A 55,818-nucleotide genomic window follows, 5' to 3' on the forward strand; every position below is an offset into this window, starting at 1 on the left:
TGACCCCTGTTCCACCGTCGAGCGCGACCCCGCCGATCGAAGGAGATGGCCCGTGTCCGCACCCCCCGTCCCGCCGCAGCGCCAGTCGAAGCGGGCGTCGCTCGCGGCGCTGGTCGGCACCGTTCTCGAGTGGTACGACTTCATCGTCTACGGCACCGCCGCCGCGATCATCCTGAACACGTTGTTCTTCCCGTCCACCGATCCGCTGGTCGGGACGTTGGCGGCGTTCGCGACCTACGCGGTCGGGTTCCTGGCTCGCCCCATCGGCGGGCTGGTGCTCGGGCGGATGGGGGACCGGGTCGGGCGGAAGGCCGTGCTGGTCCTGACCCTGGTGCTGATGGGTGCGGCCACCACCGCGATCGGGCTGCTGCCCACCTACGAGCAGGTGGGGGTACTGGCGCCGATCCTGCTGGTGGTGCTGCGCCTGGTGCAGGGCTTCGGTGCGGGCGGCGAGTACGCCGGCGCGGTCGTCCTCTCGGTCGAGCACGCCGATCCCCGGCGGCGCGGCCTCGCCGGGTCCGCCGCCCCGCTGGGCTTCGCGGTCGCCACCCTGCTGGGCAACGCCGTGTTCTTCCTGTTCCTGCTGCTCCCGCCGGAGCAGTTCGCCTCGTGGGGCTGGCGGGTGCCGTTCCTGCTCGGCGCGGTGTGCATGCTGGTGGGGTACGTGATCCGGCGGCGGGTCGAGGAGCCGCCCACCTTCGAGAAGGCGCGGGCCGACGGCGCCGGGACGGCGTCGCCGGGCGGGGTCTTCGCGGCGATCCGCCGCCACCCGCGGAGCTTCTTCATCGTGATCGGCTCCCGCATGGGGGAGAACGGCTTCGCCTACCTCTTGCCGGTCTTCGGCGTCGCCTACGTCTCGACGACCCTCGGGCTCGGGCGCTCGGTGGCGCTCTGGGCGGTCATGGCCGCCTCCGTCGTGCAGATCGTCGCGGTTCCGCTGTGCGGGCTGCTGTCCGACCACGTCGGCCGCAAGCCGGTGTACGCCGTCGGCACGATCGCCTCGCTCCTCTGGCTGGTGCCGTTCTTCCTGCTCACCGAGACCGGCGTCACCGCGTGGGTGGTGCTCGCGTTCGTCGTCGGGCTGGGGGTCCTCTACCCGGCGATGCTCGCCCCGCAGGCCGCCTGGTACGCGGAGCTGTTCGACACCGAGTTCCGCCTCTCCGGCTTCGCCTTCTCCCGCGAGGTCGGCTCACTGCTCGCCGGCGGCCTCGCGCCCTTCGTGGCCACCGCGCTCTACGCCTGGTCCGGCCACTGGTGGCCGATCCTGGTGTTCATGGCGGTCCTCGCCGCCCTGACCCTGATCGCGCTCGCTCTCGGCCCGGAGACCGTGCGGCGCGACCTCGACGGGTCCGGCGCTCGCGAGGAGCCTCCGTCCGGCGTTCCGTCGTTGCACGGAACACGACCCAGCGCATCGCGCAGTACATGAAGAGCCCTTCGCACGCGCCCGCCGCGATCCGCGCCACCTGGTACTGCACCCCGGCCGCCTCGAGCGCGGAGCTGACACCGACCAGGATCGCGAAGTTCACGGCGACCACGCCGACGTAGACGAGGGTCTGGCGGCCGAGCGGCCCGTGCGACCTGAAGTTCAGGACGCGGTTGAGCACGAAGCTCAGCGCGAACGCGATGGCGTAGCCGACCGCGACCGCCACCGCGTAGGGCACCTGCCAGTGGCTGTGCAGGACCGTGAGGATCAGCAGGTCCGCGCAGAAGGTGGAACCGTTGATCGCGGCGAAGCCCACGAACGTCGGGGGCACGACGCGCGACAGGCCGAACGGCAGCCGGGCCGTGACGGCGGCGCAGAGCCGCGCGAAGCGCTGGGGCGCCGCAGCACCGTCGTGGTCGGCGGTGCTGTCCCGCGCTTCGCTCGTCACAACTTCCTTGGTATCGCTCGCGGGTCCCGGTTCGGTGGCGGGACGGCGAACCGGAGCTGAACTCGACCGTCGCGCCGAATCGGCGATCCCGGATCAGGCGAGGGCCGGCCAGGTGAGCGCCGCCGCACCCCAGGTGGCTCCGCCTCCGAACGCGGCCAGGACGACCCGGTCGCCCGCCCGCAGTTCACCGCGGTCGTGGGCGTCGGACAGCGCGACGGGGATGGAGGCGGCCGCGGTGTTGCCGACGCGGTCCAGGTTGACCACGAGCGCCTTGGGGGGCAGGCCGAGGCGCCGGGCGACGGCGTCGAGGATGCGGCTGTTGGCCTGGTGCCCGACGAAGCGGTCGACCTCGGCGATGTCCCAGCCGACACGCTCGAGCACCTCGGTGGTGGAGCCGGCCATGCGCTCCACTGCATTGCGGTAGACGGCCTGCCCCTGCATCGTGAAGAAGCGGTCGGAGGAGGCGGGCTCGCGGGAGCCACCGCCGGGCACGATGATGAGCTCCTCCTGACCCCCGTCGCTGCCCAGCGTGACCTCGTGCACGTCGGCCCCGCCCGCACGCAGCACGATCGCCCCGGCGCCGTCGCCGAACAGGAAGGCCGTGCGCCGGTCGGTGTGGTCGACGATCGTGGAGAAGGTGTCGGCTGCCACGAGCAGCACCGAGCCTGCAGCGCCGCCGCGGATCATCGCGGCGGCGGTGGACAGGCCGTAGAGGAAGCCGGAGCAGACGGCGTTGACGTCGAACGCGGGCACCGTGCCCAGGCCCAGCCGCGACGCGACCAGCGGGGCTGTGGCCGGGCAGGGCCGGTCCGGTGTCGTGGTGGCGACCACCACGAGGTCGACGGTGCCGTCGCCGCCGCCGCGCCGGTCGCCCTCCAGGGCGCGGGCCCCGGCCGCGATGGCCAGGTCGGAGGTGGCGGTGCCCTCGTCGACGTGGTGGCGCGTCGCGATCCCGCTGCGGCTGCGGATCCACTCGTCCGAGGTGTCGAGCGTGGCAGCGAGGTCGTCGTTGGTCACGACCCTGCCGGGAAGCGCGTGCCCCACACCAGCGATCCGCACTCCGGTCACTCCGACCACCCTAGTCGTGTCGCGCGCGGGCCTCACGCCACCGTGCGTGACGTGGGTATCGATGTGCCGTAGCGGTTTCGCTATGGGATAGCTATTCTGCGTCGATGGACGGGACCATCCGGCAGTCCGAGCTGCGCAACAACAACGCCGAGATCATGCGCCGGGTCGCGGAGGGCGAGTCGTTCACCGTGACGGTGCACGGGCGTGCGGTCGCCGACCTCGTGCCGCACCAGCGGGAGGCCACGGCACGTCAGCGCCTCGTTCCTGCTGTCGTGGTCGATCAGCTCCTCGCCGGCGACGTGCCCGGGCCAGATCCGGAGACCTGGGAGCGGGACATGGCCGACGAGGCCGAGATGTTCGGTGACGAGGATCGACAGCCGGTCGATCCCTGGGAGCCGCGGTCCCGGTGACGGCGTCAGCTGGTCGGCGAGTCCTGCTCGACACGTCGGTCGTGATCGCACCACCTTCGTCCGGGCTGGCCTCGATCGCAGATCTCGTGGCGGTGAGCGCGATCACGGCGGCCGAGCTGGAGTACGGGATCGGTGCTGCGGCGGATCCGGTGGAGCGGCAAAGGCGCAGGAGGCGGCTGCAGCTGGTTGTCGACACGCTCGCGGTGATCTCGTTCGACAGTGCGGTGGCGGAGTCCTACGGACTGCTGGCCAATCTCGTCCGGAAAGCCGGCCGCGATCCACGGCCGCGCCGGCGCGACCTCCTGATCGCCGCCACTGCCGAGCGGCACGGGCTGAGCCTGGCCACGCGCAACGTCGCAGACTTCCGACATGTCAAAAGCGTCCTGCACGTCGTCGGCGTCGATTGAATCGGATCATGTCCGCCGCACCGACGTGCCGGTCAAGGCCGTGGGTGTTCTTTCGTAGATACCGCGCAGCTATTTCAGTCCGGAGCGGACGAAACCGTCGACGATGCGTCGCTGCAGGACCAGATACAGCAGGAGCACGGGCAGGCAGGCCAGACCCGCGGTCGCCATCAGCGGGCCCCAGTCGTTGCCCTCGGTCCCCATGAAACTGCGCAGTCCCAGCTGCAGCACCGCGTTCGAGCGCTGCATCACCAGCGCGGGCCAGAAGTACTCGTTCCACGCGTTGATGAACAGCAGCACACCCAGGGCGGCCAGGGCGGGCCCGAGGTTGGGCACGACCACGGTCCACAGCGTGGACCAGGAGCCGCGCCCGTCCATCCGGGCGGCCTCCAGCAGCTCGCGGGGCACGCTGCGGACGTGCTGGCGCAGCATGATCACTGCCAGCGCCGAGCACAGGTTGGGCAGCACCACGCCCGCGACGGTGTTGAGGGTGCCCAGCTGGTTGAGCAGCACGTAATTGGGCAGCATCGTGACCTGGAACGGCACCAGCCACGTCGCCACGAACAGCAGGTACAGCGCGCCGGAGAAGCGGAACTGCCATGCCGCGAAGGCGTAGCCGGCGAACAGGCCGGTCAGCAGCTGCCCGAGCGCGATCATCGCCGCCATCACCGTGGTGTTGAGCAGCAGCCGCGGCACGTCGGCGGCGGTCCAGGCCTCGACGTAGCTGACCACCGACAGCGGCCACGGGAACGGGGTGAGCGAGTAGACGTCCTCCGGCGCGCGCAGCGAGGTGGCGTAGAGCCAGTAGATCGGCACGACGCACGCCAGGCCGAGCGCCCCGAGGACGAGGTGGGCGACCAGGGGGCGGGACCGCTCGCCCACGGGGTCAGGAGTCATGGAAGGAGAGCCGATCGGTGAGCCGGACGAGTGCCAGTGCGACCACCCCGAAGCCGAGGAAGAAGATCATTCCGGCCGCGGCGCCGAGGCCGGCGTCGAACGAGCCGAAGGCGTAGTCCCACAGCAGGTAGTAGACGTTGGTGGTCGCGTTCGACGGTCCGCCGTCGGTGAGCGTGTTCACCAGCGGGAAACTCCACTGGGCAGCCAACAGCAGCGTCATGAGTAGCAGGAAGGACAGGGTGGGCGACAGCAGCGGCACCGTGATCCACCGGGTCGTCTGCCAGCGGGTGGCACCGTCGAGCGACGCGGCGGCGCTGTACTCCCCGTCGATCCCGGTCAGCCCGGCCGCCACCACGAGGGTGGCGAAGCCGAGCACGTGCCAACCGGTGATCACGATGATCGCCACCTGGGCCGGCCCCGGCTCCTGCAGCCAGTTGGTGGTGGTGCCCAGCACCTGGTTCACCAGCCCGCCGCGCGGGTCGAGCATCCACTGCCACACCGCGGCACCGGCCACCGGCGCCACCAGCATCGGCGCGAAGACCAGCGCCTGGTAGACCGTCGCCGCCCGGCCGCGCACGCGCCGCGCGAGCAGCCCGACGACCACCGGGGCCACCAGCGTGAACGGCAGCAGCCCCAGGATGAGGACGAGGGTGCGGCCGATCGACGCCGCGAAGTCCGGGAGCACGAACAGCCGGACGTAGTTGTCGAACCCGACCGGCTCGGCGGGGCTCGTGGGCAGCAGGTTCCAGGAGTAGAACGACAGCTCCGCGGTCTCCACGAGCGGCCGGTAGACCCACACCACGAGCAGTGCAAGCCCGGGCGCGAGGAACAGGTACGGGGGAGCGGCGCGGGCCAGCCGCCGCAGGCGGGGCACGGCGACGGCGGCCGGTGCGCCAGGCTGCGCGGGTGGGGGCACCTCGACGAACGCCGGCGCGGCGACCGTCGTGGACGCGGTCACGGCGCCGGGATCCGTTCGCGCATCCACGCCACCCGTTCCGCGGCGTCGACGTCGTACACCGGCTCGCCGTCGAGCGGGACGGCCGTGGCGACCACGGTGCCCTCGACGAGGTCGACCCGGCTGATCGCGGGTCCGGAGACCCCGCGCAGGCGCCCGGCGGGCGGTAGGGCGTCGACGCGGTAGATCAGCGCGGGGGCGATCCAGACCGGGATGCCTGCCAGCGCGCCCGCGCCCGCGTAGTGCGCGTGGCCGCAGACGATCATCCGGACGTCGCTGCCCGCCAGCACCTCCGCCAACTTCTCGGTGCCACGCAGGCGCAGCAGGTCGACCGAGGGCACGGGCGAGGGCAGCGGCGGGTGGTGCAGCAGCAGCACGGTGCCCTCGGGTGCGGGCTCGGCCAGCTCGGCACGCAGCCGGTCGAGCTGGCCGGGGTCGAGCTCGCCGTGGTGGTGGCCGGGCACGGTGCTGTCGAGCACCGCGATCCGCAGGCCGCCCACGCGGGTCGTGGTGTCCCAGGGCTCCCCGGGCTCCCCGCTCGTCCCGAGCGCGGCGCGGAAGGCGCCGCGCTCGTCGTGGTTGCCCATGACCGGGACCACCGGGATCCCGAGCCGGGCCGCCACCGGGTCGACGACCTCGCGCAGCAGGCGGTAGGCGCCGGGTTCGCCGTCGGCGGCGAGGTCGCCGGGGAGCAGCAGCGCGTCCGGCCGGGCGCCCGCCTCCACCACCGCGAGCGCGGCGCGCAGCGCGTCCGCCGAGGCGGGCTCCGCGGTGAGGTGGCTGTCGGAGACGACGGCGAGGAAGCGGGCGGTCACCGGTCACCGCCTGCGGGAACGAGGGCCTGGCCGCGCTCGGCGGCCGCGCCGAGCGTCGCCTGCGGGTCGGCGCCCTGCAGCACGGCCTCCTCGACGGCGTCCATCATCCCGTCGCGGATCTGCAGGTAGTCGTCGCCGGGGAAGGAGACCCACGGCTCCATCCGCTCGAGCTGGTCGATGTTGATCGCGGTCGTCGGGTTGGCCGCCGCCCATCCCTGCAGCGTGGCGGGGTCGTCGACCAGGCCGGTGCGCAGCGGCAGGTAGCCGATGTTCTGCGCGATCTCGGTGAACGCGGCGTCGCTGGTGAGGAACTCGATGAGCTCCCAGCCCGCGCGCTGCCGCGCAGGGTCGTCGGACAGCACGTACAGGGCGGCACCGGAGTTGGTCGGCACGGCCGGGGCGTCGCCGAACGACGGGGTCGCGGCGCCGCGCAGCTCCCAGCCCGCACCCTGCGCGCCGCGGCCGAACGTGCCCTGCATCGAGCTCGACTCGAGGATCATCGCGAGGTCGCCGCGGGCGAAGGCCTCGACCGCCTGCTGCTGGCTGAACTTGGGGCTCGCCCCGGTGGCGACCATGTCGGCGAGCACGGACACGGCCTCGACGGCGGGCGGCTCGGCGTAGAGCAGGGTGGTGCGGTCCTCCGACAGCACCCGCCCGCCGTTCGAGCGGATGATGCTCTGCAGGCACCAGTCCTTCGCCACGGTGGTGACGCAGTCGGCGTAGGCACCCTCCTTGCCGGTGGTGGCCTTGATCTGCCGGGCGGCCGCGGCCACCTCCGCCCACGTGGCCGGGGGCCGCGCCGGGTCGAGCCCGGCCGCGGCGAACAGGGTGGCGTTGTAGTAGAGCACCGGGGTGGACAGCACGAACGGCACGCCGTAGGTCGTGCCCTCCAGCGTGGCGAGCCGGGCGGCGGCAGGCGCGTACGGGTGCGTACCGGCGAAGTTCTGCGCGACGTCGTCGCCGAAGAGGTCCTCGAGCGGCTCGGCCCCCAGCTGGCCCACCGTGAACCCCAGGTCGGAGAACCCGAGCTGCACGACGTCGGGGGCGTTGCCGGTGGCGGCCTGGGTCTGCACGCTCGAGACGGCGTCGGCCGCCGGGTTGGAGCTCGTGCCCTGCGGCTTCTGCGCGGTCACGGTGATGTTCGGGTGCTCGGCGTGGAACCGGTCGAGCAGCGCGGTGAACGTCTCGGACCAGGCGCCCGCCTGGCCGAAGTTGTAGCTCTCGAAGGTGATCGCCACCTGCTGGTCGGGTGTCAGCTCCGGGGCCGGCTGCGCGGGTGCCGGCTCGGCCGTCGGCGCCGAGCCGCCGACGCCGCACCCGGCGAGCAGGACGGCGGCGGTGGCCAGCAGGGCGGGTACTCGGGGGATGGGCACGGGGGCGCTCCTGTCGAGAAGGGGTCAGGCCGCCGGCGCGGCGGAGGTCGGGGCGGTGGCGCGGACGAGGCGCCGGCCGCCGGCCGCGTCGAACAGGTGGACGCGGTCGGGGTCGCAGGTCAGGGCGACGGCATCGCCGACGGCGAGGCCGAGGGGCCGGGGTCCGCGCACGGCGATGCGGGTGCCGGGTTCGTCGTGCCCGCCCACGGCGACGTGCGCGACCTCCTCGCCGCCGAGGTTCTCGACGAGCCGGACCGTGCCGCGCCAGAGCGGCCCCGTGGTCCCGGGGGCGGCGAGGCGGAGGTGCTCGGGACGGGCGCCGACGAGCACCTCCCGCCCATCGGGGTCCGCACCCGGACCCAGCGGGATCTCCAGGTCGGCGCCGACCGCCCGCAGCTCGCCGCCGTCGGACCGCAGCCTGGCGGGCAGCAGCCGGATCGCGGGGGAACCGATGAAGCCGGCGACGAACACCGAGGCGGGCGCGTCGTAGACCTCCTCGGGGGTGCCGAGCTGCTCGAGCCTGCCGCCGTCGAGCACCGCGATCCGGGTGGCCATCGTCATGGCCTCGACCTGGTCGTGGGTGACGTAGACGAACGTGGAGCCGAGCCTGCGGTGCAGGTCCGAAAGCTCCGCGCGGGTCGCGCTGCGCAGCGTGGCGTCGAGGTTGGACAGCGGCTCGTCGAGCAGGAACGCGCCGGGGTCGCGCACGAGCGCCCGGGCGAGGGCGACGCGCTGGCGCTGGCCGCCCGACAGGGCACGGGGCCTGCGGTCGAGCAGGCCCTCCAGGCCGAGCACGGCCGCGACCTCGACGACCCGGGCGTCGATGTCGGCCCGGTGCCGCCCGCGGGTGCGCAGCGGGAAGCCGATGTTGCGCCCCACGCTCAGGTGCGGGTAGAGCGCGTAGCTCTGGAAGACCATCGCGAGGTTGCGTTCGCGCGGTGGGGTGGCGGTGATGTCGTGGCCGTCGAGCAGGATCCGGCCCGCGGACGGGGCGGTGAGCCCGGCGACCATGCGCAGCAGCGTGGACTTCCCGCACCCGCTCGGGCCCAGCAGCACGAGGAACTCCCCGTCGGCCACGTCGAGGAAGATCCGGTCGACCGCGGTCACCGGGCCGGCGAACCGGCGGGTCACACCTTCGATCTGGATGCGGCTCACCGGTGATCCTCCTGGGGGCGTCGGGACGGCGTGCGCGCACAGGCCAGCAGCCGAGGGTGTCGCGCGGGTGAACACACTCGGCGCGACCGCCACACAGCGCTCTCGCCACCACTGCTGACATCCCTGGTGACCAGGCACGATCGGAGTTCCGGTGCGGACGATCGGACCTGTGCGTTGAGGACGACCGCCGCCGGCGCAACCACGAGACCCGGCGACCGGCGGTCACGCAGCGTTCGCCTCGCGCATGCCTGGGGGACGACGACGTGGCTTACCGTCTGCTGGTACTCCTGGAGGCGAGCGAGACGGTGGAATTCCGCTACCTGCGTTCCTTCCTCGCGATCGCCGAGGAACTGCACTTCGGGCGGGCGGCGCAGCGGCTGCACCTGGCGCAGCCTTCGCTGAGCCAGCAGTTGCAGCGCCTCGAGCGCGAGGTGGGGGTGGAGCTGGTTCGTCGCAGCTCCCACCAGGTGCGGCTCACCCCGGCGGGCGAGGTCTTCCGCGACGAGGCCGAGAAGCTGGTCGAGCGCATGGACCGGGCAGTCGCCGCGACGCGTGCCGTCGCGACCGGCCGGGCCGGCATGCTCAGCATCGGCTTCAACTTCCCCGCAGGTCAGGAACTGCTGCCCGCCGCGCTGGCTCGCCTCGACGCCGAGCACCCCCGGGTGCAGACGCAGCTGTGGGAGCGGCGGACCGGACCCCAACTGGAGGGCGTGCTCGACGGCGAGCTGGACGTCGCGTTCGTCTACGGCAGCCCCGCGAGCCCCCAGCTGCGTTCCAAGGAGCTGATGCGCGTGCCGATCGTCGCGGTGGTGGGCGAGCAGCATCCATGGGCCGGCCGGGAGGCCCTGCCGGTACGGATGCTGGAGGGCCAGCCGTGCCTGCTGTTCCGTCGTGAGCAGAGCCCCGCGATGCACGATGCGATCACCGGCGCGGCCGAGCGGGCCGGCATCAAGCTCACGATCGCGGGCGAGGTCGACGACCCGGTGGCGACGGGGGTGCTCGTGTCGGCGCGGCAGGTGATCGGCTTCAGCTCGGCGTCCCGCGCCGCCCGCGCGACCGCGCAGGGGCTGGTCGCGGTGCCCCTCACCGCGCCGGCCCCGATGCTTGCCGTGCACGTCGTCTGGCGGGCCGAGGACCGCAGCCCACTCGTCGACGCTCTGCTCACCGCGCTGGAACCGGCGGGTCGACAGCTCCGTCCCTGATCACTCGCTCGGACGGCTACCAGACCGCTACCACCGCGCGTTCGCCAGGCGTTCCTGATCGTCCAGCAGCTATCCCGCCCTGGAGTCCCCGCATTCCTGCTGAACGATCAGCACGCCGCGGAGAACGTGCTCGCGCACCTGCCGCGACCGGTCAGCGGCTGAACTCCAGGGCGACCTGCGGGACCGCCGCGCGCACACTGCCGTTGTGATCGACCGCGCCGACGTCGGTCAGCTGCTGCTCGGCGCCCTGGGCGGCCAACTGCCGCCGGCAGTGCTCGGCGTGAGCGAAGCCGACGTCCCGGTCGCCCGCGGCGTGGAACACGTGCACGGGTACCTCGGGCCGCCAGTCGCACGTGGTGTCCAGCGGCCGCAACCTTTCCTGCAGCACACCTGTCGGATTGCGCACCTGGCCGAGGAACTGCTCGGTGAACACGTCCGCGGCCGCCGGCGGCAGCGCCGACGCGATCTCCTGCGTCTTGTGGTCGCCGTCGAACAGGACATCCACCTGCGCGGCGTACGGCTCGCGGAACGCCTGGCCCGGCGAGTCGTACAGGCCGTACATGCGGTCCCACGTGGTCGTGAAGTAGGCGAGGTAGAGCGAAGCATTCGCGATCTTGTCCGCCGCGGCGTCGGCCTCGAACGTGCTCAGGTGGAACGGCCCCGCGATCGGCGCGAGCCCGCCCAGCGAGAACGCCGGATCGGCGCCCTCCTGCAGGGCACGGCCGAACATCATGGCGGCGGGGCCGCCTTGGGAGAAACCGCTGACCCGTACGCGCTCGTCGAACGTCCGTCCCTGGTCGCTCGCCACCTCCTCGGCGGCCCGCAACGCGTCCAGCGCGGCGGAGACGGTGGCTTCGGGGTGCCCGTACGGGTGGGCGCCCGGCCCTTCTCCGAGCCCGAGGTAGTCCGGTGCGGACACGGCCTGCCCGGTGGTGGCGAACAGCAGCGCCACCGCCCGGTCGGTGGACTGCTCCTTCATCGAGGCGACGTCACCCCGGTAGACGGTGGTGCCGTGGAGCCAGGTCACCACGCCGAGATCACTCCGCTCGTTCCGGGGAAAGGCGACCAGCTGGCCGGCCGTGGTCGGTTCGCCGTGTGTGCCGATGGTCCGGTAGACCACGCGCTGCGCACTCACGCCGAACCGGACCTGCGCCGCGTCGATCCCGGCCGCCTGCAGGCGGGTCCTCACCTCGTCCGCCGCGAGATCGGCCACGGGCACCGACGACACCACACTGCCGCGGCCCGGATCGGCCACCGTTTCGGGCTGGCCCGTGCCGCAGGCCGCGGTGAGACCCACGGCAGCGATGGCTCCGATCCGCGCGAACTTCTTGAGGTGCTCGAGTTTCACCTGATCATCTTTGAGTCGCCGGGCACCGGGATCGATCAGGCGAACCCCCGGGAGCCCACTGCGGACAACCCCACCCGGCACGGGTGAGGGCGCCCACGGGGAGGTCCTCCCCGCGCGGCGGCGCGAACCTCGACGGTCGGTTCGCAGGGGCCGACGAAGGCCGAGCTGCCGCGCCGGTCCGTGCCGCCGTTCGGGTCGGATCCGGTGGGACGAGGTGTCGGCCGGGCGGGACGGGGGTAGGAAGGCGTCGGGAGCGCAGGCAGGCCAAGGCCGGACCGGAGGAGAAGGTCCGTCCTCCCGGCAGCGCTCCCGGCGCGGGTACCGGAGCACCCACGCGGAGCACGCCGCGAGGAGGCTCGACGCCGTGGGTCTGCGCCGTCGGACGGTCGTCGTCCGCCGTCGCCGAGACCGACACGCACGGCGCACCGTGCACGCCTGGTAACCCGGCAGCCGCGTCCACAGGCGCCGCCCGAGCGATCGGGCGGCGTCTCCTGCGCGTCGCCTGCCCGTCCCGGCGGGGAGGTGACGTAACGTGATCACATGATCGCTGTCCGGCGTCGGCTGCTGCTCGCCGGTCTTGCCGCGAGCGCCGTGGCCGGTGGCGGCCCGCCGGGCCCACCGTGGCGCTCCGATCCGGACGCGACCCTGCGGCGCCTGGCCGGCTCCCTCGATCCCGACCAGGACTACCGGGCCCCCACCGCCGACGAGCGGGCCGCCGTGCCCGCCGCGATCGACCGGCTGGTCTCGGGGAACGCCGGCCCGGACGCGGTCGCGATGTTCGACCGCCTCGCGATGGACCTGTCGGCCGGTACGGACCCGGCGACCGGACGGCCGTTCCTGCTGGCGGCGAGCCGTCCCGGGGCCGAGGAGAGCTGGGGTGCCGTGGTCGTCGACCGCGGGGCCGAGCCGTCGGTGGTTGTGGAGGTGCCGCACCCGGTCGCCGACCGCGACACCGAGCACGTCGGGCTCGCCCTGTTCCGGGCCGTGCCCGGCGCCGTCCTGCTCGTCGGGGGCGCGCACCGACGTGCGGCGGGCGAGCACGCGGACGTCGCCCACCACGAGGACTCGTTCTTCCACGCCGTCGCCGGCCACCTCGGCGCGCGCGGGATGCCCGAGCTGCAGCTGCACGGTTTCGGCAGCGCCTCGCTGCCCGCCGTCGACGCGGTCGTCTCCGCGGGTGCCGGCACCGCCGGGCTGCTGACGATGCTGGTCGCCGACGAGCTCGACGCCGCCGGGCCTGCCGTCTGCCGAGCCTGGAGGCAGGACTGCGGTGCGCTGGAAGGTCGGACCAACGCGCAGGGACGGGCCGCGGCAGTAGACGGCCGCCCCTTCGTGCACGTCGAGCTCAGCCGGGCCGTGCGCGGGCAGGCGCGCCGCGGCGTGATCGTGGAGGCGCTGGCACGCGCGGTGGTGCCGGTCTGAGCAGCGGCTGGCCGCCACGGCGATGATCGGCGGGTGGCCTCACCGCTCCCAGGCGGATGTCGCGTCCAGCCGCTCCCTCCACAACGCCTCGGCCGCTCCGTCCGGGTCCCACTCGTGCGTGAAGTCGATGAGCTCCACGCATCGGCGGATCATGGCTGCCCGTCGCTCCTGCCAGGGGAACGACGTGCCATATGCGGCGTACAGGGCCGGGATCGCCGACGTCCGACGAGGGTGGTGCGTGCGCACGATCCACTCGCACCACGCGAGGTCGACCACGGGATCGGCGCGGTCGAGGGAGGAGAACTCCCAGTCCAGGACGGCGGTGACCCGCAGGGTGTCCGGGGTGAGCAGCGTGTTCTGCGGGCCGAAGTCGCCGTGGGTGCAGCCGGCGGCATGGATCTTTCGCAGTACCTCGCCGCAGGCGGTGAGCACCCGATCCCCGTGTCCGGCGTCGATGAGCTCCTGTCCCTGGGTGCCTGCGACGAAGCCCAGCGTGAGCGTTCCGGCGCTCCGATCCAGGACCTCGGGGACCGGGACGCGGCCCGAGAAGGTCGTGAGTGCCGCGTACTCGCGCTCCGCACGGAGGACGGCCCGTGGTCCCTCGTACCTCTTGACCACTGTCGCGCCGTCGCCGACGGTGGCGTTCGTATAGCCGTGCCTCAGGCTCCGCATCAGGGAGTCCCGCCGCGCGGTTCCTGCGCCTCGGTCTCTCGTCCCCGCGCGGCCAGCAACGGGGCCAGCACGTGGGTGCCCGGCCCCGGTCGGCCGCCCGGTCCGGGGCGCGGCTCGGTGTTGGCGACCGACAGCGGTTCGTGGCAGTGGGCGCAGACCGTCAGCGGGGTGGTGTCGCGACCGCAGTCGTGGTGGTGCACCAGCGCGGGTGGCCCCGTCTCGTCGGCGTACCAGCGGTCGCCCCAGCTCATGAGGGCCAGCAGCACCGGGTAGAGCTCCGCACCCTTGTCGGTGGCGCGGTAGTGCTCGCGCGGGGGGTGGTCCTGGTAGCGCTCGCGGGCGAGCACGCCTTCGGCGACGAGGCGGGCGAGCCGGGCGGCGAGCACCTTGCGGGAGATGCCGAGGTCCTCGGCGATGTCGTCGAAGCGGGTCACCCCCAGCAGGACGTCGCGCATGATCAGCGCGGTCCACGCGTCGGCGAAGAGGTCGGTCGCGCGGGCGATCGAGCAGGCGACGCCGGCGAGCGGGGTCCTGGTCACGAGCAGCCACACTAGTCGGTTCCCTCGGCGAACTCGATGCGCTAGGTTCCCTGTGGGAACTCGATCTGGAGGTGGCCCTGCCGATGCGCATCGCACTCGACTCGCCCGACGCCGTCGACGGCCGTCACCTCCGTGCCGTGACGTTCCAGCCCGTACGCATGCAGTACGTGCACCGGACGTTGGAACGCACCGGCCTCGACCCCGTGGGTGCCCCCGCCCTGGTCGTCGGCAGCATCCGCGGCGACCTTGCCCGGGGGCTCGCCGCACTGGGCATGGACGTCTGTGCGGTCGACCCGGCGCCTGCCGCCACGCGGCTCGCGCAGGAGGCGGACGACGGCGCTGCGGTCCGCTACCGGACGGCTGCCGCGGAGGACCTCGGCGCCCTCCCGGACGCCGCCTTCGCCTTCGCCTACTACGCCGACACCTTCGAGATCACCCCGGACCTGCCGGCGGTGATCGAGCACGCGGCACGGGTCCTGCGGCCGGGTGGGGTGCTCGTCTACGACACGGTGGCGCGCACGGTGGTCTCGCGGCTGGTCTACCTCGGCGCGTTCCAGGCGATCCCGGCCACGCGGATCGTTCCGCCGGGTCGCTACCGGGCCGAGCGCCTGCGCCCACCCGCAGAGGTCGCCCACGCACTCGCGGGCGCAGGACTGCGCAGCGAGGACGTGTGCGGATTCCGGCCGCGCAGCATCGGCGCGCTGGTCCGGGCCGTGCTCGACCGCAAGAGCGGCCGGCTGCACGACGAGGACCTGCCCGCGGCGGTCGAGTTCCTGCTCGACCCGGGGCACGCGCCGGTCGTCACCTACTTCGGGACGGCCCGCAAGCCGACCTGAGGCCGGCTCAGGTCGCCAGGTCGTTCGACGGGCTGCGCCAGCGGACCGTGGGGGACAGGGCGGTGTGGTTGACGCGCTCGCGGTGCTGCTCCACCACCGGGAACAGCGACGTGATGAGCGTGTCGGAGAGCCGGTGCGGCTGCAGCCCGAGCGACGGCAGCCCCGTGAACACCACGTTGTAGTAGTGCTGGTCGGCCTCGACGCGGGGGTTCTCGAGGTTCTCCACCTCGACGATGCCGGGGAAGGTGTCGGACACGGCCTTGGCCATCTCGTGCACCGACATGGACTCGGTGAGCTGGTTGAACACGCGGAACTCGCCGGGCTCGGCGGGGTTGGCCGCGGCGAGGCGGATGCACTCGACGGTGTCGCGGATGTCGATGATCCCGCGGGTCTGGCCGCCGGAGCCGTAGACGGTGAGGGGCTCGCCCAGCACCGCCTGGATGACGAAGCGGTTGAGCACCGTGCCGAAGACCGCGTCGTAGTCGAAGCGGGTGGCCAGGCGGGGGTCGCGCTCGGTCTGGGGCGTCTGCTGCCCGTAGACCACGCCCTGGTTCAGGTCGGTGGCGCGCAGGCCCCAGATGCGGCAGGCGAACTCGATGTTGTGGCTGTCGTGCACCTTGCTCAGGTGGTAGAAGGAGTTCGGCCGCTTCGGGAACATCACCCGGTCGCGCCGGCCCTTGTGCTCGATCTCGAGCCAGCCCTCTTCGATGTCGATGTTGGGCGTGCCGTACTCGCCCATCGTGCCGAGCTTGACCAGGTGGATCGAGGGGTCGATCTCGGCGATCGCGTAGAGCAGATTGAGGTTGCCGATCACGTTGTTGTGCTGGGTGTGCACGGCGTGGGCCCGGTCGATCATCGAGTAGGGCGCGGAGCGCTGCTCGGCGAAGTGCACGATCGTGTCCGGCCGGAAGCGGCGCACGACGTCGAACAGGAACTCCGCGTCGACGAGGTCCCCGACGAAGGTCTCGATGCGGCGGCCCGTCAGGTCGTGCCACACGTCGGTGCGGACCTCGAGCGGCTCGATCGGGACGAGGCTCTCCACGCCCATCTCGTCGTCGTAGCGACGACGCAGGAAGTTGTCGACGATGCCGACCTCGTCGCCGGTGTCGGACAGGTGCAGCGCGGTGGGCCACCCGAGGTAGCCGTCACCACCGAGAACGAGAACCCGCACGATTCCCCCGTCTGTCGATCGATCGGAACGACCGGGCGCGTTGCCTGCGCCGGGGAGCGGATCCCGACCGAGAACTACTCGGACAAACCGTACGGTAACCGGATCGTGTGGCGGACCGGTCGTCGGGAGGTGCGCCGCGAGCGGATCGCCGGGGGTGGGCGGGAGCGGATCGGCCGTAAGGCAGGATTGCGGTGATGACCAGGAACGGACCGGCCACCCGCGCCGGCGTCGGTACGAGGGCGATCAGCGCGTTGCTCACCGCGGCGGTCGCAGGTTCGGTCTACCGCAGCGCCTGCGCGGTCGATCGGCGCCGCCGCGTCGTGCCGCTGCGCGACGCGCGCTCCCGTTCCGCGGCCCCCGCGACCGTCACCGTCGTCGTCCCGGCCCGCAACGAGGCCGCCGTGCTCGACGACTGCCTGCACGCCATCCGGAGTCAGACCTACAGCCGGGACGGCGGGCTGCGTCTCGTCGTGGTCGACGACGACTCGAGCGACGCGACCGGCGAGATCGCCCATCGCCACGCCCGGGAGGACGCCTGCGTCTCGGTCGTCCGGACCGCCGGTCCGCCGCCGGGCTGGACGGGCAAGGTGCACGCGATGCACGCCGGGATCGAGGCGGCCGGCGCACCCCAGCCCGGTGAGTGGCTCCTGTTCGTCGATGCCGACACGGTGCTGGGGCCCGAGGCGCTCGAACGCCTGCTGGCCACCGCGCTCGCGGTCGACGCCGATCTCGTCTCGACGCCCGGCGGGCCGCCCCGGGGCCACTCGCTCAGCTGGCCGCTGCTGGTGCCGCCGGCGATGCAGATGATCGGGGAGAACGCGGACCCCGACGGCGCGGGCGGCAAGGCGTTCGCGATCGGGCACTGCATCCTCGTGCGCCGCGAGCAGTACACCAAGATGGGGGGCTGGGAGGCCCTGGCCTCCCGGCGCAACGAGGACATCGCCCTCGCCACCGCCGTGCGCGACTGCGGCGGCACCACCCGCACCGTCGACGGCCTGGATCACGTCACGACCACCGGCATGGATCCGTTCGGCCAGGGATGGGGCTCGTTCCGCAAGAGCTTCATGGCGGCGACCCGCGGCTCGATCCCGGTGCTGCTCGGCGGTGGGCTCGGCCAGATCGCGTTGGCACTGGCGGCGCCCGCCGCTGTCGTCGCCGGTGCGCGGTCACGGCGCCGCTGGCTGACCGCCGTGGGAGCGGCCGGGTGGGTCGCGCAGAGCGTGGCGCACCAGCAGAACGCCGACCTCATGCGCTCCGCGCCCTGGCTGGCACCGCTCGCCCCGCTCACCGGTGCGCTGTTCGGCGGAGTCCTGGTCGACGGCGCGATCCGGTCGCTGCGCGGCACCGGCTCGTGGAAGGGCCGCCCCGACACGCGAGCGTGACCGCTCCGGTGTCAGCCGCCGGTGTCGTCACGCAGCTGCAGCACGGTACGCAACACGTACTCGACCGCCGAGTCGAACGCGCGGCCCCGCAGCTCCCCGCGCGCCGCGAGGTTGCGGGCCGCGAACTCGACGACCTGATCGGGCCCGACCCGGCGGACGACGACCTCCGCGATCTCCTCGAGCTCGAGCCCGGGGTTGTCCAGGCGGGCCAGCGCGAACGCGACGACCAGCTCGTCGACCGTCACGAGATCGCTCCTGTTCGCGGTGGGTGTCCACCCATCATCCTCCGAACCTGGCGACGCGCGATCGGCGCCACCCGCACGGGGCCGGGTGGCACGGCGCAGACTGCGGGGAACGGGCTGCGAGCGGCGGCGGCCGCCGGGAGAAGGAGGAGCACCACATGTCGAAGGTCGCCATCGTCGGGTGCGGCGCGATGGGGTCGGTCTACGCGGGGTTGATGCAACGCGCCGGGCACGAGGTGCACGGCGTGTGCCTGTGGCCCGACCACGTCGAGGCCGTGAACGCCGGTGGCCTGCGCGTGCACGGTGCGAGCGGGGACCACACCGTCGGGCTCACGTCGATGTCCCTGACGACCGACGGGATCGGCGTGTGCGACCTGGTCGTCATCGCCACGAAGGCGTTCGACGTCGTGGCGGCCGCGGAATCGGCACGATCGCTGATCGGGCCCGCCACGGTGGTCCAGAGCATCCAGAACGGGCTCGGCTCGCCGGAACGGGTGGCCGCGGTCCTCGGCGGGGAGCGCCTCGCCATCGGGGTGGTCGGCGGCTTCGGCGCGTCGGTGCCCGCGCCCGGCGTGGCCCACCACAACGGCATGGAGATGATCCGCTTCGGCGCCTTCGCGAGCCTGCCCCGGGAGGCGCTGGAGGCGTCGGCGCAGATCTGGACGTCGTCGGGCTTCGCGGTGCGGTTGTTCGAGGACACCGACCGGATGGTGTGGGAGAAGTTCATCATGAACGTCGCCTTCTCCGGCACCACCTGCGTCACCGGGCTGACGATCGGTCAGGTGCTGGCCTCCCCGAGCGCCTGGGCGGTGGCGCAGGCCTGTGCGCGCGAGGCGCTGGCCGTGGCGGACGCGGCGGGCATCACGCTCGACGTCGGCGACCCGATCGCGCACGTCCGCGCCCTGGGCGGCAAGATCCCCGACGCCCGCCCGTCGATGTTGCTCGACTTCCTGCTCCAGCGCCGGGGTGAGGTCGACGCCATCGTCGGGCAGGTGGGGGTGCTGGGGCAGCGGTACGGCGTCGCCACCCCCGTGACACGGACGGTGGCCGACCTGATCCGGGCCCGGGAATCGACCTACCTCCCGGGGGACGAGGGCTGATCGCGGGCCTGCACCGGCGTCGGGTCGACCGTCGGCACGGCGATCCAGTCGAGGTGCTTGGCGGTGCGGGTGTCCCCGGAGGAGCGGCCCCGCACCCGTCGGATCAGCCATGGCAGGACGTGCTCGCGGTAGTACCGCGCCTCGGCCAGCAGTCGGCGAGCCACCGGCGAATCGGCGCTCGCGCCCTGGGCCGCGGGCCCCTCGCCCAGTGCGGCGAGGACGAGCGCGGCGACGCGCTGGTGGCCGGCCGCGTTCAGGTGCAGCCGGTCGGGCGACCAGTGGTGCGCGCGCCGGATCTCCGTGTCGTGGAAGACGTCCACCAGCTCCACGCCGTGCCGCGCCGCCAGCCCGGCGACACCGGTCGTGAGCTCCTCGCCGCGCCGGCGGACCGTGCGCCCGAAGGGGAGCCGGTCGGAGGGGTCGGCGCCGCTGAGCAGCACGAGCCGCACTCCCGCCGCCCGACAGCGCAGGACCGCCCGTTCGGTGAGACCGAGGAGGTGGGCCACGTCGATGCCCGGGCGGAGCATGTCGTTGCCGCCGCCGTTGAGGGTGATCAGGTCCGGGGCCGGGGTGAGGGACAGCGCCGCGTCGAGCTGCTCGGTGACGATCGGCTCCAGCAGGCGCCCCCGCACCGCCAGGTTCGCGTAGTGCACCTCGCCGCCCCGCGCGGCGGCCAGGCCGGCGGCGACCCGGTCCGCCCATCCCCGCACCGCCCCGCCGGGGAGCTCGTCACCCACGCCCTCGGTGAAGCTGTCCCCGATCGCCGCGTACCGCACCGCACCACACTATGTGCTCAGCGGAAGACCACGGTGCTGCGGTCATTGAGCAGGACGCGTCGTTCGCAGTGCCAACGCACGGCGCGGGACAGGGCCAGGGCTTCCGCGTCGCGCCCGACCGTGGAGAGGCTGCGGGGGTCGAAGGTGTGGTCGATCCGGATCACCTCCTGCTCGATGATCGGGCCCTCGTCGAGCTCCGGTGTGACGTAGTGCGCTGTGGCGCCGACGAGCTTCACGCCGCGGTCGTAGGCCTGGTGGTAGGGCTTCGCCCCGGTGAACCCGGGCAGGAACGAGTGGTGGATGTTGATCGCGCGCCCGTGCAGCCTGCGGCACAGACCGTCGGAGAGCACCTGCATGTAGCGGGCCAGCACCACGAGGTCGGCGCGGTGCTCGTCCACGAGCTCGAGCAGGCGCTGCTCGGCCTGCGGCTTGGTGTCCGGGGTGACCGGCACGTGGACGTAGGGCAGCCCGGCCGCCTCGGCCATCGGGCGCAGGTCCTCGTGGTTGGAGACCACCGCGACGAGGTCGGCCCCGAGGCTGCCGGCACGCCACCGGAAGATCAGGTCGTTGAGGCAGTGGCCCATCCGCGACACCATCACCAGCGCGCGGACGGGCTGGTCGTCAGTGAGGGAGAAGCTCATCCCGAACTCGTCGGCCACCTGCGCGAAGGCCGCGGACAGCGCGTCGGCCCGCACCTCCCCGGCGGAGACGAACGCGGTGCGCAGGAACAGCGTGCCGCGGACCGGGTCGTCGAACTGCTGGTGCTCGACGATGTCGCAGCCGTGACCGAAGAGGAACGCGCTGACCGCGTGCACGATGCCGGGGCGCTGCGGGCAGCTCAGGGTGAGGGTGGAGGTGCGGGTCACAGCGGGTCTCCTCGGGTCAGCACTCGACGACGTTCAGGGCGAGCCCGCCGCGGGCGGTCTCCTTGTACTTGTCCTTCATGTCGGCCCCGGTCTCGCGCATGGTCTTGATCGCCTTGTCGAGCGTGACGTGGTGGTGGCCGTCGCCGCGCAGGGCCATCCGGGCCGCGGTGATCGCCTTGATCGCCCCCACGGCGTTGCGCTCGATGCACGGGATCTGCACGAGCCCGCCCACCGGGTCGCAGGTGAGCCCGAGGTTGTGCTCGATTCCGATCTCCGCGGCGTTCTCCACCTGCTCCGGGGTGGCGCCGAGCACCTCGGCGAGCCCGGCCGCGGCCATCGAGCACGCCGAACCCACCTCGCCCTGGCACCCGACCTCGGCCCCGGAGATCGAGGCGTTCTCCTTGAACAGCAGCCCGACGGCCGCGGCCGTGAGCAGGAATCGCACCACGCCGTCCTCGGAGTAGGAGCCGGCGAAGCGGCGGTAGTAGTGCAGGACGGCGGGGATGATGCCCGCGGCCCCGTTGGTCGGAGCGGTGACCACGCGCCCGCCCGCCGCGTTCTCCTCGTTGACGGCGAGCGCGCAGAGGGTGACCCAGTCGAGCGCGTGCAGGGCCCGGTCCTCGTCCTCCCCGCCCCCGGCCTCGAGCCGCTCCCGGAGTGCGGCGGCGCGCCGTCGGACCTTCAGCCCGCCCGGGAGCACACCCGTGGTGTGCGTGCCGCGCTCCACGCACTCCTGCATCACCGACCAGATGTGCAGCAGCCCGGCCCGCACCTCTTCCTCAGGACGGCGCACGAGCTCGTTGGCGAGCATGACCTCGCTGATGCTCATGCCGGTCTCGCGGGTGTGCTGCAGCAGCTCCCCGCCCGTGCGGAACGGGTGGGGAACCGGGGTCGGGTCCGCGACGAGCACGGGACGTCCCGTGTCGTCCTCGTCGAGGACGAACCCGCCGCCCACCGAGAAGTACTCGCGGGCGAGCAGCTCGGCGCCGCCGGCGTCGAGCGCCCGGAAACGCATGCCGTTGGTGTGGAACGGCAGCCGCTTGCGGCGGTGCAGCACGATGTGGTCGTCGACCGAGAAGGCGATCGCGTGCTTGCCGCCGAGCAGGAGCTCGCCGCGCGTGCGGACGGTGGCCACGCGTGGCTCCGCGGCCGCCGGGTCGACGACGTCGGGTTGCTCGCCCTCCAACCCCAGCACCACCGCCTTCACACTGCCGTGGCCGTGGCCGGTGGCCCCGAGCGAGCCGAACAGCTCCGCGCGCACCCCGCCCGTGCGGGGGAGCAGGCCCTCGCGGTCCAGCAGGGTCACGAAGGAGTGCGCGGCCCGCATCGGTCCGACCGTGTGGGAGCTGGAAGGCCCGATCCCGACCGTGAAGAGATCGAACACGCTGATCGTCATGAGATGTGTGCGGCGTCGACACGCTGTGTGCGGTGGGCCTGGTGCCGCATCTCAGCGCCGGATCCTCGTCATGTCCGGGTCCACCAGTGGTTCCACCGCCACCGTGGCGGGGATGCGGCGGCCGAAGTACTCGATCTCGACCGCGGTTCCCGGGACCGCCTCGGCCGGCAGCCAGGCGTAGGCGATGGGTGCACCGATGGTGTGTCCGAAGGCCGCGCTGGTGACGTAGCCCGCGGGGCGCCCGTGCAGGAAGACGGGCTCGTGGCCCAGCACCACGCTGCGCCGGTCGTCGATGGTGAGGCAGGACAGCCGGCGGGTGACCGTGTCGGCGCTGCGTCCGGCGAGGGCGTCGCGGCCGACGAACTCGCCCTTGGCCGGCCGGACCGCGAACCCGACCCCCGCCTCGTACGGGTCGTGCTCGGTGGTCATGTCGTGCCCCCAGGAGCGGTAGCCCTTCTCCAGCCGGAGGCTGTTGAACGCCGCCCGCCCGGCCGCGATCACGCCGAGCTCCTGGCCTGCCTCCCACAGCACGTCCCACAGCCGCAGCCCGTACTCCGCGCTGGTGTAGATCTCCCAGCCGAGCTCGCCGACGTAGGACAGCCGCATCGCGGTGACCGGTACCCCGCCGACGCGCGCCGGCATCGCCCGGAAGTACTTCAGGGCCTCGTGCGAGAAGTCCTCCCGCGACAGCGGCTGCACCAGGTCGCGGGCCAGGGGGCCCCACACCCCGATGCAGCAGGTGCCACCGGTGATGTCCCGGACCTGCACGTCCGACCCGCCGTTGGAGGACGCAGCGTGGCGGCGGAAGTGGTCCAGGTCGAGGTTGCCGTTGGCGCCCACCTGGAACCGGTCGGCACCGAGGCGGGCCACGGTGAGGTCGCTGCGCACGCCTCCCGCCTCGTCGAGCGCCAGGGTGTAGGTGACCGAGCCGACCGACTTGTCCATCTTCCCGGTGGTGAGCCGGTCGAGCAGCGCCAGCGCGCCGGGGCCGCTGACCTCGAGGCGCTTGAGCGGGGTCATGTCGTAGAGCGCCACGCCCTCGCGGGTGCGCCATGCCTCGGCGGCGGCGACGGGGGAGTGGAACTCGGCTGCCCACGGCTCGCGCTCGGGAGGCCGCCACGCCTCGGGAAGCTGCGCCACCAGCGGCGCGTTGGCCTCGTACCAGTGCGGGCGCTCCCAGCCCGCGGCCTCCAGGAACACCGCACCCAGCTCGCGCTGGCGGGCGTGGAACGGGCTCACCCGCACGTCGCGCGGAGATCGGCGCGGTTCGAGGGGGTGCAGCACGTCGTAGATCTCCACGAAGTTCTGCTGCGAGGTCTCGCTGACGTAGTCCTCGCCGAGCTGGACCTCCTCGAAGCGGTGCACGTCGCACCCGTGCAGCTCGAGCTCGCTGCGCCCGTCCACCAGCAGCTGCGCCACCGCCCGGGCCACGCCGGCGGAGTGGGTGACCCAGACGGCCTCGGCGATCCAGAATCCGGCCACGTCCGGCGACTCGCCGATCAGCGGGCCGCCGTCCGGGGTGAACGAGAAGATCCCGTTGAAGCCCTCCTCGATCTTCGCCGATGCGAGGGCGGGCAGCAGCGCGACGCTCTGCTCCCAGGACGGCGCGAAGTCCTCCTCGGTGAAGGGCAGCATCGAGGGCATCGCCGACGCGGTGACCTCCCCTTCCTCATCGAGCTCGGACAGCCGCACCGGCATCGGCCGGTGGGCGTAGCTGCCGATCCCGAGCCGGTCGACGTGCTCGCGGAAGTACAGGTCCTGGTCCTGGTGGCGCAGGATCGGCAGGCCGGCCTCCGCGCGCTCGTCGTTCCGACCGGCGAGCTCGGTGAGCTGCCCGGTCTTCACGTACTGGTGGGCCAGCGGGAGCAGCGGCACGGGCATGCCCACCATGGCGCCCACGGCCTGCCCCCAGAACCCGGCGCAGCACACGACGATGTCGGCCGGCAGGACACCGTCGCCGGTGCGCACCCCGGTGACGCGACCGCCTGCCTGCGCGATGCCGGTGACCCGGGTGGAGCCCTGGAACACCGCGCCGCGGGCCTGGGCGCGGCGCACCAGGGCGGCGACCACCCGCGGGGCCTTCGCCAGGCCGTCGGAGGGGATGTGGAACCCGCCGAGCACGCGGTCGCGGTCGAGCAGGGGGTGCAGGCGCGCGCACTCGTCGGCGTCGACGACGCGGCTCTCGATGCCCCACGATGTGGCCCAGCCGTGGCGACGCTGCAGATCGGCCAGCCGCTCCGGCGTGGTGGCGACCTCCAGGCCGCCCACCTGGTTGAAGCACCACTGACCGTCGAGGTCGAGGGCGGAGAACTTCTCGACCGAATAGCGGGCGAGGAGCGTCATCGTCCTCGACGCGTTCGTCTGGAACACCAGACCGGGCGCGTGCGAGCTGGAGCCGCCGGTGAGCGGCAGCGGGCCCTGGTCGACGACGGTGACGCGGTCCCACCCCCGGGCGGTGAGCTCGTCGGCGAGGTTGGCGCCGACGATCCCGGCTCCGATGATCACGACCTGCGGCGAACTGGGCATCAGGCTCCCCTCCCGGGGTCGGTGCTGCATGCGGATTCGGGGCCGTACTCCACCGCTGCATCGAGCAGCCAGGTGGCCAGGTAGCAGGCGAACGACGAGCGGACCAGGAGCTGGTAGTGGAACCCGCTGTCGTCGAGGGCGAGCAGGACGACACCGGCCTGGCCGAGGGTGGTCTGGGCCGCGGAGCCCGCGGGGAACACGCGGGGGTGCAGATCCAGGGAGCAGCCCGTGGCGAGCACATCGCGGACGTGCTCGCCGCGGAGCGAGAGCGTGGTGCGCTGTGCGGACACGTCGATCACGGCGCCGTGGTGCCCGACCGCCGCGCGCAGGCCGGCGTCCAGCTGCTCGGGCGTGGTGAACGGGCTGGTGACGAGCCACTCGTCGGGCCCCAGCCAGATCACGGTGGTGGTGTCGCCCTGCACCCACGTGCCCGGTGTGCTGGGCAGCGCGACGCCCAGGTGCGCGGCGACGGCCCCAGCGGCCGGCCCCTCCGCTGCGAGGCGCAGATCGGCCATCGCGACGAACGGCTCCGGGACGACCTGGACGCTGTCGGGCAGGGCCGCGAACCGCTCCGACCAGCCCTGCAGGGGACTGGTCCGAGGCAGGGTCGCCCCCGAGGTATCAGCCGTCACGGCGCGCTCCTTCCGGGTCGACGAGGACGGATCCGGTGACCTCCACGGGCACCAGGGCGCCGGCGAGCGGAACGTGCAAGGTGTCGCCGATGCGGCTGCGGCCGGCCTTGACCAGCGCGAGGGCGAACGGGCGACCCAGCTCCGCACTCCGGTAGCTGGACGTGACGTGGCCGAGCATGGGGACGGGCGGCTCGGGCAGGGTGTCGCACTCGACGATCTGCGCGCCCTCGGGCAACACCGTGCGCCGGTCCACCGGGAGCAGCCCGACCAGCTGCTTGCGCAGGGGGTTCTGGTTCTCCGGGCGCAGATGCGAGCGCTTGCCCACGAAGTCGGGCTTCTTCTTCGACACCGCCCATGACATCCCGAGGTCCTGCGGGGTGACGGTGCCGTCGGTGTCCTGCCCGATGATCGGGTAGCCCTTCTCGGCGCGCAGCACGTGCATCGTCTCGGTGCCGTAGGGCGTGATCCCGTAGGGCTCGCCGGCGGCGAGGAGCCGCTCCCACACGGCCTGGGCGTGCCAGGAGCTGACGTTGACCTCGTAGGCCAGCTCGCCGGAGAAGCTCACCCGCGCGATCCGGACCGGTACACCGTCGAGGTGGGTGTCGCGCCAGGCCATGAACCCGAACGCGTCGGCGGACACGTCGACGTCGGGGAAGACCGCGCCGACCACGTCCCGCGAGCGGGGCCCGACCACGGGGAAGGTGGACCACTGCTCGGTGACCGAGGTGAGGTGCACCCGCAGGTCCGGCCACTCGGTCTGGACCCACTCCTCCATCCAGTCCAGGACCTTCGCGGCGCCGCCGGTGGTGGTGTAGACGAGGAACCGGTCCTGCGCCGCGCGCAGCACCGTGCCGTCGTCGAGGACCATGCCGTCGGCTCCGCACATGACGCCGTAGCGGATCATCCCGACCTTCAGGCTGCTGATCATGTTCGTGTAGAGGCGGTCGAGCAGCACCGCCGCGTCCGGTCCCTGGACGTCGATCTTGCCGAGCGTGGAGCCGTCGAGGATGCCGACGCCGCTGCGGGCCGCGGCGCACTCCCGCAGGACGGCGGTCTCCATGTCCTCGCCGGGGCGTGGGTAGTAGCGGGGCCGCTTCCACTGACCGACGTCCTCGAAGACCGCGCCGTGGGCCACGTGCCAGTGGTGGAGGGCGGAGGTGCGCTCGGGGTCGAACAACGCGCCGCGCTGCCGCCCGGCCAGCGCCGCGAAGGCCACCGGTGTGTAGGGCGGGCGGAAGGTGGTGGTGCCCAGTTCCTGGACCGGGCGGCCCAGCAGCTCCGCGACGATCCCGGACGTGATCACGCCGGAGGTCTTGCCCTGGTCGTGCGCGGTGCCGATCGTCGTGTAGCGCTTCACGTGCTCCACCGACCGCATACCGGCGCCGACGGCACGGGCGATGTCGGCCACCGTGGCGTCGCGCGCCACGTCGACGAACTGCGTGGTGGTGTCGCCCTCGGGCACCCGCCACAGCACCAGTGGCGGCGTGCTTTCGTAACCTCGCTCCGCCGTGGGGACCCGGGTGCTCGCCCCCGCGTCGATCCCCAGGCCGGCGAGCGCGGCCCGGGCCGTCCGGTCGCCGTCGTTCAGGCAGGCGTCGAGGTCGAACCGGCCGTTCGCGGAACCGGCGACCGTGGTGTCCGGAAGGGCCTCTCCCGGTACGAACGCGCCCAGGCCGGCGTCGTAGCGCAGCTTCCCGCGGGCCTGGCTGAACAGGTGCACTGCCGGGTTCCAGCCGCCGCTGACCAGCAGCAGGTCGCACGCCACCGGCTCGCCGCCGACGAGCGCGTGGGTGATCCGGTTGCCGCCGCGGGTACCGGTGACGACCTGGCCGGCGCGCACCGGGATGCCGCGGCGCTCGCACTCCGCGCGCCACTGCACCGGGACGTCGCGACGGGCGTCGACGACCGCGTGCACGCGCACCCCGGCGTCGGCGAGCTCGACCGCCGCGGCGTAAGCGGCGTCGTCGGTGGTGAACACGACCGCGTCGCGCCCGGCCAGCACTCCGTAACGGTGCAGGAAGGTGCGTGCGGCACCGGCCAGCATGATCCCCGGACGGTCGTTGTCGGAGAAGACCACCGGCCGCTCGTGGGCGCCGGTGGCGATCACCACGTGCCGGGCGCGGATCCGCCAGATCCGCTGCCGCGAGAGGTTGCGCGGAGCTGTGGGGCCGAGGTGGTCGGTGCGCCGCTGCAGCGCGAGCACGAACCGGTCGTCGTAGTGCCCGAACGCCGTGGTGCGCTGCAGGTGCAGGACGTCGGGCAGCTCCGCCAGCTCGGCGACGGCGCCGGCCACCCACTCGCCCGCAGGCGCGCCGTCGAGGGTGTCGCCTGCGCCGAGCAGGCTCCCGCCCGCCTCGCACTGCTCGTCGAGGAGCACCACGCGGGCGCCGGCGCGGGCCGCGGTGAGCGCCGCGACCAGCCCGGCCGGCCCGGCTCCGACGACGAGCACGTCGGCATGGGCGTGCTTCGCGTCGTAGCGGGCGGTGTCGGGCACCTCGGCGAGCCGCCCCCGCCCCGCGATGCCGCGGGCCGACAGCCCGTCGGTGAGCTCGATCGTGGTGGCGAGCAGCATGGGCTCGGGGAAGGGCTCCTCGACCTGCACCAGCCCGCTCGGATCCTCCGCCCACGCCGCCGCGATGCCGCGCGGACGGCCACGCGCGATGCTCGTGGTGAGGTGGTGGCGGCCGTGCGCGAGCAGCGCCGAGGCCAGCGTGTCGCCGGGGTGACCGGTGAGCCGTTCCCCGTTGAAGGTGAAGGTGCAGGTGGTGCCGCGGTCGATCCGGCCGTGGGCGGGGACGCGGAAGGCGCTCATGACGTCACCGGCCGGGACTCGCCGGGGCGGTGGACGCCGTGGAAGCGGTAGGAGACGGTGTCGCGCACGGCGTTGAACCAGCGCCGGCAGCCGGCGGTGTGGCTCCACCGCTCGGCGAACACGCCCTTCGGGTTGTCGCGGAAGAAGACGTAGTGCGCCCACTCCTCGTCGGAGAGCGCTTGCGGGTCCTCGGGGTAGGCGACGTGCGCCTGCCCGCCGTAGTGGAACTCGACTTCCTCGCGCGGCCCGCACCAGGGGCATTCGATGAGTTGCACGGTGACTCCTGACGGTCCCGACTAGTGGGCCACGGCGGCGGCGCCGTGCTCGTCGACCAGCGCGCCGGTGACGAAGCGCTCCAGCGTGAACGGGGCGGTGAACGGGTGTGGCTCGTCGTGGGCGATCGTGTGGGCCATGCACCAGCCCACGCCGGGCGTGGCCTTGAACCCGCCGGTGCCCCAGCCGCAGTTGAGGTAGAGGTTCGTGTACGGGGTGCGCCCGACGATCGGGGACGCGTCGGGTGTGACGTCGACGATCCCGCCCCAGGTGCGCAGCAGGTGCGCCCGGGCGAACACGGGGAACAGCTCCACCGCGGCCGCCATCTGGCGCTCGATGATGTGGAACGCGCCGCGCTGCCCGTAGCCGTTGTAGGAGTCGATGCCGGCGCCCATGACGAGCTCGCCCTTGTGCGCCTGGGACACGTAGACGTGCACGGCGTTGGACATGACGACCGTGGGGTGCACCGGTTCGAGCAGTTCGGAGACCAGCGCCTGCAGCGGGTGGCTCTGCAGCGGTACCCGGAAGCCGAGCATGTCGGTGAGGACCGACGTGTGGCCCGCCGCGCAGAGCGCGACCCGGCCGGCGGCGATGTCGCCGCGCGTCGTCCGCACCCCGGTGACCCGGTCGCCGTCGGTGGTGAAGCCGGTGACCTCGCAGTCCTGGATCAGGTCGATCCCGGCCTCGTCGGCCCGGCGCGCGAAGCCCCAGGCCACGTAGTCGTGCTTGGCGATGCCGGCCCGCGGCTGGTAGGTGGCCCCCAGCACCGGGTAGCGGATCTCCTGGGAGGTGTTGACGATGGGGCAGACCTTGCCGACCTCGTCCGGGGTGAGCCACTCGGCGTCGACCCCGTTGAGCGCGTTGGCCTCGACGCGCCGCACGCTGTCGCGCACGTCCTGCAGGCTGTGGGCGAGGTTCAGCACGCCGCGCTGGCTGAACAGGATCGGGTAGCCGAGATCCTCCTCGAGGCCCTCCCAGAGCTTGAGCGAGTGCTCGTAGATGCCCGCGCTCTCGTCCCACAGGTAGTTGGAGCGGATGATCGTGGTGTTGCGGGCCATGTTGCCGCCGGCCAGCCAGCCCTTCTCCAGCACCGCCACGTTGGTGATGCCGTGGTTGCGGGCGAGGTAGTGCGCGGTGGCCAGGCCGTGCCCGCCGGCGCCGACGATCACCACGTCGTAGGAGCGCTTCGGCTCGGCGTTGCGCCACAGGAAATCGGGGTGCTCGGGCACCGGGTTCATCGGGCGGCCTCCTCGAGCGCGGGGTAGAGGGGGAAGCGCGCGGCCAGCGCGGTGACCCGCTCGCGCAGCGCGGCGATGCCGGTGTCGTCGGTGGCCGGGCGCAGCGCAGCGGCGACGATGTCGGCGACCTCGGCGAACTCGTCGGCGCCGAATCCCCGGGTCGCGAGGGCGGGTGTGCCGATCCGGACGCCCGAACTGATCATCGGCGGCCGGGGGTCGAACGGCACGGCGTTGCGGTTCACGGTGATGCCGGCCGCGTGCAGGCGGTCCTCGGCCTGCTTGCCGTCGAGCTCGGACGCGCGCAGATCGACGAGTACCAGGTGGACGTCGGTGCCGCCGCTCACGACGTCGATCCCCGCCGCACGCGAATCGGGGGCGAGCAGCCGGTCGGCGAGCAGCCGGGCGCCGAGCAGCGTGCGTTCCTGGCGGTCGTGGAACTCCGCGCCCGCAGCAAGCCTGAACGTCACCGCCTTCGCGGCGATGACGTGCTCGAGCGGGCCGCCCTGCTGCCCGGGGAACACCGCGGAGTTGAGCTTCTTGCGCAGCGCCGGGTCGTCCTCGGCGGAGAGGATCACGCCGCCGCGGGGACCGCCGAGGGTCTTGTGCGTGGTGCTCGTGACGACGTGGGCGTGCGGCACCGGCGAGGGGTGCAGCCCGGCAGCGACGAGCCCGGCGAAGTGGGCCATGTCGACCATCAGGGAGGCGCCCACCTCGTCGGCGATCCGGCGGAACTGCGCGAAGTCGAGGTGGCGGGGGTAGGCCGACCAGCCGGCGACGATCACCTTCGGGCGGCGCTCCCGCGCGAGCCGCGCCACCTCGGCCATGTCGACGCGGTGGTCGTCCTCGCGCACGTGGTAGGCGGCGACGTCGTAGAGCAGCCCGGAGAAGTTGAGCCGCATCCCGTGGGTGAGGTGCCCGCCGTGGGCGAGGTCGAGCCCGAGGATCGTGTCGCCCGGCTGCAGGAGCGCGGCCATCGCCGCGGCGTTGGCCTGCGCGCCCGAGTGCGGCTGGACGTTCGCGAAGGTGGCGCCGAACAGGCTCTTCAGCCGATCGATGGCGAGCCGTTCGACCACGTCGACGTGCTCGCACCCGCCGTAGTAGCGCCGACCGGGGTAGCCCTCGGCGTACTTGTTGGTGAGCACCGAGCCCTGCGCCTGCAGCACCGCCAGCGGGGCGACGTTCTCGCTGGCGATCATCTCGAGCGTGGACTCCTGCCGGGCCAGCTCGGCGCGGACCGCCGCGTGGATCTCGGGATCGGTGTCGGCGAGGCCGGCGTTCAGGCTCTCGGTGGGACGGGCGCCGTGGGTGTCGAGCATCTGGGGTCCGATCTGCAGTACCAAGCGGCGACTACTGATATATCAACCGGCGGTGTACGGTAAGGCTGCCCGAGGGACGGCGTCAAGGCGTCCCGGCGATGCCTGTGGAAAACCTCGAGGGAGGACGATGAGCGCCGCGCCTGCCCTGTCCGCGTCCACGCCGGAGCCGTCGATGCAGGGCCCACCCCCGTCGCTCGCGGACCGGGCGTACGTGGGGATCCGGGACCGCCTGGTCATGCTCGACATCCGGCCGGGCGAGCCGTTGAACGACGACACGCTCGCCCAGGAGCTCGGCACGGGGCGCACGCCGGTGCGCGAGGCGCTGAAGCGACTGGAGGGCGACCGGCTCGTCGTCGCTTACCCCCGGCGGGGCACCTTCGCCACCGCGGTCGACATCACCGACCTCGCCCACATCTCCGAGATCCGCGTGGAGCTGGAGCCGCTCGCGGCGTCCCGGGCCGCCCGCCACGCGTCGGACGCCTGCCGGGCGCAGCTCGCCGGTCTCGCCCGCGACACGGTGGGTCTGCAGTCGCGCGTCGGTGATCGGCGCGAGCTGCTGCGTCGCGATGTCCGGGTGCACCGGGAGGTCTACCGCGCCGCGGGCAACCCGCACCTGGAGGACATCCTCGTCCGGCAGGACAACCTCGCCACCCGGATCTGGTGCCTGTTCCTGGACCGCATCCCCGCGGTCGCAGGCCACGTGGAGGAGCACGTCGGCCTGCTCGAGGCCATCGTGGAGGGTGAGGCGGAGCAGGCGGCGCGGCTGGCGCTCGAGCACGTGGTCGGGTTCGAGCGTGCGGTGCGCGCGGTGCTCTGAGCTGCTGCTCCGAGCCGCTACTCCTGGGCGCCGTAGTAGCCGATCCGGCTGCTGATCTCCGAGGCGCCGACGAGCAGCTGCGTCGCCACGTCGGAGAACGATTCGACCGGCAGGCGGTAGGAGGGCGCGGAGACGCCCACGGCCGCCACCACGTCACCGGGGGCGTTGCGGATCGGGACGGCGATGGCGTTCAGGCCGAGCTCGAACTCCTCGATGGTGCAGGCCCATCCGTGCTCGCGGACCTTGTCCAGCTCGGCCTCCAGCACGGCGAGGTCGGTGATCGTGTTCTCGGTGTACGCGGTGGGTTGGTCGCCGAGGGCCTTGTGTACCAGGTCGGCATCCCCCCAGGCCAGTAGCACTTTCCCGCTCGCCGTGGCGTACATCGGCGTGGGCCTGCCGATCCAGTTGCGCCCGGTGATCGCCGAGCTGCCGTACTCCTGAAGGATGTTCGTGGCCTCGCCTGCATCGGCGATGGCCAGGTTCACCGTCTCGCCCAGCTCCGCGGCGAGGCGCTGGCAGACCGGCCGGCTCTCGATCGGCAGTTCGAGCTGCGCGGTGGTGGCACCCGCGAGCCGGACGATGCCCCGCCCGAGGTGGTACTTACCGCGCTCCTCGACCTGCTCCACCAGGTCGCCGATCTCCAGGGCCTCGATGAGGCGGAACGCCGTGGACTTGTGCACGCCGAGCTCGTTGGCGACGTCCGTGACGCCCACGCCGTCGCGCCCCCGTTCGGCCAACAGGTACAGGATCGCGATGGCGCGGTCCACCGATTGGACCTTGGACGGCGCGACCTCCCTCGTGTATCGCGGCGAATCGGTCACGGCCGAACTCTACGGGGCGGCACGGATTTCGCACCGCCGAGGCCTTGACGGCGCCACCAGATGAACCGCATTCTGTTGCTGATAGCGAGTCCCGTTGCGCCATCTGAAACAGGAGGGGCCATGATCCTCGTCGGTTCCATCGATGACATCCCGCTCGGCGAAGCCGTGCGCGTCGAGGGCGAGGTGCCGATCGCCGTGTTCAACGTCGACGGCGAGCTGTTCGCGATCGATGACACGTGCACCCACCAGGACGCCTCGCTGGCCGATGGCTGGGTCGAGGGCTGCGCGGTGGAGTGCCCGCTGCACGCCGCGTGCTTCGACCTGCGGACGGGAATGCCGTCCGGCCCCCCTGCGAAGGCGCCGGTGCGTACCTACGAGGTGCTCGTGGTCGACGGGATGGTCCACGTGCGCGCCCCCGCGCCCGTCGGGGTCGGCGTCTGATGACGGCTCCGGTGCGCAGCGTCGTGGTGGTCGGCGGCTCGCTCGCCGGGCTCAGCGCCGCGCGCGCACTGCGCGAGCAGGGCTACGACGGGCAGGTCGTGGTGGTGGGGGAGGAGGAGCGGCTCCCGTACGACCGCCCTCCGCTGTCGAAGGAGTTCCTGGCAGGCACCCTCGACCTCGAGGACCTCGCGCTGACCACGGCCGACGACGCGGACCTCGACCTGGACTGGCGTCTCGGTGATCCGGCGTCGGGGCTGGACCGCGGGGGCCGCGCGGTCGTGCTGGCGTCGGGGCGGCAGGTGCCCGCCGACGGGGTCGTGGTGGCCACGGGTGCGCGGGCCAGGGCACTGCCCGGGGCGCGCCTGGCCGGTGTGCACACCCTGCGCACCGTGGAGGACGCGGTCGCGCTGCGGGCCGAGCTCGGCGTCGGCCGGCGGCTCGTGGTGATCGGCGGCGGCTTCATCGGGGCCGAGGTGGCGTCCACCGCTCGAGCGCTGGGCGTCGAGGTCACCGTGGTCGAGTCGGACGTCGTGCCGCTGCACCGGGTACTCGGCGAGGACCTGGCGCAGGCCTGCGCCGGCTTGCACGCGGACCACGGCGTGCGGCTGCTCGCGGGCGAGGTCGTCACCGGGCTCGGCGGGAACGGCCGGGTCCGCGAGGTGCACCTGGCCGGCGGGCGCACCGAGCCCGCGGACGTGGTCGTCGTCGGCATCGGGGCGATCCCGAACGTCGAGTGGCTGGCCGGCTCGGGGGTCGAGCACGACCACCGCGGGGTGCGAACCGACGCCGCGGGTGCCACGAACGTCGCCCAGGTCGTGGCGACGGGGGACTGCGCCTTCTCCTACTGCGCCTACGCCGGCGCGACGGTGCGCCACGAGCACTGGACCCACGCGGTGCAGCAGCCCGCGACCGCCGTGGCGAGCCTGCTCGGCCACACCACGACCGCCCGACGGGCGGCCCCCTACTTCTGGTCCGACCAGTACGGCGCACGGCTGCAGTTCGCCGGGCACCGCACGCCCGACGACGCGGTGGAGATCCTCGAGGGCGACCTCGTCGACCGCCGGTTCGTGGCCGGCTACCGCCGGGACGGCGAGCTCGTCGCCGTCTTCGCGATGAACCAGCCGAAGCTCTTCGGGAAGTGGCGCCGGCAGCTGATGCCGCGGCACGCCACCACCGCCGCCTGACCCACCTGAACGAGTTCCCGTACGAGAGGTGCCGCGTGTCTGCCCCGACCCCCCTGTCGTCGAGCCTGGTCCCCACCCTCCCCGGCCACTCCTACACCGACGCGGTGATCTTCGCCGAGGAGCAGGAGCGCATCTTCGAATCCCACTGGTTCGCCGCCGCCCGCAGCGCGGAGATCGACGGCACGGGCGCGTTCCGCACGGTCGACGTCGGACGCGAGAACGTGGTGCTGGTCCGCGGCCGCGACGGGCGGCTACGGGCGTTCCTCAACGTGTGCCGCCACCGCGGCGCCCGGGTCTGCATGCAGCAGTCCGGCGTGGCGAAGCGGAACCTGCAGTGCGGCTACCACGCCTGGACCTACGGCCTGGACGGCAAGCTCGTCGCGGCGCCGAACCTGACGAGCATGCCCGACGTCGACCGGTCCGCGTTCGGCCTCGTGCCCGTGCACCTGCGGGAGTGGCTCGGCTACGCCTGGGTCTGCGTGGCCGACGAGCCACCCTCGTTCGAGGACACCGTGATCGGTGCGGTCGCCGACCGGCTCGGGACGGCCGAGGCCGTCGACGGCTGGGACATCGCGGGGCTCGAGGTCGGACGCCGGATCCGCTACGAGGTGCACGCGAACTGGAAGCTGATCATCGAGAACTTCATGGAGTGCTACCACTGCGCGACCATCCACCCCGAGCTCACGGAGGTGCTGCCGGAGTTCGCCGACGGCTACGCCGCCCAGTACTTCGTCGGGCACGGAGCGGCGTTCGCCGAGGAAGCGGCGGGGTTCACGGTCGACGGCAGCGCCGGGCTCACCGCGATCCCGGGCGTGGGGGAGGGCCACGACCGGAAGTACTACGCGATCACGGTGAACCCGCAGGTGTTCATCAACCTCGTTCCCGACCACGTGATCTTCCACCGCATGTACCCCAGCGGACCGGACCGGACGGTCGTCGAGTGCGACTGGCTGTTCCTCCCCGAGGTCGTGCGCAGCGGCCGGGACCTGGACCGCTCGGTGGAGCTGTTCCACCGGGTCAACCAGCAGGACTTCGACGCCTGCGAGCGCTGCCAGCTCGCGGCCTCCTCCCGTGCCTACGCCGACGGCGGGGTGCTGGTGCCCAGCGAGCACCACATCGGGGCGTTCCACACCTGGGTGACCGAGCAGCTGCAGGGCTGATCGGGCGGCAACGAGGGAGGCTGCAGGATCAGGCTCGGTCGGGACCGTGACGCGCACGCGCTCCCGCCACCGACATCTGCCCATCGGCCACCTGAGCCAGCTCGGCGGTCTTGAGGACGCGGACCCGGCCCCGGGCAGTCTCGATCAGGCCCGCGTCCCGCAGCCTGCGGAGCGCCTTGACAGTGGCCTCGCGCGACGCACCGACGGACTCGCCGAGCTCCGTCTGTGTCAGGTAAAGCCATCCGTTCTCGACGTGGCGCGGGGTGAGAGCGATCAGGAAGTTCGCTACCCGCCCGGTCGTGTCGAGTGCTCCGAAATCGAGGCGCTGCATGTCGGCCTCACGAAGCCGGCCGACCAGCAGGCGTAGCAGTTCCAGTGCCGCGCTCGATTCCCCGGACAGGTGGTCGACGAGAGCGCCGGAGGTCACCAACCACCCCCGGACCGCGCTGAGCGCCTGAACGGTGGCCGAGCGGGGCTGACCGTCCAATGCGGCGAACTCGCCCAGCAGATCACCCGAACCCCGAACGGCAAGCATCACCTGCTTGCCGCTGGCGGACGAGAGGACGGCTTTCGCTCGGCCGGATTCGATCAACAACACAGTGGTGGCGGGCTCACCTTCTCGGAAGATGATCGCGCCCGCTTCCCACGATCTCCAGCGGCCCACCGACCGCATCCACGTCGTCAGCCTCGTGCCGTCGACCGTCGTCTCCCCCTGCATCGTGCCCGCCGTTCGTCTGCGTACTCGGACGCAGACGAACGACCCCACTCTCCCGTGTCATGGGATGCATGACAACGGGTGTGCACCTCGATCCCGATCGGGACCTGGACCTCGCCCTGACCACCGCCGCCGAGATGAACCGGGTGATCGCCGGGGCCGATGCCAAGGCGGGCCTCGTCCTCGCAGCGCAGGGGGTGGCGCTGGCCGGGATCGCCTCCGCGCTGCGCGCCGGTCCGCCGCTGCCCGCTGTCGTGGAGCTCGTCGCTGTTGGCGTCATCGTCCTCGCCGGGATCTCGGTGGTCCTCCTCGTTGCGTGCCTGTGGCCGCGGACGCACGGGGCCGGCGCGGCCTGGTTCGCGTTCCCGGCCCTCGGTCTGGGTGCAGCGCCGACTCCGCGGCCGGATGCGGCCGAATTCGCGGAACAAGCGTGGGCACAGGCCGGGGCACTGGCGGAGATCGCGCGACGCAAGTACCGCTGGTTCCGCACCGCCCTTCTGAGTGGCGCCAGCGCTCTCGCCGCCTTCACGACCTGGATCGCACTTCTCGCGTCCGTCTGATCGAGCGACACGAAGGGGAACGACCATGACTACATCTTCGGCAGCGCCGCACGACGACAGTGGAGGCGCCGACCGGCCCCGTCGGTTGCCGCCCTACCAGGCGCTGTTCGCCGTCGACGTCCGCGACTTCAGCGGTTACCAGGGGCGCGACCACGCTGAACTCACCCGACGGATCCCGCGGATCCTGAGCGCCGCGTTCCGCCGAGCTGGCCTGGAGGAGGTCTGGAGCGGCGAGGAGCTCTGGCAGCGGATGATCGGCGACTCGTACGTGGCCGGCTTCCGTTCCTCGGCGCTCCCCCTGCTGCTGAACCCCTTGCTCGGCGCGCTGCAAGCACAGCTGCGGCACGAGAACCGGACCGAAGCAATCGGAGATCCGCCACGGCCGCTGCGAATGCGGGTGAGCGTCCACGTCGGGCCGGTGACCGAACCGACGGGCGATGCGGACACCGACGGAAGCGGCGAGGCGCGGGTCGAGGTCCACCGCCTGCTCGATGCCGACGTCGTCAAGAGCCTGCTACGCCGGGCGGAGAACGACACCTGTGTCGCGGCCATCGTGTCGGAGCGGGCCTACCGCGATGCCGTCGAGAGCGGGTACACCGGCGAGCGGCCGAGCAGCTACGCGCGAACCCAGGTGAAGGTCAAGGAGTACGAGGCGACCGCGTACCTGCGCGTTCCGCATTCGACCGGCGAGCTGGTCGCGCGCGGGCTCCTGCCGCCGGAAGCGGCCGACGACAGCGAGACGCCCGCCCAGCAGCCCTCGGGGGCGGCGGGGTTCTCGATCGGCACCGTGGGCCGCGATTCGGTGCAGGCCGGCACCTACAACGACCACCGGGTCGTCGGCGTCGGGACGGCCCGCGACATCGACAACGTGTTCACCGGGACCCAGGGGCCGGTGTACATCGGTGACGGGAACGGCGCCGACCGGCGATCCTCGCGCCGGAGGGCACGTCGTGACGGCTGAACCGCCCGGGGACCGGCCGCTGGCGATGGGCGTCGGGCATGCCCGCGACATCGGTACCTCCATCACCGGCCCTAGCGGCCCGGTCTACGTCAGTACCTGGTACGCCGAGAACCGTCGGGAGCGCCGTGGTGCGCTTCCACTCGACCTCGATCACGAGCAGAATCTGGATGCCGTGTTCGTTCCGCCGAAGGGGTGGGAGCAGGCGAGCCGGATCCTCGCCGCCGACGGTGTAGTCCTGCTGGCCGGTGAGCCGGGCATCGGCCGGCGCACGGCCGCGTGGCAGCTCCTCGGCGGATCCCGGGACGACGGCAGCCGCTCGGTCCAGGTGCTGCGGCCTGAGCCCCGGAGCAACGGGGGCAGAGCTCTCGACACCGAGGACGTGGTCGAGCGCGACCGACTGCTGCTCGACCTCTCGGACATCGACGATCAGGAATTTGAGGCCGTCCAGGACGAGTTGGCCGACTACTTCGAGGTGGTCACGGCCTTCGAAGCAGTTCTGGTGGTGCTCTTGCCCGCGCTCGTCCGCCGACCCCGGCCCGAGTTCTGGGCCCGGACGGCCACCCTCGAGCGACCGGACGGTCGGCAGCTGCTGGACCGGCGGCTGCGTGAGTACGGGATTGCGGTCACTTCCCCCGTGTTGCCCGCCGATGTGACGGACCTGCTGAAGAACGGCAGCATCGGCGATGTCGCTGAACTGGCGGTCCTCGTCCGCGAGGAGCGCTCAGCCGCTCCGACGGGCACCGCGCCGACCTGGCTCGACGCGGCCTTCAAGAGGCTTTCGGACCGGGACGCGGAGATCGCCGGTCTCGTCCGCGAGCACCCTTGGGCCGCCGACCGTGCGCTGATGTTGGCTGCGGCCCTGTTCGCCGGGGCTGATTCCGCGACGGTGGCGACCGCGGAGGAACGCCTCCTGGCACTGGTGCGGCACACCGTCGGGCCCGGGCCGGATTTCGAGCGATCCGGGCTCGGCGCGAGACTCGTAGAGATCGGTGCAAGTCTGCGCGTCGACGGGCGGGTCGTGTTCGCCGCGGCCGGGCGCGCCGCTGCCGTGCTGAGGTACTTCTGGACCCACTACCCGGGTCTGCGCGCCGATTTCGCCCAGTGGGTCACCGCCTGCGGTGGCCTGGGATCCGACGATGTCCAGCGCGAGACGATGGTCGCCCGGTTCGTCGAACAGTGCCTCGCGGTGGGACGCCCCGACGACGTCTTCGCTGCCATCGCCGCCTGGACTGCGGAATCCCGCTTGCCCGCGGTGCTGGCGAGTGCGGCGCTCGAGTACGGCCTGACCAGTGCCGAGTTCGGGTGGGCGTTCCGCCGCCAGTGCTACGAGTGGGCGACGCAACAGGCTATTGGCCGAACGGCGGCAGCGGCTTGTCTCGCCGACCTCGTGGTCGCGGCCTGTCGGCGGGTGATCGTGCAGACCCACCCCGAACAGGCCATCGTGCGGCTACGCCACCTCACCCGTCATCCCGAGCCTGAGGTAGCCGGAGCAGCCGTCGATGCGATGATCGAGGTGGTCGGAACCGACCGCGCCCGGATGCGGTATCTGCTCACGCGGCTCACCGGCAGTCACCGGTCCGGGACGGGCGCCCGCCTCGCAGACGCCCGTCTGTTTCTCATGACCGTGGCGCCGGAGCTCCTCGTCGCGCGTACCGGCTGGTCGCTGATCGCCGAGGCTTCGGTGCAGGGGCGCTTGGCCCAGCGGTGGGGGGACGTCTTCGACACGGTCCCGCCGCGGATGTACGTGCCAGCGGTGCACAGGTGGTTGTCCCTGTACGCCACCGCGGAACCGGCTGACGCCGAAGCCCTGGTCAGGGTGCTCATTGTTGCCTGCGGTCTCCGCTTCGACCGGCTGTCCATCCTCCATTCCGTCAGCCGTGAGTGGGCGCGGACGCTGCTGCCGGGGGCACAGCAGACCGTCGAACGGCTCTACGCGGCTGTCGACACCGCCGCGGCACAGGCCGCCGATGCGGCCATCGACCCGCCAACGTTGGTCCAGCACTTCCAGGGAGGCACACGATGAACGACACCACCAACAGGCTCGCGTTCCTGGGCGGGCTCGTGGTGGCGGCAGTGGTGCTTCCGCTGCTGCTCGGAGCCGGTTTGCAGTGGCCGACCTGGGGCAGCTTCGCCGCGGTGGTCGTGGCTCTGGTCGGCGTGGCGGCGTTCTCGGTCCGTTTCCTCCGGCCGGAGCCTCCGGTGCTCACCCTGCCCTCGCCCCCGGCTCCTCCGCCACCTCCTCCGTCCCAGGCAACGCTCGAGCCGACTCCCGTTCGCACAGCGGCCCCGGACTACCAGCTACAGATCTCGGCGACGGTCTATTGGCAGCTGCGCAGCGGCGGGCGGGATGCGCACGAAGATCCGGACGCACTGGCCAAGTCGGCGGTGCTGGACCGCGCGGCATCGGCGCTCCGAGAGCTGGCGCCGAGTGACCATGCCCTTGCCGGTCATCGGCTGGCGGCGACCCTGGGCATCCCTCGGACCGCCGTTGACAGTCGGACCGTGGTGTGGGCCACCGATGTTGTCGCCGCGATCGCGCCTGAGGACGCGAATCGGCTGGCAGCCTTGGAACGACTCCGCAAGGACAATGAGGTGTGGCTGCTCCGGCGCGACCAGGAGATGGACATGCGGCGCTACCTCAGCGACGACGTGTTGACGAGTCCCGGCAGCGCCGTGGTGTGGTGGCTGGCCCGCCACCTCGACGAGATCGACGGTGTGGCCGACCGCATTGATCCCCTCACCCGGATCAGCACCGTGGTGCAGGGCCGGCCGGCGTCCGACGCACATCACGACGAGCCTGTACCTGTCGGCACCGCCGCGGGGGAACCGGTGCTTGCGGCCGGCGATGAGCCGATCCACCGGATGCCATCGGATGCGTTGCTCGCGCGGAACCTGCTCGACGCGCTGTTCCCGGAACAGCATCAGGGCCGGGGTATCGCGGTCCAGCAACTCGCTCGGCTTGCCGAGCACCAGTGGAACCGCGGTGATCTCGCCGACGAGATCAGGCGGATCGAGGACGTCCCGTATGACGACAACGTCCGGACCTACGCGCACCCCGATGGCGAGATCACGTCGGAGGTCGGGGCGACCCCGGCCGGCGTGGCGACGGATGACGACACGGGTCTCAACGTGCTTGGTTCGTGGGCATCGGACAGCTCGAGGGGCGACGGCCATACCGATCGGGGTCCGCAGCATCCCGACCTCGAGACCTGGCCAGACGATTCGGACGGGTCGAGACTTCGGTGAACGTCTCCCGGACGGGGCGAGGCACCCCCTGCTCGTGATCATCCGAGCGATCCACCGGCCGTACCGCGGGGGCCGGTCGCCATCCCGGTCGCCGTCGATGCCCTCACGATTCCGGCGGCAGAGGAGGTGGGTCGAAGCGGGCCCGCAGGTCGGCGGGCAGCAGCTCCCGCAGCTGTTCCGGGAGCAGGGGCAGGTCCAGCAGGCTCAGCTTCACGCGGCTGCGCTGCTGGTGGGCCTCGGGGTCGAAGCGGACGACGAGGCCGGCGTCCGGCTGCAGCGACACGTCCAGGACGTCGCCGGGTCCGGCGTCGCGCACGGGGTTGCCGTCGATCTCGACCGCGAGCGTGCCGGCGTCGGCGAGCAGTTCGAGGCGCAGGCGGTCGGCCTCGCTCAGGACGAGGGGGCGCGAGATGCCCGACATCGCCGCGGACGGCGTCACCACGGTGCCGCGCACCGACGGGGACAACAGTGGACCGCCCGCGGCGTAGCTGTAGGCCGACGACCCGGCCGGCGTGGCCACGACGAGCGCGTCGCAGCGGTAGTAGCCGTAGCGGACGCCGTTGACCGACATCGCCGCCGCGAGCGAGCCGCGGCCGGGTCGGCGTGCCAGGGCCACGTCGTTGAACGCCACCAGCACCGCGCCGTCCACCGTCACCCGCAGGGCGCTGTGCGGCTCGAGGACGAACTGGCCGGTGGCGAGGCGGTCGAGTGCGGCGGCGAGATCCGCGGGCTGCACCTCGACGAGGAAGCCCAGCCGTCCCAGGTGCACCCCGAGCACGGGCACCGGCCGGTCGGCCACGAGGCGCAGCGCCCCGAGCATCGTGCCGTCCCCGCCGACGCTCACGACGGCGTCGCAGGTCGCGGCCAACTCGGCCGTGTCGACGGGCCGCACGTCGGTGCCGGCGCGATCGGCGTCCTCCGTGCGGACCAGCACCTCCGCGTCGTGCGCCCGGGCCCAGCGCACGACGGTGCCCACCACAGCGGTCGCGTCCCGACGGGGGTGCAGGACCAGGGCGAGGCGATCAGTGGTCACAGTGGGCCAGACTGCCAGACCAGGGACCTGACCAGCTCTCACTGCGGGGGTCGGGACAGGCGTCACCGGCTCCGGCGGATGCGGTCGATCGTGACCCGTTGCCGGCGGGCGCCCAGCGCGCCGGGGTGCACCTGGTAGTCCACGACGACGGTGCGGCGGGCACGGCTGCGCACCACCGCGGGCTGCCATGACCCGTGCACGTAGGCGAGGACGTCCTGCCCCTCCTCGAGCTGGAACCCGCTGTGCAGGGTCGGGGTGTCCACGGAGGTCCCCGCTTCCTCTACGCCGGCCCCGGCCCCGGCCTCGAGCTCGGCTTCAAGGTCGGGCTCGGACTCGTCCCGGAGCTCGGGCTCCGGCTCGGCACCCGGCTGGAGGTGCGCCTCGGGATCTGGCTCTGGATCGGGCTCGGGCCGGGTCTCCGTCGCGCGCACCGGTTCCGGCACACGTCCGGACTCGGCGTCCGGCGGCGCCGCTGCGGTCTCAGCCCTCCAGCGGCTGATGGTTGCGCGGAACCACAGCGCGACACCGCCGAGCTCGGCGTCCGCCGGGGGCAGGCCGCCCGCGGCGAGGTCGCGCCAGCGGCGCCGGCGCGCGGTGCCCTCCGGCCAGCCCATGGCGTCGTCGACGTCGGTGAGGGTCATGCACTCGCCGAGCGCCCGGCGGATGGTCGCGGCATCCAGCACCCCGGACGGGGTCGCGCCGCGGCCGGGGACGTCCTCGTCCACGTCGGCAGTGTCACCGAGGCGAGCCGTTCCGGCAGCGCACAGCCGCAGACTCCACTCCGTCGATGGGCGGCACGCGCGCAGCGGCCGATCGGGGAGGCATACTCGCCGGCTGGCGTTTGACCCCGACCGGCAAGGAAGTCATGGCGAGCACTTCGGCGACCGTTCCGCAGACGGGTTTCTTCGGGCACCCGCGCGGTCTGGCAACCCTCTTCGCCACCGAGATGTGGGAGCGCTTCTCCTACTACGGGATGCGCGCGATCCTGCTGTTCTACATGTACGACCGCGTCAGCGAGGGCGGTCTGGGCATGCCCGAGTCGTTCGCGGCGGCCCTGATCTCGGTGTACGGCGCGTCCATCTACCTCGCCGCCATCGCCGGCGGGTGGGTGGCCGACCGCCTGCTCGGACCGCGCCGAGCGGTGCTCTACGGCGGCATCCTCATCATGTGCGGGCACATCAGCCTGGCCACGCCGTTCGGGGCGCCCGCGCTCTACGCGTCGATGGTCTTCCTCGTACTCGGCACCGGGCTGCTCAAGCCGAACATCTCCCACACGGTGGGGCAGCTCTACCCCGAGGACGACCGGCGCCGCGACGCCGGCTACAGCATCTTCTACATGGGGATCAGCGTCGGCGCGGTGCTCTCCCCGTTCGTGGTCGGGACGCTCGGGCAGCGGGTGGACTACCACCTGGGCTTCGGTATCGCCGCGATCGGCATGTTCTTCGGCCTGGTGCAGTACGTCCACGGCGCGCGCTACCTCGGCGACATCGGGGTGCGCCCGGCCAACCCGATCCGGGAGGACCCGACCGGACGCCGGACCCTCACCCTGCTCGGTGCGGGCCTGGCCGTGGTGGTGCTGGTCGTGGCCGGGTTCGCCGTGGCCGGGCGCCTCACCGCCGACGGCGTGATCGACGCGTTGAGCGTGCTCGCCGTGGCCGTCCCGATCGCCTACTTCACCGTGATGCTGCGCAGCCGCAAGGTCACGGGGGACGAGCGTTCGCGGGTGTGGCGGTTCATCCCGCTGTTCGTCGCCTCCGCCTGCTTCTGGTTGGTGCAGGAGCAGGGCTACAGCGTGCTCGCCCACTACGCCGACTCGCGCGTGGACCTGGACCGGTGGGGGTTCGGCATCCCGTCCTCGTGGTTCCAGTCCGTCGGGTCGCTCGTGCTGATCGTGCTGACCCCGCTGTTCGCGATCCTCTGGACGCGGCTGGGGGACCGGGTGTCGACGCCGCAGAAGTTCGCCGCCGGCCTGACCTTCGCCGGGCTGTCCTACCTGCTGCTCGTGCTCCCCGCCGCCATGTCCGGCACGCAGGTCCTGGTCAGCCCGTTGTGGCTGGCGAGCAGCCTGGCGATCGTCACGATCGGGGAGATGTGCCTGTCGCCGATCGGGATGTCGGCCACGACCCGCTACGCGCCGAGCGCCTTCCAGACCCAGACGATGGGCCTGTGGCTCGCGTCCAACGCCGCGGGGCAGGGGATCAGCGCGCAGATCGTGCAGCTCTACGGGCCGGGCACGGAGGCGGCCTACTTCAGCATCGTCGGACTGGTGGCCATCGCCCTCGCCGTCGTCGTGCTGCTGCTGAGCCCGCTCATCCGCCTCAGGACACCGGCGCCGGTCGGCTAGCCAGCCCGGGATCGACCGCATGCGTTCGCCGGCTTCGATCAGGGGCGGCGCGGTGTGAGCCGCACGCCAGGGCCCTCGCGACCGCGCTCGCGTACTTCTCGCGCCCCGGCTCGCCGCCACTGTCCCGCTCCGGCGAGCGTTCGCCCTCAATGCCCCGTCACGTGCTCGCGCAGTTCGTTCAAGCGGGACATGGTGGACACGGAGAGGTCGCGGGTGCGCGCCGCGATGTCGATGGTCAAGGCGTGTGCCACGGCGAAGCCGGCCATGCTCTCGCTCGCCGTGACGGTCGTCGACGGCGGTGTCTCGAGCACGAAGGTGGCGCGCTCGCGCAACGGCTCCGCGAGAGCCTCGGTGACGACGAGCGACGGTGCGCCGAGGTTGCGGGCGTGGTCGAGCACGGCGGAGACCTCGCGGAACATCCGCAGCGGAGCGAAGATCACGACGAGGTCGGCGGTGTCGAGGCCGAGCAGTTCGTCCGCGAGGCTGATGCCGGTGGTCGAGGAGTGGACGGCGCCGAGCCCGACGCGTCGGAGCGAGTTGGCGCAGAAGGCGGCGACGGCGCCTGCCGGGCCGATCCCGTAGCAGAAGAGGCGGCGAGCGCTCAGCGCCGTCGTGACTGCCGCTTCCCAGACGTCGAGGTCGATCGTCTCGCTCAACGCGTCGATGACGCCCGCGGAGTCCATGAACACGCGTTGGGCCCGGTGCTTCGGGTCTTCCGCCCGGCCGAGCCGGTCGCTCAGGACGGCCGCGGGATCGCTGCGCCGGGCGAGCACGTCCACTGCTTCCCGCTTGAGCTCACGCAGGCCGGGATAGCCGAGCGACCGCGCGGTGCGCACCACGGTTGCGTCGCTGGTCCCGGCGGCCCGCGCGATCTCGATCGCCGAACGGGAGGCGACCAGATCCAGGTGTGTCGCCATGTACCGGGCCACCGCCAGTTCGGCAGGGGGCAGGCGGTCAGTGCGAGCTTCCAGCCGCTCGAACAGGGTCGTCGTAGCATCCACTACGAACCCCTCCCTTTCTCGGTCCTCTTGACCGCTGGCCGTAGTTTTCACTACGTTCCCGGCACTTGCCAGCGTAGGCGAGGGACGACAGGAGGCCGTGATCAGCGGGGCGAAGGGGAACGGGATGAAGCTGGCAGTCGTGGGAGCCGGTGCCATCGGGTCGGCGACCGCCGCCGAGCTGGCCGAGGGCGGCGCGCAGGTCACGCTCCTCGAGGAGCGAGCGCTCCTGCAGGGCACTTCCGGGACGTCGTTCGCCTGGATCAACTCGAACAACAAGGTTCCACCGGCGTACTACCAGCTGAACCTGGGCGGGCTCCGACGCCATCGAGCGGGCCTCGCGGCAGGCCGGCGCTCCTTCCACGACGTGGGGCACCTCGAGGTGGCCCTCACCGAGCAGCACCTGGCCCTGCTCGCGCCCAAGGTCGAGCGGTTGCGTGCCCGCGGCTACCAGGTGCAGGACGTGGACGCGGCGCAGGCGGTCGACCACCTGCCGGGGATACGCGCCGAGCTCGTCCGCGCCGCCGTGCGGTATCCCGAGGAGGGGTACTGCGACGTGCCGACCTTCGTGGCCGAGGCGCACGAGCGGCTTCGAGCCGCAGGCGGTGGATTCCGCACCGCGGCGGTGGAGCGACTGGTGCCGGACGCCGGCGGTGTCGAGGTGTTCCTGGGCGACGGCGAGCGCCTCCGCTTCGACGCGGTGGTGGTCGCGACCGGCCGGTGGACCACGCAGTTCCTGGCCCGCTCGGGCTTCCACGTCCCCGTGAACGAGGACGACTCGGTCGGCGCGCCCGCCTTCGGGTTCCTCGCCACCACCGGGCCGGTCGCCGTGCAGAGCCCGTCGGTGGTGAGCATGACCAGGGTGAACTTCCGTCCCGCCGGTGCCGGCCGCTACCTGCTCCAGGGCCTGGACCTGGACGTCGAGGCGCACCCGTCGGCGCCGTCTGCGGTCCGCATGCGGGTGGGTGCCGAGCTCGCCCGGCGCTTCGCCGACGTGCTCGGTATGGCCGACGCCCCCGAGATCGAGGACGTCGCGGTCGGGATCCGGCCGCTGCCCGCCGACGGCCTGACGGTCGCGGGATTCCTCGACCCGGCCCGGAGCGTCTACGTCGCCGTGACCCACAGCGGCGTCACCCTCGCGCCCGAGCTGGCGGCGCTGGCCACCCGCGAGGTCCTGCACGACGAGCCGGCGGCGGAGCTGGCGGAGTTCCGGCCGCAGCGCTTCGACGCGGGGACAGCACCGTCCGCCGGCGTCCGTGCGGCCCGCCGACCGGGGGAGCAGTGAGATGAGCAGCTACCAGCACGTCGTCATCGGAGGCGGGGTCCACGGTTGCGCCGCGGCCTACCACCTCGCGCGCAGCGGCCGCAGCGTCGTGCTGCTCGAGGCCGCCACGCTCGCGTCGGCCGCGTCGGGCGGTTTCGGCAAGCGGGGGGTGCGGGGCAACAAGCGCGACCTGCGCGAGCTCCCGCTGCTGCGCCGCGCCTACACCTTGTGGCCGGGCCTGTCCGACCTGCTCGGAGCCGACGTCGGCTACGAGCGCACCGGAGGCGTGAACCTCATCGAGCGTCCGGCCACCGGGCTGCGCGGTGGGCTCGTGGCCGCGCGGGCCCACGCCCAGGTCCAGTCGGCGCTGGGGGTCCCGACCGAGGTGATCGACCGGGAACGGGTCCTCGACCTGCTCCCCGAGGTGACCGATGCCGTGGTGGGTGGCCTGCACGCCCCGCTCGACGGGATGGGCGACCAGACGGCGACGACGCGCGCGTACGCGGCCGCGGCCCAGCGCTTCGGCGCCGTGGTCGTGGAGGGCGCGCGGGTGACGCGCCTCGAGCGGGACGGGGCCGTGGTGCGCGCCGTGATCTGCGACGACGGCGAGCGGTACGAGGTCGGAGAGTCCGTCCTCGTGGCGGCCAACGCCGGCGCCGCCCCGCTCGTGGAGCGGGAGCTGGGCGTGGCGCTGCCGCTGTGGACCATCTACCCCCAGGCCCTGCGGATCCGGCCGCCGGGAACCAGCCCCGCCCGCCTTCTGGTGGGACACGACAGCCGCACGGTGTCGCTGAAGACGGTCGAAGACGGGGTCGTCATGGTCAGCGGCGGGTGGCAGGGCCGTCCCGGATCCGACGGGTCGGGCGAGGTGCTCGAGGACCAGGTCGAGGGCAACCTGCGGGAGGCGGGCGCCGTCTTCCCGGCGCTGGCCGCCGCGGAGCTGCTCGAGGCGTCGGCCGCGCGGCCCGAGTCGTGCGCCCAGGACCAGATCCCGATCATCGACGTGGTGCCGGGCACCGCCAACGTGCTCGTTGCCGCCGGGTGGACGGGTCACGGCTTCGCGATCGCCCCCGCCGTGGCGGAGGAACTGAGCGGATGGATGCTCAGCGGTCGGAGACCGCCCGCGCTCGCACCGTTCGCCGTCGACCGGTTCGTCGAGAGGGTCGGTACCTGACATGTTCGACACGGAGGCCCTGAGCGGCGACCAGCTGAGCGGGCTCATGCTCGCTGTCGCGGTCCTCGGCCTGTTCCTGCTGGTCGGGGTGCTGTTGCGGTACTGGATCCCGATCCTCAAGCGGTGGTTCATCCCGGCGTCGCTGCTCGGCGGCGCCATCGCCCTGGTGCTCGGGCCCTACTTCGTGGGCCTCATCCCCGCCGAGATGAACGAGACCTGGTCGGCGATGCCGGGCGTGCTCGTCACCGTGGTGTTCGCGCCGCTGCTCATGGGCCAGGCGCCACCGAAGCTGAAGGACGCCGTGGGGACCGCGGCGCCGCACGTGTTCTACAGCTACTTCAGCAGCATGCTCGTCATCGGGGTCCCGGCGCTGATCTGCGCCGTCCTGCTCGAGCCCGTCTTCGGGGTCAACCCGATGTTCTCGACGATCATGGAGATCAGCTGGCCCGGCGGCCACGGCACCGCGGGCGGCATGATCGGTGTCTTCACCGACCTCGGCTGGGACGACGGCGGTGACCTGGCCATCGGCGCGGCCACCTTCGGGCTGCTCTTCGGGATCTTCGGCGGGATGGTCCTGATCAACATCGGCGCGCGCAAGGGCAAGCTGTCCCGCAGGGCCGGTGCGGGGGTCCCGAGCGGGAGCGACATCCTGGACGAGGACGAGGCCGAGGTCCACAGCGTGGGGCGGATCCACAAGAGCTCGATCGACAACCTCGCCTTCCACACCGCCCTGCTGGCCGTGGCGATCGTCATCGGGTGGGTCCTGCAGTACCTCATCGCTTTGGTGATCGACGGGGTTCCGCTGTTCCCGCTGGCGATGATCGGGGGCCTGCTGGTCCAACTCGGCGTCGCCCGCACACCGTTCGCCCCCACCGTGGACAAGCGAACCCTGGGCACGATCCAGGGCTTCGCCCTCGACCTCCTGGTCGTCTCCGCGGTCGCGTCGGTGAGCGTGCCGGTGATCCTGACCTACTTCGCGCCGCTGATCATCCTCACGGTGGTCACCGCAGCGATCAGCGTGGCCGTCTTCTGGTACGTCAGCCCGCGGATCTTCCGCGAGGACTGGTTCGAGCACGGCATCATCAACTTCGGTTCGATGACCGCCGTGATGTCCATCGGGCTGGTGCTGTTGCGCACCGTCGACCCGGACTCGCGCACCGACGCGTTCCGGGCCTACGGGCTGCGCGCGCCGTTCGCCAGCCCGTTCGTCGGAGGAGGGTTGATCACGGCGCTGCTCCCGGCGCTGGCGCTCTCGCTCGGCAACCTGCTGTTCGGCCTGGCCGCCCTCGTGGTGGCGTTCCTGCTGTGGGTCGTGATGAAGGTGACCGGCCTGTGGCGCCAACCGACGGCGGTGTCGGAGGGCGGCGCGGCCGCGGCAACCCGGTAGGCGTGGGCGCCGGCTACCGCGCCGTGGCCAGGACGAGCCGGTAGCCGAGGTCCAGCTCGTCGAGGTCGAGCAGGTGCCGGTGGGAGGCGTGCCATCGGCCGGTGGCGAGGTCGTCCGCGAGGCGTTGCAAGGCGGGTCCGGCGACCTCGGGAGAGAGGGAGGCGAGGCCGGAAGCGCCTGCCCGGACGGTCGGGTCGAGGTAGGAGTGGGGGCGTCGCCAGAAGGCGCCGAGGAACCCGTCCCGGCAGTCGGCGGGTACGGGCACCGCGCGGACGTCGACGCGGCGGTCGTGGCGCGCCAGTTCGTCGGTGATCGTCGTCAGGCACGCGAGGGGGCGCTCGGCGGCGGCGATCTGGGGGAGGTAGTCCGCGACGAGCCACAGCTCCCGTGCGAAGACCTCGGGATCCCAGGTCAGGATGACCTGCCGGCGGGAGACCCGCACCAGTTCGGCCAGCCCCGCGGCGGGGTCGGTCCAGTGGTGCACGGTGAGCACGGCGAGGGCCGTGTCGACGGCGCCGTCGCGGAGCGGGATCGCTTCGGCCCGCGCGCGGACGACGGGAGCCGCGCCCGCCGGTCGCTGAGCGATCATGGTCGGTGAGGGCTCCACGGCGAGCACCGTGGCGGCCAGCTCGTAGGCGCCCGGACCGGCGCCCACGTTGGCCACGGTCGCGGCGTCCCCGACGGCGCGGGCGATCGCCTGGTGGATGCGCGGGTCGGGCCGGCGGTGCCGGTCGTAGCCGCGGCCGAGGCGGCGATAGGGGTCGATGCTCACAGGTTCTCCGGGGCGCGTGTCAGTCGAGGCAGAACTCGTTGCCCTCGGGGTCGGTCATGACGATGAAGCCGTGGCTCAGCGGCGGCTGCGGCTCGTGCCGGCTGATCCGGTGCGCGCCGAGGCCGACCAGACGCTCGCACTCCTGCTCCAGCGCCGCCATCCGCGCGTCGCCCTGCAGGCCGGGCGCCGCCCGGACGTCGAGGTGGAGCCGGTTCTTCGCGGACTTCCCCTCCGGCACCTTCTGGAAGAACAGCCGGGGGCCGGCGCCGTCGGGGTCACTGGCGGCCGAGGCGTCGTTGCGTCGCTCCGGTGGCACCCCGAACGAGTCGAGAGCCGCGTCCCACGTGTCGAAGCCGGGTGGCGGCGCGTCGTAGGCGTAGCCGAGCACCTCGCACCAGAAGCCGGCGAGGGCGTTCGGGTCGGCGCAGTCGAACGTGACCTGGACGTCGCGGGCCATCAGTCGCCCTTCCGGCTGTGGGCGTAGAGGTCGCGGAGCAGGCAGACCTCGGCGAGGTGGTGGATGAGCTCCCGGTTGATGTGGAGCACCAGCTCGGCGTAGCTGAGCTCGGCGAAGGCGCCCTCGGCCTCCCCGACGGGCCGGGCCAGGCCGTCCTCACCCAGCGACTCGACGCCCGCCAGCCAGGTGGCGTACGCGGCATCGAGTTGGGACAGCGCCTGCGATGCGGTCGCCGCGTAGTCGAAGGAGTAGTAGTCGGTGGGGGCGGCGCCGAAGTGCGAGGCGTTGCGGACCGCCAGCACCCCCACGATCACGTGCCCGAGCCGCCAGGCGATGGTCGTCACCGGCGCAGGGTCGGGCTCGGGGAAGGCGAAGTCGATGGTCATCGCGCCGCCACCGGCCTGCATCTGCGCCGTGCCGGTGCCGCGCGGCCGGACGTTCCAGCAGTCGGGCACGGGCTCCCAGAAGTACTCGTCGTCGGTGAGGCCCTCCAGTCGCTGCCGCAGCTGGTGCTGCCAGTGGAATTCGATCTGGTCGCGGAGGGCGCGGTTCCAGGTGGTGCTGGTCGTCGGTGCGCTCATGACGCCATGGTGGCAGGCAATGCGGACAGCTGTGTTCCGCTATTCGTGAGATCCTCCGCGAGTGAGCGAAGGGACCACCGAGCGGGTGTTGCGGCTGCTGTCGCTGCTGCAGCGCCGCCCGGTGTGGACGGGGCCGCAGCTGGCGGCGGAGCTCGGGGTCACCGATCGCTGCGTCCGCCGCGACGTCGAGCGGCTGCGCGCGCTCGGCTATCCGGTGAACGCGAGCCAGGGCGTCGGCGGTGGCTACCAGCTCGGCGCCGGTACCCAGCTCCCGCCGCTGCTCCTCGACGACCAGGAGGCCGTCGCCACCGCGGTCTCGTTGCGGCTGGCGGCCGGGGGCACCGTGGCCGGGGCGAGCGAGGCCGCCCTGCGCGCGCTCGCGAAGCTCGACCAGGTGATGCCGCCCCGGCTGCGCTCCGAGATGCGTGCGCTGCAGGACTCCACGTCGACCCTCACCGGCGGGGGCGTGGAAGTCGACGGCGAGGTGCTGATGACGCTGGCCCGTGCCTGCCGCGACGCGGTCCGGGTCCGCTTCACCTACGCCGGCCGGGCAGGCGGGACGAGCAGCCGGATCGTGGAGCCGGTCCAGCTGGTGGCCACCGCCCGCCGCTGGTACCTGATGGCCTGGGACGTCGACCGGGACGACTGGCGCACCTTCCGCCTGGACCGGATGCAGGAGGTCGTGGCCACCACCTGGCGCTCCACCTCCCGCGAGCATCCCGATCCCGTGGCCTACGTGCAGCGTTCGGTGGTCGCCGCGCCGTACCTGCACGTGGCCCGGGTGCGGGTGCACGCTCCGGCCGCGCTGGTCCGCGACCAGGTGCCGCAGCAGGTGGGTTCGGTCGAGGACGATCCCGCCGGCGCCGAGGGCTGGTCGTTGCTGGTCGTCGGCGGCGACGACCTCGACTGGATGGCGGCCCACCTGGCCCGCCTCGGCCACGAGCTCGAGATCCTCGAACCCCCCGAGCTGCGCGATGCCGCCGCGCGGATGGCTGCGCTGCTGACCTCCATGGCCGAGGGGAGCGCGTGACCGACCACCGGCACCGGGCCTACGCGCTCCCCGTCAGCAGGCGCCGGGTGCGGGCCGGCGCCGACGCGGGCAGCGTGGCGAGGACGTCGGCGAGCGTGACGCCGGCGAGGCTCGCGCGCCACGCCTCGTGGGCGTCGGCCATCTTCTCGGCGAGGACGCAGGTGCGGCGGCAGTCCTCGGGTGGCAGCGCTCCGCGTCCCTGCTGCCGGATCTCGCGGCATTCGTAGGGCGGGGAGGGGCCGTCGACGGCCTCGACGATCTCGAGGAGCGTGATCCCGGAGGCGGGCCGGGCGAGTCGGAACCCGCCGCGCGGGCCCGTGTTCGCGGTCAACAGGCCCGCCCGGACGAGCGCCTGCAGCTGCTTGGCGAGGTAGGGCGCGGGCAGGTCGTAGTACCGGGCGAGCTGGGGAGTCGACACGGCGGTCCGCGGATCGAGCTGCGCCAGCGTGGTGGCGCAGTGCAGGACCCACTCGGTGCTCACCGGCAGCTTCACGCGGTCAGCATATCGTCGATATTGCAGATCTGTGTAGTCCGGGATAGGTTGCGGACATGCGGATCGCGGTCGCCGGCGCCACCGGCAACATTGGAGCCCTCACCGTCGCAGCGCTCGAGCGCGGCGGTCACGAGGTCGTGCGGATCAGCCGTTTCCTCGGCGTGGACCTGCTCACCGGCGAGGGGCTCGACGATGCGCTGACCGGCGTCGAGGCGGTCGTCGACGCCACCAACTCCACATCGCCCGACCGGGCCGAGGCCGTCGCGTTCTTCGGCACGGCCACGGCGAACCTGCTCGGCGCCGAGCAGCGGGCCGGCGTCGGGCACCACGTGCTGCTCTCGATCGTCGGGATCGACGGAGTCGAGGGCAACGCGCACTACGCGGGCAAGCGGGAGCAGGAACGACTGGTCGCCGCGGGGCCGGTGCCGTGGACGATCGTGCCGGCCACCCAGTTCCACGACTTCGCGGAGATGGTCGCGGGGTGGGCCGAACAGGACGGCGTCGCGCCGATCGCGCCGCTGCTCGTGCAGCCGATCGCGCCCGCCGACGTGGCGACCATCCTCGCCGAGGTGGCGACGGGGGCACCGCAGGGACGTCACGTCGACGTCGCCGGGCCCGCTACGCAGGACCTCGTGGACATGGCCCGCCGCACGCACCAGGCACGCGGCCGCGCGGTCACCCTCGTCCCGACGTGGTCGGCGGTGTTCGGTCCCGCGATGGCCGGGAACGTGCTGCTCCCGGGTGCCGACGCGCGCCTGGCCCCGACGACCTTCGAGGAGTGGCTCGCGGAGCAGCGCTAGCGCGTCTGCCACCTACCGTCGCCGGCTCGCGGTCTGATCGCCAAGAATGGTCCTGGAGCCGCAGGTCTGCCGCTCTGGCACCACTTTCGCTGATCATGGCCGCCCTGCGTTCCGCGGAACGCGCTTTTCATGATCAGGTAGACGTGATCGGGGTTCAGGAAAGATCCAACCCCTCTCACGTCTACGTCGTCATGGAATCTCCTGTGGTCGCGCCGTTCCCGGCTCGAGGCCACTGCCTCATACCCCGGGCCCTGGCCTTCCGCGCAGTCGGCCGGGTTCCCCGATCCCTGCCCGTCGGCGGGGTGGCGGGTTGGCACAACTGCCGAATATCGGGGCTGGGTGGGCGGCCGTCCCCGGCGCGGGCCCAGGCCCGTTCCGGACGAGCCCGTCGCTGCCGCTTGCATGCGCACCTTGCGGTGGTCCCGATCCACCCCCTCACGATGATCATCGGGCCGGTTCGAGGCGTGTTTCCGGCCATGATCGCCAGGATCGGGACACCAGCTGCAGGGGTGCGGCTCATGTCCCTCGTTCGCTGATCAAGGCCGTCGTCGAAGGGGTTCTGGAACGGCACCACAGCCGGTCGAGTGGCACCTGGCCGCGACGGGCTCGTCCACAACAGGCCTGGGCCAGGTCGGGGACGGTCGCCCGGACGACCACGATATTCGTGGCTTCTACCCAACCCAGCCACCCTCGGCGCTGAGGACGAGCCCGGCGCCGGACCTACTGCGAGTGAGACCCCGGGCGGGGTGGGGCAGGAGGTGTCGAGCCGGGGACGGCGCGCCCACGGCAACCCGGCCTACGAGGCAGGGCCCCGGCGAGGGCGACGGCGGGGCGCAGGGTCGAGGGGCGCTCGCGCACCCCCCGTGTCCCGTCGCGCCGCTTGATTCGCGCTGCCCGTCGACGGGGGCGTTGGGGGGAGCGTGGACGGGGTGGTCGCTGACCCGGTGGGGGTTCGTGCCCGAAGGCGTCGCTAGCGGGACGCGGACCGGCGGGCCCGTAGTTGCTGACGGCCGATGTCGGCGAGCAGGAACAGCAGCAGCGTCACGCCGAGGACGGGCAGGAACACCCCGGCCACGACGGCGACCGCTCCGACGAGCAGGACCGCGCCGGGGCCGGGCCGCAGGTCGCCGCCGGGCGGCCCGGCTCTGCCGCCGCGGGTCGGGCGGCGCAACCACCACATGCGGTAGCCCCAGACGACCAGGCAGAGGACGGCGAGGGCGAGCGCGGCGAGGGCGACCTGGTTGGCGACGCCGAACAGCAGGCCCATGTGCGCATCGACGCCCCAGCGCGCCAGCTTCGCCGCGAGCGGCCAGTCGGCGAAGCGGAGCGTGTCGACGACCGTGGCGCTGGTGGGATCGACGGCCACCGAGTCCTGCTTCTCCGGCCAGGAGCGCTGGACCTGCCCGACCACCCACGCCTCCCCGTCACCACCCGGGAGGAGGGCGACCTGGTCGGAGACCGCGGCGGCGCGGGCGGCGGCGAGGACGCGGTCGGCGGTGGCGCCCAGTACTTCGGGATCGGCGGAGTCGGAAGGGGCGCCCTGCGCGGGCAGGGCCGTCGCGACCGTGGGCGTGGACCAGTCGAGGCTCGCGCGCAGCGCGGTGACGTTCGCACCCGCGAACTGCGACCACGTCAACCCGGTGGCGGAGAGGAACAGCATGCCGACGGCCGCCCACAGTCCGACCGCGCCGTGCCAGGAGCGCAACCGGACGCGGCCGGTGGCCGACCCCTGCGGCAACAGGGTGCGCCGGACGCGGGCGCGGCGGCGGCGCCGCGCGGTCCACAGGGCCCCACCGGACAGTGCGAGGACGCCGAGCCAGCTGGCGGCGACCTCGCTGTAGAGCCGCCCGACCGGGCCGAGGTGCAGGGTGCGGTGCAGCTCGTCGACCCAGGCGCGGACGGGCAGCCACTCGCCGTAGGTGTCCAGGACGGCGCGGACCTGGCCGGTGTAGGGGTCGACGAAGGCGGTGCGCGAGTACTCCTCCTCGACGCCCGGGGCGTCGAACGTGACCCGGGTCGTGCCGTCGGGGGAGCGGGGTGGACGGATCTCGGTGACCGTCCCGTCCGGTACGGCCGCGGCCGCCGCCACCACCTGCTCGCGCAGTGGCACCTGGGCGGTCCCGACCGCGGGCACCGTCAGGGCGTCGTGGTGCACGAGCGACTCGAGCTGCGGGGTGATCGTGTAGAGCAGGCCGGTCGTGGCGGCGACGAGGAGGAACGGTCCGACGAAGATCCCCACGAAGAAGTGCAGGCGCAGCACCAGCGGCCGCAGCCCGGACCACCACCAGTCACCACGGGACCGGGCGACGTCGGTCGACGCCGGTGCGACGCCGGCTGCCGGATCGGCGTCGAGGGTGTCGGTCACGCGAGAACCTCCGGAAATCGGTCGGCGGGTGCAGGGCGGCTCATCACATCGCGAGGAGCATCGCGCCCATCCCGATGCTCATCAGCAGGTGGCAACAGGCGTCGGTGCGCGGGCCGGTGAGCCGGGCGAAACCCGTCGGGACGGCGCGGGTGGCGACGGCACCGGCGCCGGGCGGGGGTCCCGCGCAGGCGTCGGCCCCGGTCCTCGGTCGCACCGCGCGGACGCTCCACAACACGGCCGCGGCTGCGAGCAGGACCACGAAGGCACCGTTCACGGCGAGCACCCACGGCGGGGTCGCGGAGGCCACGGCGTGCGGGGTGAGCGCCTCGGCGGTACCGCCGCCGTGGTGGTGGGCGTGCGCACCACCCCCCGCGGCCGTGGCTGAACCGGTCATGCCCATCAGCTGCGGCATCGCCGCCACCATCCACACCATCGCGGCGACCATGACGAGGTGGTAGGCGTCCCCGACCCGTGCGTGCCCGGGCGCGGGGAGCGCGAGGCGGCCGAGGAACCACACG

The 55,818-nt window shown here is 72.7% G+C and carries 54 protein-coding genes and 1 pseudogene (2 of these 55 cut by a window edge); 23 read left to right on the plus strand and 32 right to left on the minus strand.

Features of this window, described 5'->3' with window-relative positions; all coding sequences use genetic code 11:
• Positions 1-3 carry the end of a dihydroxy-acid dehydratase gene (locus CFP66_RS25290; protein ID WP_094927658.1) on the plus strand. It extends 1,743 nt beyond the left edge of the window, so the window shows 3 of its 1,746 coding nt (coding positions 1,744-1,746); the start codon falls outside the window, past its left edge; the stop codon is at positions 1-3.
• 49 nt (positions 4-52) lie between these two features.
• Positions 53-1,426, plus strand: coding sequence for an MFS transporter (locus CFP66_RS25295; protein WP_094927659.1), 1,374 nt, complete (start codon positions 53-55; stop codon positions 1,424-1,426).
• A gap of 28 nt (positions 1,427-1,454) precedes the next feature.
• Here the strand turns inward: CFP66_RS25295 and CFP66_RS49330 are convergent.
• Both CFP66_RS49330 and CFP66_RS25305 read right to left on the minus strand, forming a co-directional pair.
• Positions 1,455-1,871 (minus strand): annotated as a pseudogene (locus CFP66_RS49330) (GtrA family protein); the annotation flags it as partial.
• A gap of 93 nt (positions 1,872-1,964) precedes the next feature.
• Complete coding sequence (locus CFP66_RS25305; protein WP_233159703.1) at positions 1,965-2,939, minus strand: beta-ketoacyl-ACP synthase III; 975 nt, start codon at positions 2,937-2,939, stop codon at positions 1,965-1,967.
• 104 nt (positions 2,940-3,043) lie between these two features.
• On the opposite strand from CFP66_RS25305, the gene CFP66_RS25310 reads away from it, so the two are divergent.
• Both CFP66_RS25310 and CFP66_RS25315 read left to right on the plus strand, forming a co-directional pair.
• Positions 3,044-3,349 carry a type II toxin-antitoxin system Phd/YefM family antitoxin gene (locus tag CFP66_RS25310; protein WP_094927661.1) on the plus strand — a complete coding sequence of 102 codons (306 nt, stop codon included), beginning with the start codon at positions 3,044-3,046 and terminating at the stop codon, positions 3,347-3,349.
• Positions 3,346-3,756, plus strand: a complete 411-nt coding sequence (locus CFP66_RS25315; protein WP_198961658.1) for a PIN domain-containing protein — start codon at positions 3,346-3,348, stop codon at positions 3,754-3,756. The genes CFP66_RS25310 and CFP66_RS25315 overlap by 4 nt, the downstream gene beginning before the upstream one ends.
• A 69-nt stretch (positions 3,757-3,825) precedes the next feature.
• On the opposite strand, the gene CFP66_RS25320 is transcribed toward CFP66_RS25315, so the two are convergent.
• The 5 genes from CFP66_RS25320 to CFP66_RS25340 are packed head-to-tail and all read right to left on the minus strand — an operon-like array spanning position 3,826 to position 8,948.
• A complete protein-coding gene (locus tag CFP66_RS25320) occupies positions 3,826-4,650 on the minus strand; it encodes a carbohydrate ABC transporter permease (RefSeq protein WP_094927662.1) in 825 nt (274 codons plus the stop codon).
• Positions 4,640-5,608 (minus strand): carbohydrate ABC transporter permease, encoded by a 969-nt coding sequence (locus CFP66_RS25325; protein WP_198961659.1) that lies wholly within the window; start codon positions 5,606-5,608, stop codon positions 4,640-4,642. Before CFP66_RS25325 ends, CFP66_RS25320 begins: the two co-directional genes overlap by 11 nt.
• Positions 5,605-6,420 carry a metallophosphoesterase gene (locus CFP66_RS25330; RefSeq protein WP_094927663.1) on the minus strand — a complete coding sequence of 272 codons (816 nt, stop codon included), beginning with the start codon at positions 6,418-6,420 and terminating at the stop codon, positions 5,605-5,607. The genes CFP66_RS25325 and CFP66_RS25330 overlap by 4 nt, the downstream gene beginning before the upstream one ends.
• On the minus strand, positions 6,417-7,793 hold the full coding sequence (locus CFP66_RS25335; protein WP_094927664.1) for an ABC transporter substrate-binding protein: 1,377 nt from the start codon (positions 7,791-7,793) through the stop codon (positions 6,417-6,419). Before CFP66_RS25335 ends, CFP66_RS25330 begins: the two co-directional genes overlap by 4 nt.
• A gap of 24 nt (positions 7,794-7,817) precedes the next feature.
• Positions 7,818-8,948: an ABC transporter ATP-binding protein gene (locus tag CFP66_RS25340; RefSeq protein ID WP_094927665.1), complete on the minus strand. Its 1,131-nt coding sequence runs from the start codon at positions 8,946-8,948 to the stop codon at positions 7,818-7,820.
• A gap of 263 nt (positions 8,949-9,211) precedes the next feature.
• Between CFP66_RS25340 and CFP66_RS25345 the strand changes: the two genes are divergently transcribed.
• Positions 9,212-10,150 (plus strand): LysR family transcriptional regulator, encoded by a 939-nt coding sequence (locus tag CFP66_RS25345; RefSeq protein WP_233159706.1) that lies wholly within the window; start codon positions 9,212-9,214, stop codon positions 10,148-10,150.
• Positions 10,151-10,301: 151 nt separating this feature from the next.
• On the opposite strand, the gene CFP66_RS25350 is transcribed toward CFP66_RS25345, so the two are convergent.
• Positions 10,302-11,498 carry a lipase family protein gene (locus tag CFP66_RS25350; protein WP_198961660.1) on the minus strand — a complete coding sequence of 399 codons (1,197 nt, stop codon included), beginning with the start codon at positions 11,496-11,498 and terminating at the stop codon, positions 10,302-10,304.
• 540 nt (positions 11,499-12,038) lie between these two features.
• Between CFP66_RS25350 and CFP66_RS25355 the strand changes: the two genes are divergently transcribed.
• Positions 12,039-12,920, plus strand: coding sequence for a hypothetical protein (locus CFP66_RS25355; protein WP_094927666.1), 882 nt, complete (start codon positions 12,039-12,041; stop codon positions 12,918-12,920).
• A gap of 39 nt (positions 12,921-12,959) precedes the next feature.
• On the opposite strand, the gene CFP66_RS25360 is transcribed toward CFP66_RS25355, so the two are convergent.
• Positions 12,960-13,592, minus strand: a complete 633-nt coding sequence (locus CFP66_RS25360) for a phosphotransferase (RefSeq protein WP_094927667.1) — start codon at positions 13,590-13,592, stop codon at positions 12,960-12,962.
• Complete coding sequence (locus tag CFP66_RS25365) at positions 13,592-14,131, minus strand: helix-turn-helix domain-containing protein (RefSeq protein WP_094927764.1); 540 nt, start codon at positions 14,129-14,131, stop codon at positions 13,592-13,594. Before CFP66_RS25365 ends, CFP66_RS25360 begins: the two co-directional genes overlap by 1 nt.
• 83 nt (positions 14,132-14,214) lie before the next feature.
• Between CFP66_RS25365 and CFP66_RS25370 the strand changes: the two genes are divergently transcribed.
• Positions 14,215-14,967: a bifunctional 2-polyprenyl-6-hydroxyphenol methylase/3-demethylubiquinol 3-O-methyltransferase UbiG gene (locus tag CFP66_RS25370; RefSeq protein ID WP_198961661.1), complete on the plus strand. Its 753-nt coding sequence runs from the start codon at positions 14,215-14,217 to the stop codon at positions 14,965-14,967.
• Positions 14,968-14,974: 7 nt separating this feature from the next.
• Here the strand turns inward: CFP66_RS25370 and CFP66_RS25375 are convergent, their stop codons facing one another.
• Positions 14,975-16,138: an NAD-dependent epimerase/dehydratase family protein gene (locus CFP66_RS25375; RefSeq protein ID WP_094927669.1), complete on the minus strand. Its 1,164-nt coding sequence runs from the start codon at positions 16,136-16,138 to the stop codon at positions 14,975-14,977.
• A gap of 194 nt (positions 16,139-16,332) precedes the next feature.
• Between CFP66_RS25375 and CFP66_RS25380 the strand changes: the two genes are divergently transcribed.
• Positions 16,333-17,520, plus strand: a complete 1,188-nt coding sequence (locus CFP66_RS25380; protein ID WP_094927670.1) for a glycosyltransferase family 2 protein — start codon at positions 16,333-16,335, stop codon at positions 17,518-17,520.
• 11 nt (positions 17,521-17,531) lie between these two features.
• Here CFP66_RS25380 and CFP66_RS25385 read toward each other — a convergent pair whose 3' ends face one another.
• Positions 17,532-17,765 carry a hypothetical protein gene (locus tag CFP66_RS25385; RefSeq protein WP_094927671.1) on the minus strand — a complete coding sequence of 78 codons (234 nt, stop codon included), beginning with the start codon at positions 17,763-17,765 and terminating at the stop codon, positions 17,532-17,534.
• A gap of 155 nt (positions 17,766-17,920) precedes the next feature.
• On the opposite strand from CFP66_RS25385, the gene CFP66_RS25390 reads away from it, so the two are divergent.
• Complete coding sequence (locus CFP66_RS25390; RefSeq protein WP_094927672.1) at positions 17,921-18,862, plus strand: ketopantoate reductase family protein; 942 nt, start codon at positions 17,921-17,923, stop codon at positions 18,860-18,862.
• Here CFP66_RS25390 and CFP66_RS25395 read toward each other — a convergent pair.
• From CFP66_RS25395 to glyA, 9 genes are read right to left on the minus strand one after another with little or no spacing between them, the layout of a single operon-like run.
• Positions 18,838-19,638, minus strand: coding sequence for an SGNH/GDSL hydrolase family protein (locus CFP66_RS25395; protein ID WP_094927673.1), 801 nt, complete (start codon positions 19,636-19,638; stop codon positions 18,838-18,840). The genes CFP66_RS25390 and CFP66_RS25395 overlap by 25 nt on opposite strands.
• A 17-nt stretch (positions 19,639-19,655) precedes the next feature.
• Positions 19,656-20,504 carry a formyltetrahydrofolate deformylase gene (gene purU / locus CFP66_RS25400; RefSeq protein WP_094927674.1) on the minus strand — a complete coding sequence of 283 codons (849 nt, stop codon included), beginning with the start codon at positions 20,502-20,504 and terminating at the stop codon, positions 19,656-19,658.
• A gap of 16 nt (positions 20,505-20,520) precedes the next feature.
• A complete protein-coding gene (locus CFP66_RS25405) occupies positions 20,521-21,900 on the minus strand; it encodes an L-serine ammonia-lyase (protein WP_094927675.1) in 1,380 nt (459 codons plus the stop codon).
• Between the two features lie 51 nt (positions 21,901-21,951).
• The gene (locus CFP66_RS25410; protein WP_094927765.1) at positions 21,952-24,426 is read right to left on the minus strand and encodes an FAD-dependent oxidoreductase; all 2,475 of its coding nucleotides are present in this window, start codon (positions 24,424-24,426) and stop codon (positions 21,952-21,954) included.
• Positions 24,426-25,058, minus strand: a complete 633-nt coding sequence (locus tag CFP66_RS25415) for a sarcosine oxidase subunit gamma (RefSeq protein ID WP_233159707.1) — start codon at positions 25,056-25,058, stop codon at positions 24,426-24,428. Before CFP66_RS25415 ends, CFP66_RS25410 begins: the two co-directional genes overlap by 1 nt.
• A complete protein-coding gene (locus CFP66_RS25420) occupies positions 25,048-27,870 on the minus strand; it encodes a 2Fe-2S iron-sulfur cluster-binding protein (protein ID WP_094927676.1) in 2,823 nt (940 codons plus the stop codon). Before CFP66_RS25420 ends, CFP66_RS25415 begins: the two co-directional genes overlap by 11 nt.
• Complete coding sequence (locus CFP66_RS25425) at positions 27,867-28,145, minus strand: sarcosine oxidase subunit delta (RefSeq protein ID WP_094927677.1); 279 nt, start codon at positions 28,143-28,145, stop codon at positions 27,867-27,869. The genes CFP66_RS25420 and CFP66_RS25425 overlap by 4 nt, the downstream gene beginning before the upstream one ends.
• A 21-nt stretch (positions 28,146-28,166) precedes the next feature.
• Positions 28,167-29,381 carry a sarcosine oxidase subunit beta family protein gene (locus CFP66_RS25430; RefSeq protein ID WP_094927678.1) on the minus strand — a complete coding sequence of 405 codons (1,215 nt, stop codon included), beginning with the start codon at positions 29,379-29,381 and terminating at the stop codon, positions 28,167-28,169.
• Positions 29,378-30,697 (minus strand): serine hydroxymethyltransferase, encoded by a 1,320-nt coding sequence (gene glyA / locus CFP66_RS25435; RefSeq protein ID WP_094927767.1) that lies wholly within the window; start codon positions 30,695-30,697, stop codon positions 29,378-29,380. The genes CFP66_RS25430 and glyA overlap by 4 nt, the downstream gene beginning before the upstream one ends.
• A gap of 127 nt (positions 30,698-30,824) precedes the next feature.
• Here glyA and CFP66_RS25440 point away from each other — a divergent pair, with 127 nt between their 5' ends.
• Complete coding sequence (locus CFP66_RS25440) at positions 30,825-31,514, plus strand: GntR family transcriptional regulator (protein WP_233159708.1); 690 nt, start codon at positions 30,825-30,827, stop codon at positions 31,512-31,514.
• A 17-nt stretch (positions 31,515-31,531) separates the two neighbouring features.
• Here the strand turns inward: CFP66_RS25440 and CFP66_RS25445 are convergent, their stop codons facing one another.
• Complete coding sequence (locus tag CFP66_RS25445) at positions 31,532-32,335, minus strand: IclR family transcriptional regulator (protein ID WP_233159709.1); 804 nt, start codon at positions 32,333-32,335, stop codon at positions 31,532-31,534.
• A 120-nt stretch (positions 32,336-32,455) separates the two neighbouring features.
• Between CFP66_RS25445 and CFP66_RS25450 the strand changes: the two genes are divergently transcribed.
• The 3 genes from CFP66_RS25450 to CFP66_RS25460 are packed head-to-tail and all read left to right on the plus strand — an operon-like array spanning position 32,456 to position 35,120.
• Positions 32,456-32,776 carry a bifunctional 3-phenylpropionate/cinnamic acid dioxygenase ferredoxin subunit gene (locus tag CFP66_RS25450; RefSeq protein WP_094927680.1) on the plus strand — a complete coding sequence of 107 codons (321 nt, stop codon included), beginning with the start codon at positions 32,456-32,458 and terminating at the stop codon, positions 32,774-32,776.
• Positions 32,777-32,787: 11 nt separating this feature from the next.
• The gene (locus CFP66_RS25455; protein WP_094927769.1) at positions 32,788-33,960 is read left to right on the plus strand and encodes an NAD(P)/FAD-dependent oxidoreductase; all 1,173 of its coding nucleotides are present in this window, start codon (positions 32,788-32,790) and stop codon (positions 33,958-33,960) included.
• Between the two features lie 35 nt (positions 33,961-33,995).
• Positions 33,996-35,120 (plus strand): aromatic ring-hydroxylating dioxygenase subunit alpha, encoded by a 1,125-nt coding sequence (locus CFP66_RS25460; protein ID WP_094927770.1) that lies wholly within the window; start codon positions 33,996-33,998, stop codon positions 35,118-35,120.
• Positions 35,121-35,148: 28 nt separating this feature from the next.
• Here CFP66_RS25460 and CFP66_RS25465 read toward each other — a convergent pair whose 3' ends face one another.
• Positions 35,149-35,838, minus strand: a complete 690-nt coding sequence (locus CFP66_RS25465; protein ID WP_094927681.1) for a Crp/Fnr family transcriptional regulator — start codon at positions 35,836-35,838, stop codon at positions 35,149-35,151.
• A gap of 68 nt (positions 35,839-35,906) precedes the next feature.
• On the opposite strand from CFP66_RS25465, the gene CFP66_RS25470 reads away from it, so the two are divergent.
• Genes CFP66_RS25470 through CFP66_RS25485 form a run of 4 tightly spaced genes read left to right on the plus strand, consistent with a single transcriptional unit; the run spans position 35,907 to position 40,602 of the window.
• On the plus strand, positions 35,907-36,395 hold the full coding sequence (locus CFP66_RS25470; RefSeq protein ID WP_143517378.1) for a hypothetical protein: 489 nt from the start codon (positions 35,907-35,909) through the stop codon (positions 36,393-36,395).
• Positions 36,396-36,420: 25 nt separating this feature from the next.
• On the plus strand, positions 36,421-37,356 hold the full coding sequence (locus tag CFP66_RS25475; RefSeq protein ID WP_143517379.1) for a hypothetical protein: 936 nt from the start codon (positions 36,421-36,423) through the stop codon (positions 37,354-37,356).
• The gene (locus CFP66_RS25480; protein ID WP_094927684.1) at positions 37,346-39,379 is read left to right on the plus strand and encodes a hypothetical protein; all 2,034 of its coding nucleotides are present in this window, start codon (positions 37,346-37,348) and stop codon (positions 39,377-39,379) included. Before CFP66_RS25475 ends, CFP66_RS25480 begins: the two co-directional genes overlap by 11 nt.
• The gene (locus tag CFP66_RS25485; protein WP_094927685.1) at positions 39,376-40,602 is read left to right on the plus strand and encodes a hypothetical protein; all 1,227 of its coding nucleotides are present in this window, start codon (positions 39,376-39,378) and stop codon (positions 40,600-40,602) included. Before CFP66_RS25480 ends, CFP66_RS25485 begins: the two co-directional genes overlap by 4 nt.
• Before the next feature lie 103 nt (positions 40,603-40,705).
• Here the strand turns inward: CFP66_RS25485 and CFP66_RS25490 are convergent, their stop codons facing one another.
• A complete protein-coding gene (locus CFP66_RS25490) occupies positions 40,706-41,635 on the minus strand; it encodes an NAD(+)/NADH kinase (RefSeq protein ID WP_094927686.1) in 930 nt (309 codons plus the stop codon).
• A gap of 62 nt (positions 41,636-41,697) precedes the next feature.
• Positions 41,698-42,360, minus strand: coding sequence for a hypothetical protein (locus tag CFP66_RS49335; protein WP_094927687.1), 663 nt, complete (start codon positions 42,358-42,360; stop codon positions 41,698-41,700).
• Between the two features lie 140 nt (positions 42,361-42,500).
• On the opposite strand from CFP66_RS49335, the gene CFP66_RS25500 reads away from it, so the two are divergent.
• Complete coding sequence (locus CFP66_RS25500; RefSeq protein WP_094927688.1) at positions 42,501-43,979, plus strand: peptide MFS transporter; 1,479 nt, start codon at positions 42,501-42,503, stop codon at positions 43,977-43,979.
• A 146-nt stretch (positions 43,980-44,125) separates the two neighbouring features.
• Here the strand turns inward: CFP66_RS25500 and CFP66_RS25505 are convergent, their stop codons facing one another.
• On the minus strand, positions 44,126-45,136 hold the full coding sequence (locus tag CFP66_RS25505; RefSeq protein WP_094927689.1) for a MurR/RpiR family transcriptional regulator: 1,011 nt from the start codon (positions 45,134-45,136) through the stop codon (positions 44,126-44,128).
• Here CFP66_RS25505 and CFP66_RS25510 point away from each other — a divergent pair.
• From CFP66_RS25510 to CFP66_RS25520, 3 genes are read left to right on the plus strand one after another with little or no spacing between them, the layout of a single operon-like run.
• Entirely contained in the window at positions 45,105-46,262 is a 1,158-nt protein-coding gene (locus CFP66_RS25510) for an FAD-binding oxidoreductase (RefSeq protein WP_094927690.1), read from the plus strand. The genes CFP66_RS25505 and CFP66_RS25510 overlap by 32 nt on opposite strands.
• Position 46,263: 1 nt before the next feature.
• Entirely contained in the window at positions 46,264-47,415 is a 1,152-nt protein-coding gene (locus tag CFP66_RS25515) for an FAD-binding oxidoreductase (RefSeq protein WP_094927691.1), read from the plus strand.
• Between the two features lies 1 nt (position 47,416).
• Complete coding sequence (locus tag CFP66_RS25520) at positions 47,417-48,802, plus strand: sodium/glutamate symporter (protein ID WP_094927692.1); 1,386 nt, start codon at positions 47,417-47,419, stop codon at positions 48,800-48,802.
• A 13-nt stretch (positions 48,803-48,815) separates the two neighbouring features.
• Here CFP66_RS25520 and CFP66_RS25525 read toward each other — a convergent pair whose 3' ends face one another.
• Genes CFP66_RS25525 through CFP66_RS25535 form a run of 3 tightly spaced genes read right to left on the minus strand, consistent with a single transcriptional unit; the run spans position 48,816 to position 50,612 of the window.
• Positions 48,816-49,574, minus strand: coding sequence for a class I SAM-dependent methyltransferase (locus CFP66_RS25525; protein WP_094927693.1), 759 nt, complete (start codon positions 49,572-49,574; stop codon positions 48,816-48,818).
• A gap of 19 nt (positions 49,575-49,593) precedes the next feature.
• Positions 49,594-50,031 carry a VOC family protein gene (locus CFP66_RS25530; RefSeq protein ID WP_094927694.1) on the minus strand — a complete coding sequence of 146 codons (438 nt, stop codon included), beginning with the start codon at positions 50,029-50,031 and terminating at the stop codon, positions 49,594-49,596.
• The gene (locus CFP66_RS25535; protein ID WP_094927695.1) at positions 50,031-50,612 is read right to left on the minus strand and encodes a DinB family protein; all 582 of its coding nucleotides are present in this window, start codon (positions 50,610-50,612) and stop codon (positions 50,031-50,033) included. Before CFP66_RS25535 ends, CFP66_RS25530 begins: the two co-directional genes overlap by 1 nt.
• A gap of 61 nt (positions 50,613-50,673) precedes the next feature.
• On the opposite strand from CFP66_RS25535, the gene CFP66_RS25540 reads away from it, so the two are divergent.
• Complete coding sequence (locus CFP66_RS25540; protein ID WP_094927696.1) at positions 50,674-51,642, plus strand: YafY family protein; 969 nt, start codon at positions 50,674-50,676, stop codon at positions 51,640-51,642.
• Positions 51,643-51,661: 19 nt separating this feature from the next.
• Here the strand turns inward: CFP66_RS25540 and CFP66_RS25545 are convergent, their stop codons facing one another.
• Positions 51,662-52,135 (minus strand): Rrf2 family transcriptional regulator, encoded by a 474-nt coding sequence (locus CFP66_RS25545; protein WP_094927697.1) that lies wholly within the window; start codon positions 52,133-52,135, stop codon positions 51,662-51,664.
• 56 nt (positions 52,136-52,191) lie between these two features.
• Between CFP66_RS25545 and CFP66_RS25550 the strand changes: the two genes are divergently transcribed.
• The gene (locus CFP66_RS25550) at positions 52,192-52,935 is read left to right on the plus strand and encodes an SDR family oxidoreductase (RefSeq protein WP_094927698.1); all 744 of its coding nucleotides are present in this window, start codon (positions 52,192-52,194) and stop codon (positions 52,933-52,935) included.
• Between the two features lie 970 nt (positions 52,936-53,905).
• Here CFP66_RS25550 and CFP66_RS25555 read toward each other — a convergent pair.
• On the minus strand, positions 53,906-55,300 hold the full coding sequence (locus CFP66_RS25555; protein WP_094927699.1) for a PepSY domain-containing protein: 1,395 nt from the start codon (positions 55,298-55,300) through the stop codon (positions 53,906-53,908).
• Between the two features lie 43 nt (positions 55,301-55,343).
• On the minus strand, positions 55,344-55,818 hold the 3' portion of the coding sequence (locus CFP66_RS25560; RefSeq protein WP_158228210.1) for a DUF5134 domain-containing protein. It continues 236 nt past the right edge of the window; the window shows 475 of its 711 coding nt (coding positions 237-711); its start codon lies beyond the right edge, outside the window; its stop codon occupies positions 55,344-55,346.

Origin of the sequence: Pseudonocardia sp. MH-G8, assembly GCF_002262885.1 — a bacterium.
Lineage (GTDB): Bacteria > Actinomycetota > Actinomycetes > Mycobacteriales > Pseudonocardiaceae > Pseudonocardia.

Excerpts from the sequence above, each read along its gene's own strand:
- CFP66_RS25420 (WP_094927676.1), bottom strand. The coding sequence starts at position 27,870 with ATGAGCGCCTTCCGCGTCCCCGCCCACGGCCGGATCGACCGCGGCACC.
- CFP66_RS25320 (WP_094927662.1), bottom strand. The coding sequence starts at position 4,650 with ATGACTCCTGACCCCGTGGGCGAGCGGTCCCGCCCCCTGGTCGCCCAC.
- CFP66_RS25355 (WP_094927666.1), top strand. The coding sequence starts at position 12,039 with ATGATCGCTGTCCGGCGTCGGCTGCTGCTCGCCGGTCTTGCCGCGAGC.
- CFP66_RS25535 (WP_094927695.1), bottom strand. The coding sequence starts at position 50,612 with ATGAGCGCACCGACGACCAGCACCACCTGGAACCGCGCCCTCCGCGAC.
- CFP66_RS25505 (WP_094927689.1), bottom strand. The coding sequence starts at position 45,136 with ATGGCACCGGCTCCCACGACTGCCAGCTTCATCCCGTTCCCCTTCGCC.
- CFP66_RS25550 (WP_094927698.1), top strand. The coding sequence starts at position 52,192 with ATGCGGATCGCGGTCGCCGGCGCCACCGGCAACATTGGAGCCCTCACC.
- CFP66_RS25475 (WP_143517379.1), top strand. The coding sequence starts at position 36,421 with ATGACTACATCTTCGGCAGCGCCGCACGACGACAGTGGAGGCGCCGAC.
- CFP66_RS25410 (WP_094927765.1), bottom strand. The coding sequence starts at position 24,426 with ATGCCCAGTTCGCCGCAGGTCGTGATCATCGGAGCCGGGATCGTCGGC.
- CFP66_RS25310 (WP_094927661.1), top strand. The coding sequence starts at position 3,044 with ATGGACGGGACCATCCGGCAGTCCGAGCTGCGCAACAACAACGCCGAG.
- CFP66_RS25450 (WP_094927680.1), top strand. The coding sequence starts at position 32,456 with ATGATCCTCGTCGGTTCCATCGATGACATCCCGCTCGGCGAAGCCGTG.
- CFP66_RS25520 (WP_094927692.1), top strand. The coding sequence starts at position 47,417 with ATGTTCGACACGGAGGCCCTGAGCGGCGACCAGCTGAGCGGGCTCATG.
- CFP66_RS25405 (WP_094927675.1), bottom strand. The coding sequence starts at position 21,900 with ATGACGATCAGCGTGTTCGATCTCTTCACGGTCGGGATCGGGCCTTCC.
- CFP66_RS25515 (WP_094927691.1), top strand. The coding sequence starts at position 46,264 with ATGAGCAGCTACCAGCACGTCGTCATCGGAGGCGGGGTCCACGGTTGC.
- CFP66_RS25430 (WP_094927678.1), bottom strand. The coding sequence starts at position 29,381 with ATGAACCCGGTGCCCGAGCACCCCGATTTCCTGTGGCGCAACGCCGAG.
- CFP66_RS25470 (WP_143517378.1), top strand. The coding sequence starts at position 35,907 with ATGACAACGGGTGTGCACCTCGATCCCGATCGGGACCTGGACCTCGCC.
- CFP66_RS25530 (WP_094927694.1), bottom strand. The coding sequence starts at position 50,031 with ATGGCCCGCGACGTCCAGGTCACGTTCGACTGCGCCGACCCGAACGCC.
- CFP66_RS25510 (WP_094927690.1), top strand. The coding sequence starts at position 45,105 with ATGAAGCTGGCAGTCGTGGGAGCCGGTGCCATCGGGTCGGCGACCGCC.
- CFP66_RS25390 (WP_094927672.1), top strand. The coding sequence starts at position 17,921 with ATGTCGAAGGTCGCCATCGTCGGGTGCGGCGCGATGGGGTCGGTCTAC.
- CFP66_RS25500 (WP_094927688.1), top strand. The coding sequence starts at position 42,501 with ATGGCGAGCACTTCGGCGACCGTTCCGCAGACGGGTTTCTTCGGGCAC.
- CFP66_RS25465 (WP_094927681.1), bottom strand. The coding sequence starts at position 35,838 with ATGCAGGGGGAGACGACGGTCGACGGCACGAGGCTGACGACGTGGATG.
- CFP66_RS25380 (WP_094927670.1), top strand. The coding sequence starts at position 16,333 with ATGACCAGGAACGGACCGGCCACCCGCGCCGGCGTCGGTACGAGGGCG.
- CFP66_RS25370 (WP_198961661.1), top strand. The coding sequence starts at position 14,215 with ATGCGCATCGCACTCGACTCGCCCGACGCCGTCGACGGCCGTCACCTC.
- CFP66_RS25360 (WP_094927667.1), bottom strand. The coding sequence starts at position 13,592 with ATGCGGAGCCTGAGGCACGGCTATACGAACGCCACCGTCGGCGACGGC.
- CFP66_RS25440 (WP_233159708.1), top strand. The coding sequence starts at position 30,825 with ATGAGCGCCGCGCCTGCCCTGTCCGCGTCCACGCCGGAGCCGTCGATG.
- CFP66_RS25485 (WP_094927685.1), top strand. The coding sequence starts at position 39,376 with ATGAACGACACCACCAACAGGCTCGCGTTCCTGGGCGGGCTCGTGGTG.
- glyA (WP_094927767.1), bottom strand. The coding sequence starts at position 30,697 with ATGCTCGACACCCACGGCGCCCGTCCCACCGAGAGCCTGAACGCCGGC.